General features: G+C 64.1%; 52 protein-coding genes and 1 riboswitch (2 of these 53 only partly in view). Of the genes, 30 read left to right on the top strand and 22 right to left on the bottom strand.

Translation table 11 applies throughout. From position 1 onward, the window contains the following. Together VGN68_RS07235 and sugE are read left to right on the top strand one after the other, a co-directional pair. Positions 1–967, top strand: the 3' portion of a protein-coding gene (locus VGN68_RS07235) for an efflux transporter outer membrane subunit (protein ID WP_327475244.1). 428 nt of this gene lie to the left of the window's left edge; 967 of the gene's 1,395 nt are visible here — the last part of the coding sequence; the start codon falls outside the window, past its left edge; its stop codon occupies positions 965–967. Positions 968–1,108: 141 nt separating this feature from the next. After that, positions 1,109–1,429, top strand: a complete 321-nt coding sequence (gene sugE / locus VGN68_RS07230) for a quaternary ammonium compound efflux SMR transporter SugE (RefSeq protein ID WP_327475242.1) — start codon at positions 1,109–1,111, stop codon at positions 1,427–1,429. On the opposite strand, the gene VGN68_RS07225 is transcribed toward sugE, so the two are convergent. From VGN68_RS07225 to VGN68_RS07185, 9 genes are all read right to left on the bottom strand, one after another. After that, the gene (locus tag VGN68_RS07225) at positions 1,418–2,194 is read right to left on the bottom strand and encodes an ABC transporter ATP-binding protein (protein ID WP_327475240.1); all 777 of its coding nucleotides are present in this window, start codon (positions 2,192–2,194) and stop codon (positions 1,418–1,420) included. The genes sugE and VGN68_RS07225 overlap by 12 nt on opposite strands. Beyond that, on the bottom strand, positions 2,188–3,186 hold the full coding sequence (locus VGN68_RS07220; RefSeq protein ID WP_327475238.1) for an iron ABC transporter permease: 999 nt from the start codon (positions 3,184–3,186) through the stop codon (positions 2,188–2,190). The genes VGN68_RS07225 and VGN68_RS07220 overlap by 7 nt, the downstream gene beginning before the upstream one ends. Further along, positions 3,183–3,959, bottom strand: a complete 777-nt coding sequence (locus tag VGN68_RS07215) for an ABC transporter substrate-binding protein (RefSeq protein WP_414713026.1) — start codon at positions 3,957–3,959, stop codon at positions 3,183–3,185. The genes VGN68_RS07220 and VGN68_RS07215 overlap by 4 nt, the downstream gene beginning before the upstream one ends. A gap of 206 nt (positions 3,960–4,165) precedes the next feature. Then, on the bottom strand, positions 4,166–6,019 hold the full coding sequence (locus VGN68_RS07210; RefSeq protein WP_327475234.1) for a TonB-dependent receptor plug domain-containing protein: 1,854 nt from the start codon (positions 6,017–6,019) through the stop codon (positions 4,166–4,168). Between the two features lie 177 nt (positions 6,020–6,196). Beyond that, positions 6,197–6,413, bottom strand: a riboswitch (cobalamin riboswitch). A 206-nt stretch (positions 6,414–6,619) separates the two neighbouring features. Further along, positions 6,620–7,774, bottom strand: a complete 1,155-nt coding sequence (locus VGN68_RS07205) for an acetyl-CoA C-acyltransferase (protein WP_327475232.1) — start codon at positions 7,772–7,774, stop codon at positions 6,620–6,622. Position 7,775: 1 nt separating this feature from the next. Next, complete coding sequence (locus tag VGN68_RS07200; RefSeq protein ID WP_327475230.1) at positions 7,776–9,005, bottom strand: acetyl-CoA acetyltransferase; 1,230 nt, start codon at positions 9,003–9,005, stop codon at positions 7,776–7,778. Position 9,006: 1 nt separating this feature from the next. After that, positions 9,007–10,698, bottom strand: a complete 1,692-nt coding sequence (locus tag VGN68_RS07195; RefSeq protein WP_327475228.1) for a class I adenylate-forming enzyme family protein — start codon at positions 10,696–10,698, stop codon at positions 9,007–9,009. Between the two features lies 1 nt (position 10,699). Continuing rightward, positions 10,700–12,196 (bottom strand): carotenoid oxygenase family protein, encoded by a 1,497-nt coding sequence (locus tag VGN68_RS07190; protein ID WP_327475226.1) that lies wholly within the window; start codon positions 12,194–12,196, stop codon positions 10,700–10,702. Next, on the bottom strand, positions 12,193–13,161 hold the full coding sequence (locus VGN68_RS07185) for a nitronate monooxygenase (RefSeq protein ID WP_327475224.1): 969 nt from the start codon (positions 13,159–13,161) through the stop codon (positions 12,193–12,195). The genes VGN68_RS07190 and VGN68_RS07185 overlap by 4 nt, the downstream gene beginning before the upstream one ends. A gap of 120 nt (positions 13,162–13,281) precedes the next feature. Here VGN68_RS07185 and VGN68_RS07180 point away from each other — a divergent pair, with 120 nt between their 5' ends. From VGN68_RS07180 to VGN68_RS07155, 6 genes are all read left to right on the top strand, one after another. Beyond that, positions 13,282–15,570: a TonB-dependent receptor gene (locus VGN68_RS07180; RefSeq protein WP_327475222.1), complete on the top strand. Its 2,289-nt coding sequence runs from the start codon at positions 13,282–13,284 to the stop codon at positions 15,568–15,570. A gap of 105 nt (positions 15,571–15,675) precedes the next feature. Continuing rightward, complete coding sequence (locus VGN68_RS07175; protein WP_327475219.1) at positions 15,676–16,629, top strand: winged helix-turn-helix transcriptional regulator; 954 nt, start codon at positions 15,676–15,678, stop codon at positions 16,627–16,629. 118 nt (positions 16,630–16,747) lie between these two features. Continuing rightward, entirely contained in the window at positions 16,748–18,205 is a 1,458-nt protein-coding gene (gene guaB, locus VGN68_RS07170; RefSeq protein WP_327475217.1) for an IMP dehydrogenase, read from the top strand. 121 nt (positions 18,206–18,326) lie between these two features. Beyond that, on the top strand, positions 18,327–19,517 hold the full coding sequence (locus VGN68_RS07165) for an RsmB/NOP family class I SAM-dependent RNA methyltransferase (RefSeq protein ID WP_327475214.1): 1,191 nt from the start codon (positions 18,327–18,329) through the stop codon (positions 19,515–19,517). A 10-nt stretch (positions 19,518–19,527) separates the two neighbouring features. Next, positions 19,528–20,076 (top strand): tetratricopeptide repeat protein, encoded by a 549-nt coding sequence (locus tag VGN68_RS07160; RefSeq protein ID WP_327475212.1) that lies wholly within the window; start codon positions 19,528–19,530, stop codon positions 20,074–20,076. Between the two features lie 389 nt (positions 20,077–20,465). Then, positions 20,466–20,858, top strand: coding sequence for a hypothetical protein (locus VGN68_RS07155; RefSeq protein ID WP_327475210.1), 393 nt, complete (start codon positions 20,466–20,468; stop codon positions 20,856–20,858). A gap of 46 nt (positions 20,859–20,904) precedes the next feature. Here the strand turns inward: VGN68_RS07155 and rsmA are convergent, their stop codons facing one another. The 4 genes from rsmA to VGN68_RS07135 form a co-directional block, all read right to left on the bottom strand. Beyond that, the gene (rsmA, locus tag VGN68_RS07150) at positions 20,905–21,720 is read right to left on the bottom strand and encodes a 16S rRNA (adenine(1518)-N(6)/adenine(1519)-N(6))-dimethyltransferase RsmA (protein WP_414713025.1); all 816 of its coding nucleotides are present in this window, start codon (positions 21,718–21,720) and stop codon (positions 20,905–20,907) included. A 20-nt stretch (positions 21,721–21,740) separates the two neighbouring features. After that, entirely contained in the window at positions 21,741–22,760 is a 1,020-nt protein-coding gene (gene pdxA / locus VGN68_RS07145; RefSeq protein WP_327475206.1) for a 4-hydroxythreonine-4-phosphate dehydrogenase PdxA, read from the bottom strand. Continuing rightward, complete coding sequence (locus VGN68_RS07140) at positions 22,760–24,100, bottom strand: peptidylprolyl isomerase (protein ID WP_327475204.1); 1,341 nt, start codon at positions 24,098–24,100, stop codon at positions 22,760–22,762. Before VGN68_RS07140 ends, pdxA begins: the two co-directional genes overlap by 1 nt. Before the next feature lie 134 nt (positions 24,101–24,234). Beyond that, positions 24,235–26,538 (bottom strand): LPS-assembly protein LptD, encoded by a 2,304-nt coding sequence (locus VGN68_RS07135; protein WP_327475202.1) that lies wholly within the window; start codon positions 26,536–26,538, stop codon positions 24,235–24,237. Between the two features lie 131 nt (positions 26,539–26,669). Here VGN68_RS07135 and VGN68_RS07130 point away from each other — a divergent pair, with 131 nt between their 5' ends. The 4 genes from VGN68_RS07130 (at position 26,670) to ndk (ending at position 29,723) form a co-directional block, all read left to right on the top strand. Next, positions 26,670–28,139: a leucyl aminopeptidase gene (locus VGN68_RS07130; RefSeq protein WP_327475200.1), complete on the top strand. Its 1,470-nt coding sequence runs from the start codon at positions 26,670–26,672 to the stop codon at positions 28,137–28,139. Positions 28,140–28,151: 12 nt separating this feature from the next. Continuing rightward, on the top strand, positions 28,152–28,601 hold the full coding sequence (locus VGN68_RS07125) for a DNA polymerase III subunit chi (RefSeq protein WP_327475198.1): 450 nt from the start codon (positions 28,152–28,154) through the stop codon (positions 28,599–28,601). 72 nt (positions 28,602–28,673) lie between these two features. Then, a complete protein-coding gene (locus tag VGN68_RS07120) occupies positions 28,674–29,201 on the top strand; it encodes a hypothetical protein (RefSeq protein ID WP_327475196.1) in 528 nt (175 codons plus the stop codon). 99 nt (positions 29,202–29,300) lie between these two features. Next, positions 29,301–29,723 (top strand): nucleoside-diphosphate kinase, encoded by a 423-nt coding sequence (gene ndk / locus VGN68_RS07115; RefSeq protein ID WP_137869411.1) that lies wholly within the window; start codon positions 29,301–29,303, stop codon positions 29,721–29,723. A 61-nt stretch (positions 29,724–29,784) separates the two neighbouring features. Here ndk and VGN68_RS07110 read toward each other — a convergent pair whose 3' ends face one another. The 3 genes from VGN68_RS07110 to purM all read right to left on the bottom strand — a co-directional run bounded on the left by VGN68_RS07110 (position 29,785) and on the right by purM (position 33,201). After that, a complete protein-coding gene (locus tag VGN68_RS07110) occupies positions 29,785–30,891 on the bottom strand; it encodes a hypothetical protein (protein WP_327475192.1) in 1,107 nt (368 codons plus the stop codon). 123 nt (positions 30,892–31,014) lie between these two features. Then, positions 31,015–31,962 (bottom strand): phosphoribosylglycinamide formyltransferase, encoded by a 948-nt coding sequence (gene purN / locus VGN68_RS07105; RefSeq protein WP_327475190.1) that lies wholly within the window; start codon positions 31,960–31,962, stop codon positions 31,015–31,017. A gap of 132 nt (positions 31,963–32,094) precedes the next feature. Continuing rightward, the gene (gene purM / locus VGN68_RS07100) at positions 32,095–33,201 is read right to left on the bottom strand and encodes a phosphoribosylformylglycinamidine cyclo-ligase (RefSeq protein WP_327475188.1); all 1,107 of its coding nucleotides are present in this window, start codon (positions 33,199–33,201) and stop codon (positions 32,095–32,097) included. An 85-nt stretch (positions 33,202–33,286) separates the two neighbouring features. Between purM and VGN68_RS07095 the strand changes: the two genes are divergently transcribed. The 4 genes from VGN68_RS07095 to VGN68_RS07080 are packed head-to-tail and all read left to right on the top strand — an operon-like array spanning position 33,287 to position 38,865. Beyond that, positions 33,287–34,561, top strand: coding sequence for a heavy-metal-associated domain-containing protein (locus tag VGN68_RS07095; RefSeq protein ID WP_327475186.1), 1,275 nt, complete (start codon positions 33,287–33,289; stop codon positions 34,559–34,561). Then, a complete protein-coding gene (locus VGN68_RS07090; RefSeq protein WP_327475184.1) occupies positions 34,561–35,211 on the top strand; it encodes an HdaA/DnaA family protein in 651 nt (216 codons plus the stop codon). The genes VGN68_RS07095 and VGN68_RS07090 overlap by 1 nt, the downstream gene beginning before the upstream one ends. Further along, positions 35,208–37,376 carry an RNA degradosome polyphosphate kinase gene (locus VGN68_RS07085; protein WP_327475182.1) on the top strand — a complete coding sequence of 723 codons (2,169 nt, stop codon included), beginning with the start codon at positions 35,208–35,210 and terminating at the stop codon, positions 37,374–37,376. The genes VGN68_RS07090 and VGN68_RS07085 overlap by 4 nt, the downstream gene beginning before the upstream one ends. After that, positions 37,369–38,865 carry a Ppx/GppA family phosphatase gene (locus tag VGN68_RS07080; RefSeq protein WP_327475180.1) on the top strand — a complete coding sequence of 499 codons (1,497 nt, stop codon included), beginning with the start codon at positions 37,369–37,371 and terminating at the stop codon, positions 38,863–38,865. The genes VGN68_RS07085 and VGN68_RS07080 overlap by 8 nt, the downstream gene beginning before the upstream one ends. A 141-nt stretch (positions 38,866–39,006) precedes the next feature. On the opposite strand, the gene rnd is transcribed toward VGN68_RS07080, so the two are convergent. Then, positions 39,007–40,194, bottom strand: coding sequence for a ribonuclease D (gene rnd / locus VGN68_RS07075; protein ID WP_327475178.1), 1,188 nt, complete (start codon positions 40,192–40,194; stop codon positions 39,007–39,009). A 107-nt stretch (positions 40,195–40,301) separates the two neighbouring features. Here rnd and VGN68_RS07070 point away from each other — a divergent pair, with 107 nt between their 5' ends. The 8 genes from VGN68_RS07070 (at position 40,302) to VGN68_RS07035 (ending at position 48,344) form a co-directional block, all read left to right on the top strand. Continuing rightward, the gene (locus tag VGN68_RS07070) at positions 40,302–40,631 is read left to right on the top strand and encodes a hypothetical protein (RefSeq protein ID WP_327475176.1); all 330 of its coding nucleotides are present in this window, start codon (positions 40,302–40,304) and stop codon (positions 40,629–40,631) included. Next, positions 40,631–42,142, top strand: coding sequence for an FAD-binding protein (locus VGN68_RS07065; RefSeq protein ID WP_327475174.1), 1,512 nt, complete (start codon positions 40,631–40,633; stop codon positions 42,140–42,142). The genes VGN68_RS07070 and VGN68_RS07065 overlap by 1 nt, the downstream gene beginning before the upstream one ends. Before the next feature lie 99 nt (positions 42,143–42,241). Then, positions 42,242–44,023 carry an aspartate--tRNA ligase gene (gene aspS / locus VGN68_RS07060; RefSeq protein WP_327475172.1) on the top strand — a complete coding sequence of 594 codons (1,782 nt, stop codon included), beginning with the start codon at positions 42,242–42,244 and terminating at the stop codon, positions 44,021–44,023. Between the two features lie 2 nt (positions 44,024–44,025). Further along, entirely contained in the window at positions 44,026–44,901 is an 876-nt protein-coding gene (locus VGN68_RS07055; protein WP_327475170.1) for an alpha/beta hydrolase, read from the top strand. Between the two features lie 76 nt (positions 44,902–44,977). Continuing rightward, positions 44,978–45,922, top strand: coding sequence for a hypothetical protein (locus VGN68_RS07050; protein WP_327475168.1), 945 nt, complete (start codon positions 44,978–44,980; stop codon positions 45,920–45,922). Between the two features lie 73 nt (positions 45,923–45,995). Next, positions 45,996–46,781: a polyphosphate kinase gene (locus VGN68_RS07045; RefSeq protein WP_327475166.1), complete on the top strand. Its 786-nt coding sequence runs from the start codon at positions 45,996–45,998 to the stop codon at positions 46,779–46,781. A 53-nt stretch (positions 46,782–46,834) separates the two neighbouring features. Further along, the gene (locus tag VGN68_RS07040; RefSeq protein WP_293703296.1) at positions 46,835–47,371 is read left to right on the top strand and encodes a J domain-containing protein; all 537 of its coding nucleotides are present in this window, start codon (positions 46,835–46,837) and stop codon (positions 47,369–47,371) included. 76 nt (positions 47,372–47,447) lie between these two features. Then, complete coding sequence (locus VGN68_RS07035) at positions 47,448–48,344, top strand: hypothetical protein (RefSeq protein WP_327475164.1); 897 nt, start codon at positions 47,448–47,450, stop codon at positions 48,342–48,344. A 15-nt stretch (positions 48,345–48,359) separates the two neighbouring features. On the opposite strand, the gene mtgA is transcribed toward VGN68_RS07035, so the two are convergent. The 3 genes from mtgA to VGN68_RS07020 form a co-directional block, all read right to left on the bottom strand. Further along, positions 48,360–49,073 (bottom strand): monofunctional biosynthetic peptidoglycan transglycosylase, encoded by a 714-nt coding sequence (mtgA, locus tag VGN68_RS07030; protein ID WP_327475162.1) that lies wholly within the window; start codon positions 49,071–49,073, stop codon positions 48,360–48,362. An 88-nt stretch (positions 49,074–49,161) separates the two neighbouring features. Beyond that, positions 49,162–50,064 (bottom strand): RNA polymerase sigma factor RpoH, encoded by a 903-nt coding sequence (gene rpoH / locus VGN68_RS07025; protein ID WP_327475160.1) that lies wholly within the window; start codon positions 50,062–50,064, stop codon positions 49,162–49,164. An 83-nt stretch (positions 50,065–50,147) separates the two neighbouring features. After that, positions 50,148–51,104, bottom strand: a complete 957-nt coding sequence (locus VGN68_RS07020; protein ID WP_327475158.1) for an RluA family pseudouridine synthase — start codon at positions 51,102–51,104, stop codon at positions 50,148–50,150. Positions 51,105–51,354: 250 nt separating this feature from the next. Between VGN68_RS07020 and VGN68_RS07015 the strand changes: the two genes are divergently transcribed. Further along, entirely contained in the window at positions 51,355–51,999 is a 645-nt protein-coding gene (locus VGN68_RS07015) for a histidine phosphotransferase family protein (RefSeq protein ID WP_293703306.1), read from the top strand. A gap of 39 nt (positions 52,000–52,038) precedes the next feature. Here VGN68_RS07015 and VGN68_RS07010 read toward each other — a convergent pair whose 3' ends face one another. Both VGN68_RS07010 and VGN68_RS07005 read right to left on the bottom strand, forming a co-directional pair. Then, entirely contained in the window at positions 52,039–52,338 is a 300-nt protein-coding gene (locus VGN68_RS07010) for a HigA family addiction module antitoxin (RefSeq protein WP_327475155.1), read from the bottom strand. Further along, positions 52,338–52,625, bottom strand: a complete 288-nt coding sequence (locus VGN68_RS07005; RefSeq protein WP_327475153.1) for a type II toxin-antitoxin system RelE/ParE family toxin — start codon at positions 52,623–52,625, stop codon at positions 52,338–52,340. Before VGN68_RS07005 ends, VGN68_RS07010 begins: the two co-directional genes overlap by 1 nt. A 148-nt stretch (positions 52,626–52,773) precedes the next feature. Between VGN68_RS07005 and VGN68_RS07000 the strand changes: the two genes are divergently transcribed. From VGN68_RS07000 to VGN68_RS06980, 5 genes are all read left to right on the top strand, one after another. Continuing rightward, complete coding sequence (locus VGN68_RS07000; protein ID WP_327475151.1) at positions 52,774–55,206, top strand: chemotaxis protein CheA; 2,433 nt, start codon at positions 52,774–52,776, stop codon at positions 55,204–55,206. Continuing rightward, entirely contained in the window at positions 55,203–55,640 is a 438-nt protein-coding gene (locus VGN68_RS06995) for a chemotaxis protein CheW (RefSeq protein WP_327475149.1), read from the top strand. The genes VGN68_RS07000 and VGN68_RS06995 overlap by 4 nt, the downstream gene beginning before the upstream one ends. Before the next feature lie 64 nt (positions 55,641–55,704). Further along, the gene (locus VGN68_RS06990; RefSeq protein WP_327475147.1) at positions 55,705–56,079 is read left to right on the top strand and encodes a response regulator; all 375 of its coding nucleotides are present in this window, start codon (positions 55,705–55,707) and stop codon (positions 56,077–56,079) included. 10 nt (positions 56,080–56,089) lie between these two features. Continuing rightward, positions 56,090–57,229 (top strand): chemotaxis-specific protein-glutamate methyltransferase CheB, encoded by a 1,140-nt coding sequence (gene cheB / locus VGN68_RS06985; protein WP_327475145.1) that lies wholly within the window; start codon positions 56,090–56,092, stop codon positions 57,227–57,229. Then, positions 57,190–57,456: the start of a CheR family methyltransferase gene (locus VGN68_RS06980; RefSeq protein ID WP_327475143.1), read on the top strand. 588 nt of this gene lie beyond the right edge of the window; 267 of the gene's 855 nt are visible here — the first part of the coding sequence; its start codon is at positions 57,190–57,192; its stop codon lies off the right edge, out of view. The genes cheB and VGN68_RS06980 overlap by 40 nt, the downstream gene beginning before the upstream one ends.

Below are 57,456 nucleotides of genomic sequence, written 5' to 3'. Positions count from 1 at the left end.
CTTCGGCCGACTGCGGTCGGAACAGCGTGCCGCGGCCTTGCGGCTCGACGCCGCGACCGCCGACGCTGACGCCGTCCGCATCGCGCTGATCGCCGATCTGGCTGCGCTCGTCGTCGATTGGCGCAGCCTCGACATTCGCGCTGCCTCGCTGGAGAGCGACCTTGCATCGGCAGAGCGCCTGGTTGGCTTGGCAGGGGCGAGAGCCCAGGCCGGCCTTGCGCCCGGCGCCGATCGCGTCCGCGCCGAAAGTGTGGCGAGCGCATCGCGAAGCCGTCTGGCGGCGCTCGCCACCGAACGGAGCACCATCATCGGCCGCTTGGTCACGCTGACGGCCCGCGACGCCGAGTGGATCGAGGCGCAGTTGGCGATTCCCGGCGATCCGCAAGCGTTACCGGTAACTCCATCGGCGCTGCCGTCGGAGCTGCTGATCCGCCGGCCCGATGTTGTCGCGGCCGCCACGCGACTGGCCGCAACGGATGCCGATCTCGCGGCAACGGCGGCGCGGCGGTTTCCGCGGATCACCCTGTCGGGCAGTCTTGGCCTATTGGCGTTCAGCCCCGGCCAGTTGTTCGACAATGATTCGATTATCGGCTCGCTGGCCGCGGCGATCGCCGGACCCCTGTTCGACTTTGGCCGCATTTCGGCCGAGATTGACGGCGCGGCGGCGGATAAACAGCTCGCTTTTCAACAATATCGGTCGGCGGTGTTCGACGCGCTGGGCGATGCGGAATCGGCCTATCGGCTGATCGCCGCCGCTGACGCCCGCGCCACTGCGGCGACCCAAGAAGCCGCTTTGCTGGCACGAAGCGATGCGTTGACGGCAAGCCGCTTTCGCGCCGGGCTGGTCGATCTGGCGAGCGTGCTTGACGTCCGGCGGCAGGCTGACGGTGCCGGCGAACGCGCGGCGGTGGCGATGGGCGAGGCGCGTCGCGCACGGCTGTTGCTATGGCTGGCTTTAGGCGGATAATCGCGTACGTTCAGGGGGTTTTTGTGGCATCGACCATGATTTCCCTGCTATAAGTCAAACTACCAAGAGGCCACGTCCTCGCCTGCGCCGCGCAGGCTCGCAAGTCCGGGACGGCCCGGCAGCCTTGAAAAGGAGGCTGTCATGGCCTGGATTTATCTCGCAATTGCCGGTGTTCTCGAAATCGTCTGGGCCTTTTCGATGAAACAGTCGGACGGGTTTTCGAAACTGGGACCGTCGCTCGTCACGATCGCGGCCATGATCGCCAGTTTTGGCTTGCTGGCGCTGGCCATGAAATCGCTGCCGCTTGGCACCGCTTACACCATCTGGACAGGGATCGGTGCGGTCGGTGCCTTCATCGTCGGCATCGCTGTGCTGGGCGAACAGGCCAGCGCGATGCGGATCGTTGCTGCGCTGCTGATCGTCAGCGGTCTGGTGCTGATGAAGCTGTCGTCACCGGCCTGATCGGCCGAGGGTGGTGATCGTCGGCCACGCGCCGCCGGTCTCGACCCGCGCATCGATGCCATAAACGCGGCGCAGCCGCTCGGGCGTCAGTACCGCGGCGGGCGCGCCGTCGGCGACGATCTGGCCTTCGTCGATCAGCAGCAGCCGGTCGCAATAGCGCGCCGCAAGCGTCAGGTCGTGAAGCACCGCGATGACCAACGCACCGCTGGCGGCCTCCGCTCGCAGCAGCTCCATGACGTCGATCTGATGGCCGGGGTCAAGACTGGCGAGCGGTTCATCGGCGATCAGCGCGGGCGCCTCGACCGCCAAGGCGCGCGCAAACAAGACGCGCGCCCGTTCGCCGCCTGACAATTCGGTGGCGATACGGTCGCGCAGATCGAACACGTCCGCGCGCATCATGGCCCGCTCGATCGCGGCGGTGTCGGTGGCGCTGATCCGCGACATCGGCGCGAGGTGCGGTAGACGGCCCAGTCCGACCAACCGCTCGACGGTCAGCGGCCAGTGCAGCAACTGCCCCTGCGGCAAATAGGCGATCCGGCGTGCCAGATCCGCGCGCGGCATCGCGGCGGCATCGATGCCGTCGACCAGAATTCGTCCCGTCGCCGGGACGAGTGCCAGCATTGCCCGTGCCAGGGTGGATTTGCCCGCGCCATTGGGGCCGACGATTGCGGTCAGCGACCCCGGCTCCAGTGCGGCGCAAACGTTGCGGACGACGGCGCGGCGGCCGAGCGTGACGCCGAAATGTTCCAGAACGATGCTTACCATAACCGCCGCTCGCGCATCAGATGGATCAGGAAAATCGGCACGCCAAGGAAGGCGGTGACTACACCCAGTTTCAGCTCGTTGGTCGATGGAATGATCCGCACGCCAAGGTCGGCCAGGGTGAGCAGCGCCGCGCCGCCGAGAGCCGATGGCAGCAGGATCGCCGACGGGCTGCGATCGGTCAGCGGACGGATCAGATGCGGGACGATCAGGCCGACAAAGCCGATGGCGCCCGACACCGCCACCGCGCCGCCAACCCCGATGGCGGTACCTAGCAGCAGGCGTCGCCGCGTCCGCTTGAGATCGGCCCCTAGGGCCTGCGCCGCATCCTCGCCCAGCGTCAGCGCATCGAGCGCGCGGCCGTTCCAAAGCAGCATCGCGGTCCCGATCGCGATGCAGGGCAGGGCGATCCAGACATGGTCGAACGAGCGGTTCTCAAGACTGCCAAGCAGCCAGGTCATGATCTCCATGGCCGCGAAGGGATTGGGAGAGAGGTTGAGCGCGAGGCTGATCCCGGCGCCCGCGAGCGTCGCGACCGCCAGACCCGCCAGGATGAGGGTGAGCGGGCTTTCCGCGTCGCCCGCCAGCAGGAACAGCAGGCCGAGCGACAGGAGCGCACAGCCAATGGCAAGCCCGGGCAAAACCGCTGGATGAAGCGGGGCGAGGCCGAAATAGATTGCCGCCACTGCGCCCAGTGCTGCCGCGTTCGATGTCCCGAGTACGGACGGTTCGGCGAGCGGGTTGCGCAAATAGCCCTGTAGCGCGGCACCAGCGAGGCCGAGCATCGCGCCCACCGCCAGCGCGAGCAGTGTGCGCGGCAGACGAAGGTCGAACAATATGATGGACGCGATGTGGTCGCCGTCGCCGCTGGCCGCAGCGACAAGCCGGTCGAGCGACAGATCGACCGCGCCGAACAACAGCGAAGCCAGACCCGCGATGACCGCCAATGTCGTGAGCGCGCCGATCAGCAGCGGACGGGGAAGCCAATGGCTCATCGGACAGCCCTGTCATGCCGGGCGATCTGCGCAGCGATGCTGTGCGCGGCCCTGGTGTAAGCGGGGCTGCCACACACGGTCCACGCTTCCTGCACAACGATCCGCGGGATGTCGGACAGGGCGGGATGATGAAGCATTTCGCTGCCCTGATCATCGACGACATTGGTGGCGCGTTCGACAATCAGGAAATCGGGGCGCGCGGCAACCATTTCTTCAAGGCTAAATTGCGACAACGGCGGCTTGCCCAAGGTTTTCGCCAGGTTGGTCAGCCCGACGCGAGTCATCATGTCGTCAACGAGCGTTCCGGTACCCGTCATATAACCGCGCCGCTGATAATAAGCAGCGACGCGGCCGCGGCCGAGCCGCGGCAAGGTCGCAAGATCCCGTTTCATCCCGGCGATGAGTGCCGCTCCGCGCACGGGATGGCCAACAGCGGCGGCGGTCTCGTCGATGGTGCGATAGATTTGGTCGAGCCGATTGGCCGTTTCCAGATCGAGCAGCGGATAGCGCTGGGGGGCAACTGCCGCCAGAACGGGGCTGCTGCTGGCCGGCATCCCGACGACCAGATCAGGATCGATCGCCAATATCTGTTCGGCCGAGTTGCGGAGCACCGGTAGCCCCTGTGCCGCCGCGGCCTGGTCGGACATCCCGGGATCGGTCGCGTTGCGTGTCAGACCGGCGATCTGCTGGCGGTCGGCCAGCGCCAGGACGAGCTGGTCGGTGCACAGGTTCATCGACATGATACGCTGGGGCACCGCCGGTGTCGCCGACATCGCCCGTGTCGATGGCAGAGGGCGGGTGGCGGTCGCGGACAGGGTGCCCGCGACGACGACCGATGCTGCCGCGATCACGGCCAGGCGGCGCACCGACGCGATCAACGCGCCGCTGCCCTTGCTGTCGCGTTCTGACCCGTGTGTTTTTCGGTCATGCGTCGCCTCCCGCCCGAACGGCGCTGCCGATCTCCGGCAGCGCCGCGTCATCAAAACCGCGCCCGAACGCCGCCATAGGCGGCGCGGCCATAGGTGCCATAGTTGAATGCCGTCGCATAATCGGCGTCGAACAGATTATCGACGCGGCCATACACTTCGATCCGCTCGGTGATGGCGAAGGACGCACGCACCCCGGCGATGGCATAGCCGTCGAGCCGCACCGTGTTGAGCGCATTGTCGAAACTGTCGCTCACCATCGTGACGGTCGCGCCGGTCGAAAGCCCGAACGACCAGTCATAGTCGGCCGACAAGCTGACCGCATGGTCGGCACGGCGGGGCAGGCGCTTGCCATCGAAGGCGGGACGTCCCGACCGGTCGCGCGCGTCGATATAGCTGTACGACGCAGTGACGTTCAGCGCATCGACGGGTCGCAGCGCCAGCGATGCCTCTACCCCCTTGGCGCGCGTGCGGTCGATATTGCCATAGGTAAAGGTCGCATTGTCGTAATTGATCTGGTTGGCGGTGTTGCGCAAAAACGCCGTGACCGAGATCAACGCCCGCCCGTCGGCCAGACTTTGGTCGATGCCGATGTCATAGCTCTTCGATTCTTCGGGACGCAGCGCCGCATTGCCGCTGAAGCTGTCGTAAAGCTGGTAGAGCGAAGGCGCCTTGAACCCTTCACCATAGCTCAGACGGACATTGGTCGCGCCATCATTGGGCGAATAATTGGCGTTGCCGCCAAGGGTTGTGGCGCCGCCGAACTGGCTGTGGTCGTCGTGACGGACGCCGCCGGTCAGCGACAGGCCGGCGAACGGCTGGACGATGCCCAGCGCATAGACGCTATCGATATTGGCCTTCTGACTGTCGGTCGAACCGAAGCCGAAGAAGTCGTAATCGGGGCGTTCATGCTCGTAACCGAACACCAGCTTGGCGGTGTCGGCGGGCGCCACGACGCCCTGATATTCGAAACGCAGGTTCGTACCCTTGTAGCCATAATCGGGGGCGGTCCCGCGCACGAAGAAATAATCGCGCTCGTTGCGCATCCACGTCACCGCCGCGCGGCTGGTAAAGCGGCCGTCGAACAGGTCGAGGTTGAGGCCGGCATAGCCGACATATTGGTCGAGCTTGGCGACGTCGCCGCTGTCGGCGGGCGCACCGAAAAAGCTGTCATAATCAAGGTCGGCGTTGATGTAGTAGCCGCGCAGGTCGAGGCTCAGCGCATCGCTGAACGCAATTTTCAGCCGCGCGTTGCCCGCGAAATTCTTGTAGCCGTCGCGCTCGGTCCCGACCGCCGCCGACGAAATGCCATCGGTACGGAAATAGGCGCCGCCGATCCCGCCCGATATGGCGCCAGTGGTACCCGACAGGCCGGCCTTGGCGTTCACCGTATCGCTATAACCATATTCGGCCGACGCGCGGCCGGTGAAGCCTGCCTCGGGGGTCGCGGTCATCAGGTTGACCACGCCGCCGATCGCCTGGCTGCCATGCACGACCGAGTTCGACCCGCGCAGCACCTCAATGCGGCTGATGTTGCCGGTCAGTAGGTGGCCGAAATCATAGCCGTCGCCGATGCCGCTGGGATCGTTGACCTTGACGCCGTCGATCAGGACCAACGTCTGTGTCGTTTCGGCGCCGCGGATCGAGATGCCCGCAACCGAACCGGTGCTGCCGGTGCGATTGAAGCGGATGCCGGGGGTGGTCGCGAGCAGGTCGACGACATCGGTCGTCTGGCGTGTCTCGATCGTTTCGGCGTCGATAACGGTGATCGCCTGACCGACCTCGTCCTTCGACTGTTCGATGCCCGACGCGGTGACGACGATGTCGTCTGAACGGATATTGTCCTGAGCGGCGACGGGCGTCGCAGCGACAAGGGCGAGAAGAGAAATGCTCGAATATTTCAACATGGGAGACTCCCGCACGCCGGCAACGAAGGCGGAGCCTGCCGAAACGCGCACGCGATCGACCGATGTCGGCGTCGCAAGTGGCGTAAATGCCTGCGGCCCCGGCACCGAAGCGGCTCCAGCCGCTTGGTCGTCGCTCGACGGAATTCTCCGTGCCATGGTCTTTCCCTGGACCCAGGCATTGAGCGACCCTCGCCGGCAGGTCTCCTGGCTCGCGGGTCAAGGCTCGATACACGCCTTCCCAGGTTACCCCAGTGGCTGATCCGCAAATCCGGATCGGTGCATCTTGCTCGCCGCTTACAGTTGCAGGGACAGCCTCGGCTTCGGGGGTTCGGCAAGAACCCCGTTACCGCGTTCCCTATTAAGCCCTTTCGGGCACCGGCGCGATCTGCGCGGGGCGAACCCCGCACGCGCCGCCCATAGCGGAATGGCGCGGGGGTGCAATGGGGATTTGTGGGGGCGATCCTCCCTGTCGCGCAGCGATGGGGAGGGGGACCGCTTGCGAAGCAAGTGGTGGAGGGGCGGCGACGGTGGCGCCAAAGCCCTTCCGTCAGCCCTGCGGGCTGCCACCTCCCCATGGCTTCGCCACGGGGAGGATCGATTTCAGGCCACCCGCTCTACGACCATCGCCGCGCCTACTCCCATCGCCCCGGTCAGCACGATCAGCCCATATCGGTCCCCACACGCATCGAGCGCGTCGAGCAGGGTCGAGGTCAGGATCGCGCCGCTGGCGCCCATCGGATGGCCTTTTGCCAGATGGCCGCCGCTCACATTGACGCGCACCGGATCGACATCGCGGTCGCGCAGGAATTTGGCGATGGTAACGGCGAAGGCCTCCATGAACTCGATCCGGTCCATGTCGGCGAGGGTCAGCCCCGCGCGCGTCAATACCTTGTCCATCGCCGCAAACCCGGCGGTGAGTGAGGCTACCGGATCGCCGCCGCTTTCCGCAAAGGCAACAACGCGCGCGCGCGGGGCAGGGCCAAGGCCTTCGGCGCCCACTAGCGCAAGTCCCGCGCCGTCGCAGACCGGCGGGGCGTGTGCGATACTGTGCAGAGGCGGAAAGGTCGCACCTTCGAGCGCGTCTGCGTATTGCTGCTGCAATTCGCCAAATGCAGGCGACGCAGCCGCGAGCGATTCGGCCGTGGTTTGCGGGCGAATGCACTCCTCGCCGGTGAGCGGTCCGGTGGCAATGCGGGACTTTTGGAGCGCGGTGTCGGTGTCGGTCACAGCCGCCTTTTGCTGGGACGCAAGAGCCACTGCGTCGAGATCGGCGCGCGTGATCCCTTCGGCGTTGGCCAGCCGGTCGGCGGCGAGGACCGGCGGTACAAAACGTGCGCGCGGCGGCAGTTCATCATTCTTATAAAAGGCGGCACGGTCGCTCAGAAAGGGTGTGCCGCTCATCGACTCGACGCCGCCCGCAAGGATGCAATTGGCTTCGCCGCTGGCAACCTTGGCGACCGCCTGACCGATCGCCGACAGGCCGGAGGCGCAATAGTTGTTGATGCTGTGCGCCGCCGTCGTGTCGGGCAGTTCCGCATGGAGTTTCGCCAGCATCGCCATATGCCCGCCCTGCGCGCCACTTTGTGTGACGCAGCCGAGCAGCAGCGCATCGGGAACAAAATCGCCGCATCGCGCCGTGAGCGCTGCCGCTTGCTGGCGCACCAATTCCTGCGGGGTCAGTCCGGCAAGCCCCCCGTCGGGCCGGGCCTTGCCGCGCGGCGTGCGCACGGCGTCGTACAGATAAACGTCGGCCAAATCAGGTGCCGACGACGAAGCTGACCGCGGTCGTCGCGCTGCCGCCGACGTTGAAGGTTGCGAAGTTGCGGGCCCCTTCAACTTGATAATCGCCTGCGTTTCCCGTGACTTGGCGCCAGCTGTCGAGCAGCATTCGGACCCCGGTGGCACCTACGGGATGCCCCAGCCCGATCAGCCCGCCCGATGGATTGACCGGCAATTTCCCGCCGAGCGCGATCGTCCCGTCCTCGACCGCGCGCCAGCTTTCGCCGGGTTTGGTGATGCCGAAATGGTCGATCGCCATATATTCGGTGATCGAAAAGCAATCATGCACCTCGACCCCGTCGCACGCATAGATGTCGGGCATCTCGGCGCGGCGCAGCGCATCCATCATCGCCTTGCGCACGCTGGGGAAGACATAGGGTTCGCCGCGGCTGCCCGCGACCTTGGTTGAATAGAGCAGGGGTGCAGTCGAATGGCCCCAGCCCTTGATCCGCGGGATGCTGTCGATCGGGAGGCCGCGGCGCTTGGCATAAGCCTCGGCCACCTCGCGCGACGCGAGGAAGATGGCCGCGGCGCCGTCGGTGACCTGTCCGCAATCGGATTTGCGCAGCGAGCCTTCGATCAGTGGGTTGACCTCGTCATTCTCGCCGAGATGATCGTCGGTAACCGCCCAGCCGCGCGTCTGCGAATTGGGGTTCTTCTTGGCGTTGGCGAAGTTGTTCGCCGAAATCCCGCGCAGATGCGCGCGGTCGAGGCCGAAGCGCTCGTCATATTCCTCGGCAACGCGCGCGAACATGTATGGCCACAGGTAACGCGCCTCCTGCGCTTCGCGGCCCGCCCAGGCGGCGGCGCCGAGATATTCGGCGGCGCGCTGGCCGGGGACGTTGCGCATCAGTTCGATCCCGAGCACCAGCGCGAGGCCATAGCGTTCGGCCTCGATCTCGGCAGCCGCCGCGAGGATCGCGATGCTGCCCGACGCGCAGGCAGCCTCGTGCCGCGAGGCGGGGACGCCCGCGAGGTCGGGATGGACATGGCCGAAAAAGCCACCAAGCTGGCCTTGCCCCGCGAACAATTCGCCGACGAAATTGCCGACATGCGCGGTTTCGACCTCTTTGGGTTCAATGCCCGTCGCGGTAAAAGCCGCTTCGGCAACGTCGCGGAACAGCTCGAACATCCCGCCGCCCTCGCGTTCGAGGTTGCGCGAAAAATCGGTCTGCGCGCCGCCGAGGATGAACACGTCCTTTGCCATGTCAGGCTTCCTTTTCGAGAGTGGCGAGCGCGATGTCGCGCACTTCGCTGCGCATCACCTTGTTGGTGACGTTGCGCGGCAAGGCGTCGAAGCGGAACAGGCGTTCGGGTAGCTTGAACACCGCGAGATCCTTCTCGCGCAAATAGTCGGTCACGTCGGACAGGCTGACATCGTCGGCGCCGCGCGGGACATAGGCGAGCCCGATCCGTTCGCCCATCGTCGGGTCGGGAAGCGAGAACACGCACGCTTCGGCAAGCAGGGGATGTCCGCCGAGCAGCTGGTCAATTTCCTCGGGTGAGATATTCACCCCGCCGCGGATGATCAGATCCTTGCACCGCCCGACGAAGCGATAGAAATCGCCATTCTCCGCAATCTCGAAAAGGTCGCCGGTGCGAAACCAGCCGTCGTCGGTGAAGGCTTCTGCGGTGCGGTCGGGGGCGTAATGATAGCCTTCGAACAGCGACGGGCCGCGGATTTGCAACTCGCCAGATACGCCGTCCACCTCGATCGGGTCACCGCTGCCCGGCGACACGAGGCGGCTTTCGATATTCGCGGCGCGGCCCTCGCCATAGGGCGCCGGATATTGGCCGCGGCGCGGGAACAGGCTGGCGCGCTTGTCGGGGTCGGGCATGTCGCCCTCGCCGGTGATGAAACTCATCCCCTCGTTCGACCCGAAGACATTGACGATGATGATACCGAGCTTTTCCTGAAAACCCCGCACCATCGCGGGCGCGAGCGGCGCCGAACCCGAGGCGATGACGCGCAGGCTCGATAGGTCGACCGAGGCGAGCAAAGCCTCATTCTGGAGCAGCATGTTGAGCACCGCGGGTGGCGCGATCGTCAGGCTCGGTCGCTCGGTTGCGATCTGCTTGAGGTAGATGGCGGGATCGAACGGATGGTGCAGCACCATCGTCCCGGCGCTGGTCAGCCAGCACATCGTGATGCCGCCGATGCTCGCCATGTTGATGAGCGGGAAGGGGTTGAGCAGCACATCGCCCGGCCCGACCTTCATCGCCTCATAACCCGCGGCGGCAACCGCGATCCAGTGATTGTGGCTGCGCGGCACGCCTTTGGGCACGCCGGTCGTGCCCGAGGTCCAGCAGATGGTGAAAATGTCGTCGGCATCGACCGGATTCGCGGCAACATGGGCCGCGAGGGCGTCGGCGTTTCCTGCTGCAATCGAGAGGTCGAGCGCATCAGCGGGAGCATCGGGGCCAAAGGTCATCAGCCGAATGCCGTCCAGCAATGGCGCCGCGACGCCGACATGGTCGCATCCCTTGACCTGCGTGGCGCAGACAAACGCTTTCGGTCGAACGACGCCAAACATGCCTTTCAACTCGTGGCTGCGATATTGTACCGCCGCCGGGCTGACGATCGCGCCGATCTTGGCCGCGGCGAAATAAAGAGCGACAAATTCGCTGATGTTGGGAAGCTGGACGAGCAGCACATCGTCCTTACCAATCCCGGCGGTGACAAGCGCGCCCGCGAGCCGGTGGATCTCCGCCGCCAGCTCGGCGTAGGTCAGCCGCTGCGGCTCACCGAAAGCGAAGTCGGCGCGGTTGGGAGCATCGACCAGCGCGAGCCGCTCGGGGTGCGCCGCCGCATTGGCCGCCAACAGGTCGGCGAAGGTCTGATCGCCCCACCAGCCGCTTTCCCGATAGCGCCGCCGCTTTTCCTCTCCCGCGACAATCATGTCAGGCGGCCAATATGCTGTTGTCGCCCATGCCGATATCGTCGCCGCTGGCCCAAACGCTGTGCGTTCCCGAACAGATGCGTTCGGGCAGGATGATCCGGCACACCGGCCCCGCCGCGATATTCTTCGCGTCGATCAGCACGCATTCGGATTTGTCGGTTTCGAGGTCGGCGATGAAGGAGACGAGATAGCCGTCGTCCTCGTCCTTCGCATTGATCCGCGGCGCAAAGGGCGCCTCGCTGCCGAAACGGCCGGGGCCGAACTCATATTCTTCGCTCGTCCGCGCATTGAGGTCGTGCTTGACCAGTCCGCGGAACAGGAACCAGCCCGGCTCGGGGATAGCGCTATACGCGTAGCGATAGGGCTTGCCCGCATAGCGGTGGTTGAACATGCCGAATTCCAGGTCGCGGTCGTCGAGCCGTTCTTCCTTGGTCTCACCGGTCTTAAGGTTGAAACGCCAGCGGTGGAGGCGCGGCTTGAGCAGCCCTTGGTCAAGATAGGCCATCATCCGCTCCAAGCCTTCAGGGGCATTCGGATAGGATTTGGGCATCGGCTCTTCCTGATAATAGCCGTCGAGGATGATCTCGTCGCCTTCCTCCCACGCGTTCAGCCAGTGGAGTGTGTAGGTCGGCTCGGCTTCGAACCAGCGAATGTCCTCGGGTTGGCCGTGGCGCGGAATGATCGCAAAGCGCGTTTTCTGGTCCGGGTGAAACTGCACGACATGCAGCCGCTTTTCGAGCAATTCCTCGTTCCAATAGAGCGGCATGTCGTTGAGGATCGTGTAGTTTTTGGTGAACGCCATATCGTGCGGCAGCCGCGGCCCGGGCAGCGGCACGGGGATGTAATGCTTCAGCTTGTTGTCCGGCCCGACGACGCCATAATGCATATAGGGCGCGTGCTTCGAATAGTTGAAGAACATCAGCTCGCCGGTCGCGAGGTCGACCTTGCAATGCGCCGAAATGCCGTCGAGCGGCACCCAGCTTTCGGTGCCGAACTGCTCGAGCGTGAACGGGTCGAGCCGATAGGCTTCTCCGCACTGATAGAAGGTCGAGATGATCTTGCCCGCGTGGATCGCGACATCGGTCGAGCTGCTGTCCTTCAGCCATTCCTGCGCGCCCCAGCCGTGGCGCGTCGATTTGTGCGGCGGCTCCATCAGCCCCGCCCACAGCGAGCGCCCTGCTTCCTTCTCGGCCGCAAACCCCTTGGTGCGCACGAAACGGCTACGATAGCTCGCACGGCCGTCTTTGAACGAGATCGCATGGATGAATCCGTCGCCGTCGAACGGGTGATAGCGGCCGATCGGTTCGTGAATCTGGTTCTCGCCGGTGCGGACATAAACGCCGTCGATGTCGGTCGGGATATTGCCGATCACCTCGGCATCGCCATTGGCGAAGATCGCGTTCCACTCGTTGTACGTCGGTCGCCAAGCGCCCTGCATATAGGGATGGTCGTTCGGCTGGATCGTCGTCTCGATTGTCTCGACAAGCTGGGCGGTCATGCGAGGGCTCCTTCGGCGGGGGTAAAGCGCGGCCTTGCGGCAGCGGCATCATATTCGGAAACAAGGCGGTCGACGATAGCGGCGACCGGCTCGACGCCGCGCACAGCGCCGACGCCTTGCCCGGCGGACCAGACATTCTTCCAAGCCTTCGCGTCATCCTGCGCGTCGGAGAAGTTGGGACGCTTATCCTCGGGCATGTTGGCGGGGTCGTATCCGGCGGCGATCAGGCTGGGTTTCAGCCAATTGGCGGTGACCCCGGTAATGCCCTTCGACGGCACAATATCCTCGGCGTTCGCAGCGACGACCATGTCCTTGTATCCCGGCACCGCCATGCTTTCGACGCAGGCGATCAGCGACGTGCCGAGATAAGCGAGGTCGGCACCCAAAATCTCTGCCGCGCGCACCGCATGCCCCGTCGAGATCGCGCCGCCGAGCACGAGCGGCCCGTCCCAGAACTGCCGCACCTCTTCGACGAAGGCGAAGCCCGCGGTCGCGCCGGTATGACCGCCCGCGCCCGCGGCGACGAGCACCAGCCCGTCCACCCCCGCCGCCGCAGCCTTGCGCGCGAAAGCGACCGAATTGACGTCGGCGAACACTAGCCCGCCGTAGCTATGGATTTCCTCGACCACGCGCGCCGGGCTGCCGAGCGCGGTGATCACCAGCGGCACCTTGTGGCGCACGACGCAGGCAAGGTCGTCGGGCAGGCGGCTGTTCGACGGATGAACGACCAGATTGATCGCCCATGCCGCGGCTTCGGAATCGTTCGACAACGCCGCGTCGATGCGGCTCACCCAATCCTCCAGATCGGCCGACGTCCGCGCGTTGGGGGCAGGAAAGCTGCCGATCATTCCGGCGCGCGATGCCGCGATCACCATCTCCGGCCCAGAGACAAGGAACATCGGTGCGGCGATCGCGGGCAGGCGCAGATTGCGCGTCAGCGCTGGCGGCAGGCCGTGTACCGGCAAGGTGTTTCCTCTCTCAAATTATCTGACTTGCATAACGATACTTAAAGCCGTTATGAGTCGCAAGGCAAGAAAAACATCGCGGGCGGTGGTCGCCAAGACGATGATGCGAGGGAGGATCCTATGAAGAGGAATTTTGTTGCGCTATTCGCTGCGACGGCGCTCGCGAGCCCCGGTATCGCTTTCGCGCAGGACGCGGCCCCCGCTGACGATCAGGGTGGGCTCGAAGAGATCATCGTGACCGCGCAAAAACGCGCCGAAGGTCTGTCGGACGTGCCGATTTCGATCTCGGCGATCAGCGGCAAGCAGGTGGAAAATTACGGCCAGACCAACCTCGAACAGATTTCCTCGTCGGTCCCCAACCTGAAAATTACCCAGACCGCGATCGCCAACCGCATCGCGATTCGCGGCATCGCGTCGGGCGACAATAAGGGGTTCGAACAGTCGGTCGCGATGTTCGTCGACGGCGTCTATTACGGCCGCGACCAGCTGTCGCGCCTGCCGCTGGTCGATATGGAGCGGGTCGAGGTGCTGCGCGGGCCGCAGCCGACCCTGTTCGGCAAAAATGCGATCGCGGGCGCGGTCAACATCACGACGCGCAGCCCCACCGACGAATTCGAAGGGTCGATGAGCGGCCTCTATGAATTCAACCACAAGGAACTGCAGCTGACCGGCGTGCTGTCCGGTCCCTTGAGCGAAGGCGTCGAGGCGCGCGTCGTTGGCTATTATCGCAAGATGGACGGCTATTTCTACAACGCGAAGCTCGACCGCGACGAGCCGAACGTCGACGAGAAATATTTCCGTGGCAAGCTCGAGTTCGATCGCGGCGGACCCTTCGCGGCCGAGCTCAAGCTCGAATATGCCGACTTCGAAATGAAGGGCCAGCCGCGCGACGTGTTCGGAGCAGTCGGCAATTACAACACGGTGTTCCAAGGACCGTTCTTCGTCAGCACCAACCCCGATTATGTCCGCGAAGACAATGGCTATCAAAGCCGCAACAAGGTTTTCGGGGCGACGCTCAACGCCGATCTGGAAATCGGCGAGCATACGCTGACCTCGGTCAGCTCGCTGCTCGATTACAAGACGCGCGAGATCGTCGACGTCGATTTTTCAGGGATCAGCTTCCTCGACGGCACCAATTTGCAGGAAGATTATCGGCAGCTTTCGCAGGAACTGCGGCTGGCATCGCCCGGCGGCGAGGCGTTCAACTATATCGCGGGCGTTTATTATCAGAACGCCAAGCTCGACGTCGATGATCAGGTGCTGTTCAACTCGACCTTCCTCGCGCTGGGGCCGCCGTTCAATGCGATCGGCGACACCCGCAACGATCGTGTCTATTCGCAGAAATCGGACCTGATTTCGGTGTTCGCGCAGGGTGAGTTGGCGCTGAGCGACCGCTTCCGCATCACCGCGGGCGCACGCTTCAACCATGAGAAGAAGAGCGGCAGCCGAGATCTCGCGATTGTGCGCGGTCCGCTCAACACCTTCAATCCGCTGGTCGTCGCCGCAACCTTCCGCGCGCTGAACATCGAGGCGCACAGCATTTCGGGCAAGCTCAGCGAAGACAGCTTCAACCCGATGGTCAACGTCCAGTTCGATGCGACCGACGACCTGATGCTCTATGCCTCTTTCGCGCGCGGCACCAAGGCGGGCGGTTTTGACATTCGCTCCAACTCGCTCCCCGGATCGACCACGGTCGCGCGGCCCGGCGCCTTCGAGTTCGAGGATGAGAGCGCCGACAATTTCGAGGCAGGGCTCAAGTACAAGGGCCGCAATGTCGCCTTCAACCTGTCGCTCTATCGCACGACTTACAAGGATCTGCAGGTCAACATCTTCGACGGCACGCTGAACTTCAACGTCGCCAACGCCGCGGGCGCCCGCACGCAGGGGGTCGAGGCCGACTTCCGCGCCGCCATTGCCGACGGGCTGACGATCAGCGGAGCGGTAGCCTATCTCGACTTCAAATTCACCAACTTCACCTCGGGCCAATGCTATTATCTGCAAGCGCCGGGGCCGGGCGGATTTTGCGACTATACCGGGCTGCGCAACGCGCTGTCGCCGAAATGGTCGGGTAACCTCAACCTCGATTATACGACCCCGATCAGCAGCGACATGAAAGTGGCGTTCAACATCAACGCCGACTTCTCCTCCTCCTATATCGCGTCGGCGAACCTCGACCCGCGCACCTTTCAGGATGGCTATGTCAAGCTGGGCGCCCGTTTGGCGCTGGGCCAGATCGACAACCGCTGGGAAGTGGCGCTGATCGGGCGCAACCTGACCAATCAGCGCATTTTGCAAACCGCCAGTTCGATGCCGCTGGCGACGACAATTACGCGCAATGCCGGCAATGCGTATAACGGGATCGTCGATCGGCCGCGGACGATTGCGGTGCAATTGACCGGGCGCTTTTAGCGACCTCTCCCCAGGGAAGAGGGGGCGCGGGCACCGCTCCCTCTCCCGACCCTGCCTTGTCGATGTCGGGTCGCTGGGGTAGGGGCTGGCGGAGCAAGGATTGGCTTGAGCTTGAAACACGACCGCACCATCAGGGCCTGTTCGATCTGGCGCGCGCTCGACGTCGTCGGCGACGTCCCGGTGCTGCTGTTGATGGAACAGGCCTTGCTCGGCATTCACAGCTTCGACGAATTTGTTGCGCGCACCGGCCTCGCGCGCTCGGTGGTCAATGGGCGCCTCAAGAAACTGGTCGAGGAAGATTGCCTGGCCAAGGTGCCTCGCAAGGCCGGCCGCGGCTTTCATTATGTGCTCACCCAAAAGGGGCGCGACCAGTTTCCCAACGGGCTGATGATGCTGCGCTGGCAGCATAAGTGGGAGGCGGACAGCCGCGATTTTCAGGTTCGGTTGCACCATGCGACCTGCGGCCATGCCACCGAACCGGTGCCGACGTGCGGCCACTGCCACGCCGAGATCGATCCGCGCGACGTCGATTGGCGCGAGGGGCCGGGGCTGGCGCAGGTCGTGCCGCATTACGAGCGCCGCCGCTTCAACGGCGATGTTGGCGCGCGTCGCCCGGGCGGACGGCCGCTGGTCGACACGATGATTGAGCTGTTCGGCGACCGCTGGGCGACGCTGGTCGTGCGCGCCATGTTCACGCGCATCAACCGCTTTGACGATATCCAGCGCGATACGTTGATGGCAACCAACATCCTGACCGGGCGACTGGAACGCCTGATCCGGCAGGGGATCATTCGCGCCGTCCCCTATTCCGACCGCGGCGACCGTTTCGAGTATCGCCTGACCGCCAAGGGCCGCGACCTCTATCCGGTGCTGCTCGCGCTGCTGCAATGGGGCGACCGCTGGTTTTCGGACGACCGCGGGCCGCCGGTGCTGCTCACCCATCGCCCATGCGGTCATGACCTTAACATGGTCGTCGCGTGCAGCCATTGCGGTGACGAGCTGCAGCTCGACAACAGCCGCTTTACCGTCGAGCCGACGGAAACAGCCGCCGCGAAATAATCATGCGCCGCCCACTGGCGCGCGTCGGGCCGACTGGTTACATGGGCCGCCACCAAACGAATCGCGCGTGCCGCCCCAAACTGCGGGTCAGGCGCCGCCCGCACCAGAAAGTGGCCCGATGGAAATCACGACCGGTCTGACCTTTGACGATGTGCTGTTGGTGCCTGGCCCGTCGGATATTTTGCCGTCGGATGCGGTCCTTTCAACCCAGCTGACCAGCGAGATCGGCCTCAATATCCCGATCCTGTCCTCGGCGATGGACACCGTGACCGAGGCCGATATGGCAATTCTGATGGCGCAGATCGGCGGCATCGGCGTACTGCACCGCAATCTGTCGATCGAGGAACAGGTCGCGGCGGTGCGGCAGGTCAAGCGGTTCGAAAGCGGCATGATCGTCAATCCGATCACCATCACTCCCGATGCGCCGCTGTCCTACGCCACCGCGCTGATGGACCAGCACAAGATTTCGGGCATTCCCGTAGTCGAACCGGGCGGCAAGCTGGTCGGCATCCTGACCAATCGCGACGTGCGCTTTGCCGACAATCCGGGGCAGCCGGTGCGCGAGCTGATGACCGCCGACAATCTGGCCACCGTACGCCCCGGAGTCGGGCAGGACGAAGCCCGCAAATTGCTGCACCAGCGCCGGATCGAAAAGCTGCTCGTCGTCGATGACGATTATCGCTGCATTGGCCTGATCACCGTCAAGGATATGGAAAAGGCGGTCAATTTCCCCGACGCGACCAAGGACAGTGGCGGCCGCCTGCGCGTTGCTGCGGCGACCAACACCGGCGATTCCGGGGTCGAACGCGCCGAGGCGCTGCTCGACGCCGAATGCGACCTGATCGTCGTGGATACCGCGCACGGCCATAGCAAGGGCGTTGGTGAGACCGTCGCCCGGATCAAGAAATTGTCGAACCGCGTGCAGGTCCTTGCGGGCAATGTCGCGACCGGTGATGCGACCAAGGCATTGATCGACGCCGGCGCCGACGGTGTGAAGGTTGGCATTGGCCCCGGATCGATCTGTACGACGCGCATCGTTGCCGGTGTCGGTGTACCGCAGCTCACCGCGATCCTCGACAGCGTCGAAGCCGCCTCGAAACTGGGCGTGCCAGTGATCGCCGACGGCGGCCTGCGCACATCGGGCGATATTGCCAAAGCGCTGGCGGCGGGCGCGTCGAGCGTCATGGTCGGCTCGATGCTCGCCGGCACGGCTGAGGCGCCGGGCGAAACCTTCCTCTATCAGGGTCGCACCTATAAGAGCTATCGCGGCATGGGCAGCGTCGGCGCGATGGCGCGCGGGTCGGCCGATCGCTATTTCCAGCAGGACATCAAGGACCAGATGAAACTGGTTCCCGAAGGCATCGAGGGGCAGGTGCCGTTTAAGGGTCCGGCCAAGGATGTCATCCACCAGATGGTCGGCGGCGTGAAGGCCGCGATGGGTTATACCGGCAGCCGCACCCTGACCGATTTTCGCGACCGCGCCAAATTTGTGCGGATCACCAATGCGGGCCTGCGCGAAAGCCATGTCCACGACGTGGCGATCACGCGTGAGGCACCGAATTATCCGGCGGGATAATCCGCCCCGTTGTCATTGCGGTCCCGGGCTTGACCCGGGGGAAGCAATGCAGAGCGATGTACGCTACTCTGGATTGCCGCGTCGCTTCGCTCCTCGCAATGACGATCAAAGGTAAAAGATCATGACCCCCGCCGCTCGCGTTCAGACCGCCATCGAAATCCTCGACGTCATCGCCGCCTCGGCGCGCGACGGTGGCGCCCCCGCCGATGCGATCTTTGCCGAAGCGATGCGCGCCCGTCGTTATGCCGGATCGAAGGACCGCCGTGCGATCCGCGGTCTCGTTTATGATGCGATCCGCGCTGTGCGATCGGTGCCCGCGTCGGGCCGCGCCGCCATGCTCGCGCTCGCCGATACCGACCCGGAACTCGCGGCGCTGTTCGACGGCGCCTCCTATGGCCCCACCGCGATCGGCGTTGACGAAGCGCGGGCCGAAACCGGGCTCGCGACACCCGCGCTGATCAAGCTGTTCGACCCGCTGGTCACCAAGCCGGAGCACGCCGCGATGCTCGCTCGCGCCCCGCTCGACCTGCGCGCCAACCGGCTGCGCTCGAGCCGCGACGAGCTGGCGATGATTTTCCGCGACGGCGAAGCGATCAACGGCCTCACCGACGGCTGGCGCCTCCCGGGCGAAACCGCCGCGGTTCAGAACTCGGCCTATGCCGAGGGCCAGTTCGAGGTTCAGGACGCGGCGAGCCAATATGCCGCCGCCGCGCTCGGCGCCGAAGCCGGGCAGATGGTTGTCGATCTGTGCGCGGGCGCGGGCGGCAAGACGCTCGCCATCGCTTCGGCAACCAACGACGAAGCCGCGATCCTCGCCTGCGACACCAACCGCGCCCGACTGCAACAACTGGCGCCGCGCGCGCATCGCGCCGGGGCAACCGCTATCGAAACGCTGCTGCTCAACCCCGGGCAGGAACGCACGATGCTTGCCGACCGGATGGGCAAGGCCGACCGTGTCATCGTCGACGCGCCCTGTTCGGGCAGCGGCACCTGGCGGCGCAGCCCTGAACTGCGCTGGCGCTCCACCCCGGCGCGGCTCGACCGCCATGTCGCCGATCAGGCCAAGCTGATGGACATCGGCGCGGCACTGGTGGCGCCGGGCGGCAAACTCCTCTATGCTGTCTGCTCGATCATCGCACGCGAGGGGCGCGCACAGGTGGATGGTTTTCTGACTCGTCATCGCGGCTGGACCGCCGACACCGGCTATCTGCACGACGGTGTCGGGCGTGCCGCGGGCCACGGTTTCCTGCTCACCCCAAAGCACGACGGATGCGACGGATTTTTTCTCGCACGACTGACGGCGCCATGTTAGCATCCTCGCAATGAAGCGATGGGAGAATGCGATGCGCGTCAGTTTTCTGGCTCTGTCTGCCGGTCTGATTTTGGCCAGCCTGCCCACGGCATCCGATGCCCAGCGCGCCGACAACGACATTTTCCCGCGTTCGATCGCGCTCCAGCAGCAAGGCCAGATGGCCCAGGAAGCCGGCGATCTGGACCAAGCGGTGGATTTCTATGAATCGGCTCTGGCGGCCGACCCGCGCAACCGCTCGGCGATTATCGCACTGGCGCAGGTCGCCCGCGCGCAGGGGCTGCCGGGCAAGGCGATCGGCCTGTACCGCGAGGCCCTGGTGCTCGAACCGAACGACATCGTCGCACTGACCGGGCAGGGCGAAGCGCTGGCCGACAAGGGCGCACTGGAACTGGCGCGCGAAAAGCTGGCCGAAGCGCAGCGCGTCTGCGCCGACAAATGCCCACAAGTTGCGGCGCTCGAAAAGACGATCTCGTCAAGCGCATCGAAGCGCGTTGTGGCGGCTGAGGCGTTGGTACCGAAGCCGGTGGTCGCGACGGTTGGTTCCGCGAGCAAGAATTAGGCTGCGGCCAAAGGCTGCTTTGGGGCCGTTAGCGGACGCCCGACATTGCGCTATGCGTGAGGATCCAAAGTTCAGGAAAGGTCAGCCCTGTGCGCGCTGCAATTTGCACCCTCGCTGGGCTGGATGCCGCTGCATGCGAGCCGAAAAACGCTGACCGCCGACAAGTGGCCGCTTGTCGCCAAATGAAGTAAGCGAATCGACGCTGGCACAGCCGGATAATGTAGGAAAGACCTATTTGTCGGCGATGTCGGTATTGGGTTGGAGAGCGGACGCCACCCCTTTTTGCCGACCCCTCGTTTATTCTTTGCCTGCCTGTCTTCGCGGGGGCGTCCAGTTTCGAACGCGAGTTATCTGTTGCATACTAGTGGGTGTAAAAGATTGGAGTTCAATTGGAGCGACGCGACCTTGGCGATATCGTGGGAGAAAGGCTGAGCGATCTTTTGTCACTACTGCGGTTGGACATCGATGATCCCAACCGCGCGCGCGATGTGGTGTTCGATGAAGTCCTGAATGATTACGAAGGTGACGACATAATAGAAGTGATCTGCCGGGAAGCCGAGTTTTGCCTATTTTCTGACATTCTTGAAAAGGACAATTTTCATCTGGAAGATGTCAAAGTGATGAGCGCGTTTTATGATCAGCTGGTGAAAACTGCGGAGAAATACGCGAGCGTCGGTGATTGGTCTTTGAGTCCTGGTGATTGGCCTTTGACCGAAAGGAGAAGAGCGAAAGGTTTTTTCCTTCAGCTTACCGAACATCGTCCAAAGCCGGAGACCAAGTAAGAACGCGGTTTTGGCGGCAATGTCCGTGACCGGTCGTTTGCTGCCGCTAGTTTCCCAACGCCCGCGCCAGCGCCACCCATTCGGGAACGCTGACCGTCTCGGCCCTACGCGTTGGGTCGATGCCTAGCGCCTCCGCCGCGGCGACCGCGCCCTCCAAGCCCTTCAAGCTCTGGCGCAGCATCTTGCGCCGCTGGCCGAACCCCTTCTCGGTCAGTTTCGACAGCAGTTTCGGATTGACGCCGTCGGGCTGCTCGGCCGGCACGACATGGACAATTGCCGACATCACCTTGGGCGGCGGGGTGAAGGCCGAGCGGTGGACTTTCATCGCGATTTTCGCGGTTGCGCGCCACTGTGCCAGCACCGCGAGCCGCCCATAGGCGTTGCTGCCGACCGGCGCGACGATGCGTTCGGCAACCTCCTGCTGGAACATGAGCGTCAGCGACAGCCAGCGCGGCGGCCATGCTGCGGGCTCCAGCCAGCGCGTGAAAAGGGCGGTGCCCACATTATAGGGCAGGTTGGCGACGATATGATAGGGCGCGCCGCCGGTCAGCGCATCGACGTCGACCGCCATCGCGTCGTCGGCAATCACCGTCAGCTGGCCCGGAAACGCGCCGCTCAATTCTGCCAGCAACGGCAGGCAGCGATCGTCGCGCTCGACCGCGATCACCTTTGCCCCGGCGCGGAGCAGCGCGCGGGTCAGCCCGCCGGGACCGGGGCCGACCTCGAACACCGTCGCGCCGTCGAGATCGCCCGGGATCGCGGCGATGCGATCGAGCAGTTGTTCGTCGAACAGGAAATTCTGGCCCAGCGCCTTGCTCGCCTGCAATCCATGCGTGCGCACGGTTTCGCGTAGCGGCGGCAGGTGGGGCGCGGGGCGGGCGCTCACTTGGCTGGCGCGCAGTTGCGCTCGCGCGCGATCGCCAGCTGGGCGGCCATGGCGATCGCAGCGATGGTCGGGCCGGGGTCTGCAACGCCGCGACCCGCGATGTTGAACGCCGTGCCATGGTCGGGTGAGGTGCGGATGATCGGCAGGCCGAGGGTCAGATTGACCCCGTCATGGAAATGCAGCGCCTTGAACGGCGTCAGCGCCTGATCGTGATAGGCGCAGAGCAAGGCGTCATAGCGGGCGCGAACGGCCGGCGCGAACAGGCTGTCGGCGGCGAGCGGACCATCGACGATGATACCGTCCTCGGCGAGCTGGGCGACCGCGGGGGCCATGATCCGCTCCTCTTCGCTGCCAAGCTGGCCGCTTTCACCGGCATGGGGATTGAGGCCCGCGAGCGCGATGCGCGGGTTTTCGATACCGAAATCGCGTTTCAACCCGCGCGCCACGATGCGTGCCTTGGCGACTATCAGCTCGACCGTCAGCCGATCGGACACTTCCATCAGCGGAATATGGACGGTCAGCGGAACGACGCGGAGCGACGGCCCCGCCAGCATCATCACGGCATTGGTCGCTGTCACGCCGCAGCGTTCGGCGATGAATTCAGTCTGGCCGGGATGGGTATAACCGATGCCGTGGAGCGCAAATTTCGACACCGATCCGGTGACCAGCGCCGAACTCGCCTGATTGCGCGTCAGCCCGATCCCGGTTTCGAGGGCATGGAGCGCGCAGGTGGCGCCCGCGGCGGTGGGTGTGCCGGGGATCAGCGGCCCGCTGTCCTCCAGATGCCAGACGGGCAAGGCGTCGTCGAAGGCCCGCTGGACCTCGTCCATGTCGCCGACCCGAGCGATCGGCCCGTCCCAAACCGCGGCGATCGTCGCGGCGTCGCCGATTGCGACAAAGGGGGGCAAGTTGTTTTCACGCCGCGCCGCCCACGCGTGTGCGGTGACTTCGGGTCCGACACCGGCCGGGTCACCCAGGGTGACGGCGATCGGTTGTCGAAGATTGGCAAAAGACATTAGCTATATTCGATCACGGCATCCCGGCGCAGGTCACGCAGATAACGTTGAGCCCGCTTGTTGACCTTTTCTTCGAGCAGGCGCGCCTCGATCTGTTCAAGGTTCGGCGCCGTTGCCGTCTGCGGCATGTCGCGGCCGCACAGGACCAGAACGCTGATACCCTCGTTCACCGCGCCAAAGGGCTGGGTGGTTTGACCGATCTGCAAATTGATCAGCGTATTCTGCAAGGGAGCAGGCAGGGCCCGCATTTCGACATTGTCCCGCGATACCACATTGGCGCCAAGCCGCGCCGCGACCGCATCGGCCGCGCCGCAACCAGCAATGTTGCGCGTCGCTTCGGAGAACTGACCGGCCATTTCCGATGCCCGGGCCTGCGTCGTTCCGGCCGGGAAATCGAGCGATATTTGCTTGAGGCTGAGGATCGCATCGCGCGGATCGGCGGTCAGCACCTGGCGCCGGTCGATCATCAGCATGATCGATACGCCGCCCGGAACCTGAATGGGGCCGACCAACTGGCCGGGCTGCATCTGGACCGCCGCTTCGGCCATCGATGTCGGCAGCTGGCCGGGTTTTACCCAGCCCAGATCGCCCCCAACCACCGCGGTCGATGCTTCTGAAAACTGACGCGCATAAGCGGCAAAGCTGCCGCCCGCCTGGAGCGCCTGAATGATTTTCTGGGCGTTTTCGGTGACCGCTGCGACATTTTCGGGCGGCGCCGACAGATAGATTTCACCCAGATGAAATTCGTCCTGCCCCTTGGAATCATTCATCCGCTGAACCACCGATTCCACTTCGTCGGTGGACACGTTCGTCGTCGATTGAATGTTGCGCGACAGCAGCCGATCCCAGGCGAATTCGCCGCGGATCTGCTGCTTCACCGCCGCCGCGGACGATCCTTTCGAAACCAGATAGGCCGAAAATTGTTCGGGCGTCTGCTTGAAGCGGAGCGCGAGGCGGGCGAACTGATCGTTCACGACATTTTCGTCGATCGTGATGTCGGCGGCCTTGGCCTCTTGAATCTGCAACTTTTCGTCGATCAGATTGCTGAAGACCTGCTGGCGTAACCGCTGCAATTCTTCCGGTGGCAGCTCGACATTGTTGTTTGCGATCCGGATCAGCGACATGCGCTGCTCGATATCCGTCGCGGTGATGATCTCGCCGTTTACCGTCGCAGAGGGGCGATAGACGTTGCGCTTTGCATCGCCGAAAATCTGAACATTGCCCGGAATGTTAAGGCTGGTCGTCGGCACTTCGTCGTCGCCGACGGTCTGTGCCAGCACCGGCGTCATCCCGGCAGCGGCCACGGCGATCAGGCCGATCATGGTCGAAAATTTGGTCATCTTTACCCTATTCGAGAAAGTCCGCACGCTCCGTATCAGCGGATACGCCCGATGGTCCAGCGCAATCCGCCATCCGGGCTTGTTTGAAGCGTGCTTCTACGCCGCTGACGCTGAACCTAGTCTGAGCGATTCGTTCAGAACCCCAGATTACGGAAGGCGACACGGAAGGAGAAACTGTTACCACGCCGCGCATCACCGGTGTCGGCATAGTCGCGGCGCCACGTCAGCGCAATCGACAGGCAATCATCGTCATAGGCCAAGCCGAGACGATGGCGAATCGGTTCGAATCCGTCGGCGGTGCTGAGCGGATCGTCGCTCCGTTCGGTCAGGTCGACAATGGCCGAGCCAAAGACCGACCAGTATTGCGCCACCTTGATCCGCCCGCCGACGCGCGCTTCTTCGCGGTCCTGCAGCTCCTCTCCGAGCAACAGGATGTCACGGTTAAGCCGCGAATAGCCCAGCACGGCATAGGTTGAACGGCTACCAATCGTCGCGTCGAATTCGTTGCGACGGATCGCGAAGTTGTCCTTGTCGAGCCGGTAGCGGTGGGTCAGGCGCAGGAAATCGCGATAGGCAATCGTCGTTCGCCCGACGATGTCCGACGTGCGGCTGGTCAATCCAGTGCCGTCGGGGAACAGCGCGGGCTTGTCCGACAGGCGATAGCTTTGGCCGACGCTGCTGCTGATATTGAAACCGGGGCGGCTGTAGTTCCATTCGACGCCATAGGTGATGCGCGCGCCATCCTCGAACCGATCGTACCCGTTGAAGCGGTTGATCGCGAACAGATTGCTGTCTTCCAGATCAAACGCGCGCGAATCCTCGTTCGGGATGTCGAGGTTCTTGAGCGGCGGCGTGGCGACCAGCTGGACGCGGGGGGTCAAAGTCTGAGTGCCACCGGCAAATTCGCCAACGAACGGCCAGCGCATATCGGCGGCGACCGCAGCAATGCCGCGTGCCTGCCAACCCGACTTGCCGCGATACCCCGGGATTGCGGTGAGCAGATTCTCGTCGCTGTGATAGACGTCGCCGCGCACCAGCGCGGTCAGCGTAACCTCTTGCCCCAGCCGGGTCAGCCCGTGCAAATCCCAACGTGCGCCGGCAAAGGCGCGCTGCGTATCCTGACCCGCGGTGCGACCGATCGCCAGCGTGTTGAGCTGCAACTCGACCTGGCCGCCAAGTACCGGATCGGCGAAGCGCTGGCGATAATCGATGATCGGCAGCGCGATCGGCTGCTGCCCCTGTTCGTCGTTGCGGCGCAGCGTCTGCGTCGCCCAGCCGGCGATCGACAGGTAGCTGTTGCCGCCGATCCGCTCCAGCTCGAAGGTCGAGCGCAGCCGGTCGTCGCGGCTGATGTCATAGCGGCGCATGAACGTCCGGTCGGTCGCGATGCGGCCCGAATAGCTAAAGCTCCAGCGCGGATCGAACTGGAACTTGCCGGCGCTTTCCAGATAGCCGCGGAAGCGTTTGCGGCTGTCGGGGTCTTCGCCGGTCAATGGTACCAGCGAACCATAGGTCGCATAGCCATTGATGCGGAACGAACCGATGTCGGTGAGCGCGCGGAACTCGCCCTCCAGCATCGGCGCTGCGCCGGTGTAGAGATGCGGGGTGATCGTGATATCGCGGTCAGGCGCGAGGCGCAGATAATAGGGCACCGCGATTTCAAAGCCGTTGCTGCGGTCGAGCCGGATTTCGGGCACCAAAATGCCGCTGCCCGCTTCGCTGTTCGCCGGGTGACTAAGCCCGGGCAGCGGGATCAGCGGCAGGCCGAAAATCTCGACCCGCGCGCCTTTGTAGCGGATCTTGTTCTTCGCCCGGTCATAGGTGACGCGAACGGCGCGGATCTGCCAGCTCGGGTTTTTGGGACAGCCGTCGGCATCCTCGACCGGGCAGGCGGTGTAGGCGGCGTTCTCCAGCTCGATATTGCCATTCTCGAATCGCGTTCCCTTGATCGCGGCGAGCCGCGAGCCATTGTCGAGGACGACGAGCAGGTTTTCGACCACCCCGTCGCGCAAACTGTCGGTCAGTTCGATGCGGTCGCCATAGGCGGTGTCGCCTTCGGGATTTTTGATCGCGACATTGCCTTCCGCGAAAACCTGGCCGGTCTTGCGGTTCCACGTCACCTTGTCGGCGCGCATCGAAATTGCTTCGCGGTTCATCGCGACATTGCCCTCGGCCACGACAACTTCGGTTTCGCTGTCGTAATTGAGGTTGTCGGCGGCAAAGCCCACCTGATCCTCGGCGGCGACCGCGGGCGCGTCGGTCGTGACCGGTGCAATATCAGGCGTTTGCAGGTCGGGCTCGCCCGAGACGTCCTGGGCTGGCGGTGATTCGGCGGCCTGCTGCGCCGCGACGGGGCTGGCGAGCAGGGCGATGCTGCTCGCGGTGACCAGCCACAGCGGCTGCGCACGGCGCGTCTGTCGGAACAAAGCCCAGCTCATTTAATCACTTTGTCCCACTTATCGATCGCGTCCGCCCGGGTTGGACCGGCTGCTTTGTTTTTGCAACTCGCAAGCGAAACCCCTATCGGTCCCGCACGCTGCAATCAATCATCGCATGAGAGAGTTACCGAATGGACATTCACTTTGTCGCGCAAATCGATGCGTCTGCCGACGTCGTCGCGTTTCCGGTCCGCAAAGGCGAACTGAACGCCTTTGTCCAGGCGCTGGGCGAACCGCATGGCGAGCTGCTCAGCGGCGCTGCCGCGCAGGCGCGCTTTGAGGGCGCGGCGGGCGGGATTGCCGAAACCGCGGCGGTCGATGGCGGCCGTGTCCTCCGTTTGCTGCTGGTCGGGATCGGCGAAGGCACAGTGCATGACCTTGAACGCGCGGGCGGCGCGCTGACCGGACGGCTGCAAACCAGCGGCGCGTCTGCGGTCCATGTCGATTTCGCGAGCGCGGGCGCGGTCGAGGAAGAGGATGTGCTGGCGTTCGCAATGGGGGCAAAGCTGCGCAACTGGCGCATCGACACCTATCGCACCCGGCTCGCCGATAACGCCAAGCCCACCCTCAAGACGCTGACCATTGCGTCGCCGCACCGCGACCTGTCGATGCGCTGGGCCGTAAATGAAGCCATCGCCGACGGCGTCGCACTGACCCAGACTCTCGTCGCCGAGCCGCCGAACATCCTCTATCCCGAAAGCTTCGTCGAACGCTGCCAGCATCTGGCTGACCTTGGCGTCGAGCTCGAAGTGCTCGACGAACGGCAGATGAAGGCGCTCGGCATGGGCGCGCTGCTCGGCGTCGCGCAGGGCTCGACGCGACCGCCGCGGCTGCTCGCGATGCGCTGGAACGGCGGCAAAGACGGCGACAAGCCGGTGGTGTTCATCGGCAAGGGTGTGACATTCGACACCGGCGGCATCAGCCTGAAGCCCGGCCCCGGCATGGACATGATGAAATGGGACATGGGCGGCGCGGGTGCCGTCGCGGGCGCGATGAAGGCGATCGCCGGGCGCAAGGCGAAGGCGAACGTCGTCGGCGTCGTCGGCCTCGTCGAAAATATGCCCGACGGCAATGCGATGCGCCCCGGCGACATCGTCACCACCATGTCGGGCCAGACGGTCGAGGTGCTCAACACCGATGCCGAGGGGCGGCTGGTGCTGTGCGACGCGATCACCTGGGCGCAGAAGATGTATTCGCCCAAGGTCATCGTCGACCTTGCGACCCTGACCGGCGCGATGGTGATCTCGCTCGGCCATGAATATGCGGGCATTTTCGCCAATGACGAAAGCCTAGCGACCCAGCTGATCGCGGCGGGCGAGACCAGCAACAACAAGCTGTGGCGCTTCCCGCTCTCGGCCGCCTACGACAAGCTGATCGACAGCCCGATCGCCGACATGAAGAATATCGGCCCGCGTGAAGGCGGCTCGATCACCGCGGCGCAGTTCCTGAAACGCTATGTCGACGAGGGCGTCGCCTGGGCGCATCTCGACATCGCGGGTGTGGCATGGGCCGACAAGGACGGCGCAGTCTATGCCAAGGGCGCGACCGGCTATGGCGTCCGCCTGCTCGATCGCTACATCGCCGAAAATCACGAAGGTTAAGGGCAGGGGAGCATGGCGCGCGTCGACTTTTACCGGCTGACCCGCGACCCCGTCGAACGGGTGCTCCCCGCCATCGCGACGCGTATCCTGAGCGCGGGCGACCGCCTGCTGATCGTCGCCGCCCCGGCCATGCAGCGGCAGGCGATCGACGAAGCGCTGTGGACGCTCACCCCTGCGAGCTTTTTGCCGCACGGCGCCGCGGGTTCGCCCGATGAGGAGATCGAGCCGATCCTGATCTCGGGAACGCTCGACGCTGCGCCACCCAATCGCGCCCGACTGGTCGCGCTCGCCGATGGCGAATGGCGCGACGAAGCTTTGGGGTTCGAGCGCACCTTCCTGCTCTTCGACAACAGTCGTATTGACGACGCCCGCGCAACCTGGCGCAAGCTGAGCGCCGCCGAAGACGTCGAAACCCATTTCTGGAAACAGAACGATCGCGGCCGCTGGTCGGAGGGGCCGTGAGTGTGACTGACGTCACCGCACAAGGCTTACCGCGGTGGCATGGACGATGATGACCAGCAACAGGAGCCCATCATGACCAGAATTTCCTTCATCGCCTTGGCGGCCAGCGCGCTGCTGCTGTCCGCCTGCGGTTCCAAATCGGAATCCGAAGTCGCCAGCGGCACCTACACCGACCCCGAAACCGGCAAGACCGCCGACTATAAAGTCACCGCCAGCGACGATGGCGAGATGAGCAATGTTACAATCAAAACGGACGATGGCGAGATGCAGTTCGGCGGCGGCGCCGCAAATGCCAAACTCCCCGCGGGCTTCACTGCCTATCCCGGCTCGAAGCTGACCGGCGGTTTCGCCGCCAGCGGCACCGACGGCACCGGCGGCATGGCCAGCTTCGAAGTGAACGCGAAGGCCGCCGACGTGATCGCCCATTTCCGCAAACAGGCGGAGGCCGCGGGCATGAAGGTGACGAGCGAAATCAAGTCCGGCGATACCGCGATCATTGGCGCCGAAAAACCCGGCGATACCAAAACGGGCGTTCAGATCACCGCGACGCAACAAGACGCGCAGGTTATTGGGACGATCACATACGGCAGCGGCAGCTGACCGGCCGCAGCGCTAGCCCACGCTCCCGCCTTGCAGTGCAGCAAAAGCGCGGCTAGAGGCGCGCGCATCGCAAACCATAACAAAGCAGGAGCTTCCCCCATGGCGGTCACTCGCACCTTTTCGATTATCAAGCCCGACGCCACGCGCCGCAACCTGACCGGCGCCGTCACCAAGATGCTGGAAGACGCCGGTCTGCGCGTCGTCGCCTCGAAGCGCATCCACATGAGCCGCGAACAGGCCGAAGGCTTTTACGCGGTCCACAAGGAACGCCCCTTCTTCGGCGAACTCGTCGATTTCATGATCAGCGGCCCGGTCGTCGTCCAGGTGCTGGAAGGCGAAGACGCCATGCAGCGCAATCGCGACATCATGGGTGCCACCAACCCCAAGGACGCAGCGCCGGGCACGATCCGCAAGGAACTGGCCGAAAGCATCGAGGCGAACACCGTGCACGGCAGCGACAGCGACGAAAATGCGGCGATCGAGATCGCCTATTTCTTCAAGCCCGAAGAAATCGTCGGCTAAGCATCCGGCACCTCACGTCAAGCGAAAGGCCCGCGGACTGCTTCGCGGGCCTTTTTCGTACCTAGCGTCCGATCTGGTTCAGCGTCGCCCGCCGACAATTGTCGCCGCTGATCGCGAAATCGACCAGCCGGAGGCCTGGCTTCGACCCGCCCGGCGCCATGAACAGCGTCAGCGCGCAATATTCAAAATCACCAACCTCATATTCGACGTTGCCGGTTTTCAGCTGCTGAACGATAAGCTGGCGCGTATCATAGCTCGATTCATAATCGAACGCCTTGGTTGTGCCGACCTGGCGCACGGCAGCCGGGCGGCCCCAGAATTTGATGACTTCGGCCTCCGTCCAGCCCGCCATGCTGCCGAAGATCGCCTGCTGCAACCGCGTCTTGCCCCTGAAATTCGGACGAATGCGCGCCATGAAATCGCGTTCGCCGGTCTGGTCCGCCAAGGCCAACTCGCCCATCGCAATATAGCCGTCGAGCTGGCCTCTCAGAATAACGAGCATCTCGTCGACCCTCTGCTTCACCGCGCGTATTTCTTCCTCCGATTGCTGCCGGAGCGGCGGTGGGGTGGCATCCGTCCAGAAGGTCGACCAGGTCAGCTCTTCGAGCGGTGACGACAAGGCGAAATTGCCGATGGGCAACAGCCCGAGATCGACCATCGGATCATAGGATTTGTCGCGGGCGGCCTTTTCCGTCGCGGCAACGATTGCCTGGCGGTCGCAGGCAATGGTGTTCACGCGGCTCAGCCATCCGTCCGGTGGCACGTCGAACCAGCCGGTTCCCTGGCGAGAATACTCCTTTCGATGGTCGCGGAAAATCGAATCGACTGTCACGATCTGCATCCGGTGCCGCGCGCAATCGGCGGCGACGCGATAATTGCTGTACCGCGGTTTCAAGGCCGATTCGAATACTTGCATCACCTCGACAAAGGCCACTTCGGTATTCTCGAACGGCGCCGGCGGCAGATCGTCCTGCTGTGGCGGCTTCCCTGGAACGGGAACACCGGTCAGCGATACATCAGTGCGCAACGCGACATCGCTATAGTCGGCAAAATAGATCGACCGATCGCCCTTCGTTTCGACGCTGTCGATCATCGCCCATTCACCAGCCTGTGCTGGGGCGCTCTGCAGCGCCGCGAGCATCATGATGGGGGCAAACGCGATGCGCATGGACGGGGAGGCTTTCACCGTTGAGAGAAGGCTGACCCTAGATCGTCATGAGGCGTGCTCAATCACCGATAAGCACTGGTACGCCGACTATGGCTACCGACGGACCGGCCCGGGATATTGGTGCTAGAAGTCGTCAGCCGCGCCCATCAGCCCCGCCAACTTCTTTGGCGCCACCGCCAGCCAGCTCTTGCGCAGCCATTCGCCGATCGCATCCCAGTCGGTATCGCCCAAGTCGAGCCGGATACCGACCCAGCCATCGCCGAAATAGGCGGGGCGGTAATAGCGGTCTTCGTCCATCTCGATCAGCGCCGCCTGTTCGTCGGCGCCGCTGATCTTGACCAGCAGCGCGATCTTTCCGTCGCCGTGGTGATCCTGGGTGAAATAGGCGAATTTCTTTCCCTTCACGATGCCGAAGCAGGGCATGCCGTGCGAGGTGACCTCGTCGGCTTCGGGCAGCGCCATCGCGAGATCGCGGACACGGCCCAGCAGATAGTCGGGGCTGCGTTCGCGCGTGACGAACGCCGCGAGTGTTGCGGGATACAGCTGATGCTCGGCAATCCGCACCCGCGCGCTCAGCGTTTCGACGGTATCGCCGGGCAGGATGGCAACGGGCGTTTGCGCCAGCACCGGGCCGTCATCGACCCCGGGGGTGACGATATGGACGCTGCACCCGCCAAACCGGTCGCCCGCGTCGATTGCCCGCTGATGGGTGTCGAGTCCCTTGTACAGCGGCAGCAGGCTGGGGTGGATGTTGAGCATCTTGCCCTGCCATTTTGCGACGAAATCGTCGCTCAGGATCCGCATATAGCCCGCGAGCGCGACGAAATCGGCTTTGGCCGCACGGAGTTCGGCATCGACCAGCGCGTCGAACGCGTCGCGGTCCATCCCCTTGTGCGTGCGCGCCCACGTCGCGACGCCCTCGGCTTCGGCGATGGCGAGACCCGGCGCGTCGGGATTGTTGCTGGCGACGAGCACCAGTTCATAGGGACAATCGGCGGCTTTCGCGGCGTAGAGCAGCGCCGCCATATTGGTCCCAGCGCCGGAGATCAGGACCGCGACCTTGGCTTTCACTTGTTCCTCCCCGGAACGGGGAGGGGGACCGCCCGAAGGGTGGTGGAGGGGTCGGGACGGTGCATCATGACGAGAGGTTTCGACCCCTCCGTCAGCCCTGCGGGCTGCCACCTCCCCGTTCCGGGGAGGATTTCACGCCCCATGCGTCGCGCTCCACGCGCCCATCGCGCTCCACGTCTCTGCGCTGCCGGTCACGGTGCAGCCCTTGGCGCCCGCCGCGATATGGCCGATCCGATACACCGTCTCACCCGCCGCTTCGAGCGCCTCCGTCACATCGGCAACATCGCCCTCGGCCACAACAACCGCCATCCCGATCCCGCAATTGAACGTGCGCGCCATTTCCTCGGGCTCGATATTGCCCTGCGCCTGCAAAAACGCCATCAGCCGCGGCTGCTCCCACGCATCGGCATCGACAAAAGCGTGCAGCGTTTTCGGCAAGATGCGCGGGATATTTTCGAGCAGCCCGCCGCCGGTGATATGCGCCAGCGCGTGGATCTTGCCGGTCTTCACCAGCGGGAGCAGGCTTTTTACATAGATGCGCGTCGGCGCCATCAGCGCGTCGATCAGCAGGATAGTCTGGTCGAACAGCGCCGGGCGATCGAGTTTCCACCCCTTGTCCGCCGCCAGCCGCCGCACGAGCGAGAAGCCGTTCGAATGCACGCCCGACGAAGCGAGGCCGAGAATGACGTCGCCCGCCGCGACCTTGTCGGCGGTCAGTACCTGATCGCGCTCCACAGCGCCGACACAGAAACCCGCAAGGTCATAATCGCCTTCCGAATACATCCCCGGCATTTCGGCGGTTTCGCCGCCGATCAGCGCGCAACCGGCCTGTTTGCAACCCTCGGCAATGCTCGCGACCACTTGCGTGGCGACGTCGTTATCGAGCTTCGCTGTCGCGTAATAATCGAGGAAAAACAGCGGCTCGGCGCCCTGCACGATCAGGTCGTTGACGCACATCGCGACTAGGTCGATCCCGACCCCGTCATGACGACCCGATTCGATCGCCAATTTAAGCTTTGTACCAACGCCATCGTTCGCGGCGACGAGCAGAGGATCCTTGAATCCCGCCGCCTTCAGGTCGAAAAAACCGCCGAAACCGCCGAGGTCGGCGTCGGCGCCGGGGCGGCGCGTCGCACGGGCGAGCGGGGCGATGGCACGGACCAGCGCATTGCCGGTCTCGATCGATACGCCGGCCTGCGCATAAGTGTAGGAGCCGGGTTGGTTGTGCTTGGAATCCATGGCCAGCGCGACTAACGACTCTGGCCACGAAATGCCACGATTTCCTTGTCCGGCATCGAGCTTTTGGGCAGAGCATAGAGAAGATATGATTTCGGCTGCCTTTCCCCGCATCGCCCCGAGCTTTTCCCTGCGCTCCTTGGCGTCTCGCGACCGGCGCTGGCTCGTGCTGTTCGGCTTATTCTTTGCGATCCTCCTCGTCGGCGTCGTTGATGGCCAGATAACCCGCGGCAATCGCGGCATCACCCCGATTAACAGCAGCGGCGATTTTCTCGCCAGCGGCATTATGGTCGATGTCACCGGCGACAATGCCGACGACGCACGAACCAAAGGCTGGCGCGAGGCGCAGCGCAAAGGCTGGACCCAGCTCTATCGCAAGCTCAACGGCAGCGACGGCCCCGCGCTCGGCGATTCGGTGCTCGACGGCATCGTCACAGCGATCGTCGTCGAACAGGAACAGATCGGCCCGCGCCGCTATGTCGCGCGCCTCGGTGTTCAGTTCGACCGCGTTCGTGCCGGACAGATTTTGGGGGTCAGCGGCCGGACGCTGCGCTCACCGCCGCTGCTCGTCATCCCCGTCTATTCGATCGACGGTATTCCGCAGGTGTTCGAACAGCGCAGCGCGTGGCAGCGCGCCTGGGCCGAATATAACACCGGGCAAAGCGCGATCGACTATGTCCGTACCGCGGGTACTGGCGCGGACACCTTGCTGCTCAATGCGGGCCAGACCGGGCGCCGCAGCCGCGTGTGGTGGCGGGTCATTCTCGACCAATATGGCGCCGCCGACGTGCTGACGCCGATCGCGCGGGTCGAGTACAGCTATCCCGGCGGGCCGATCAGGGGTCATTTCACCGCGCGCTTCGGCCCCGACAACAAGCTGATCTCCAGCTTCACGATGACCGGCCCCAGCCCCGCGGCGCTGCCCGACATGATGGAAAAGGCGGTTGCGCGGATGGACCGTATCTATATCGACGCCTTGGCGGCGGGCGTGCTGAAAACCGATACATATCTTGTTCTGGAAAAGCCCGTCGAACGCGAAGACCTGCCCGAAGAGATCGCAGCCACCGACGAGGATGTGCTGCCCAGCGAAACCGACAGCAGCGTTCCGATCACGGCCTCCGCGGGCGTGCAGAGCTTCACCGTCCAGTACAGCTCGCCCGACGTCGAATCGGTCACTGCGACCGAACGCGCCGTTGGCGGCATCGCGGGCGTCCAGTCGGCATCGACCACCAGTCTCGCGCTCGGCGGCACATCGGTGATGCGCGTGACCTTCCGCGGCGACATCGCGGCGCTCAGCGCGGCGCTCGTGGCGCGGGGTTACAAGGTGCAGGAGGGCGGCAGCACGCTGCGGATCAGCCGCTGATGGCACGGACCACCAGCCAGATCGCACTGCCGCTCGACTGGAGCGCCGGAGGCAGCAACGACGCTCCATTGGTTATCGGGACCAGCAATGCTGATGCAATCCGCTATCTGCGCCATGTCGCGACCTGGCCGGTGCGGACCGCGATACTCACCGGGCCGCGCGGATCGGGGCGCAGCCTGATCGGACGGCTGTTTGCTGCCGAAACCGGCGGGCGGGTGATCGACGGGCATGACAGCGTCTCCGAAGAAGAGATTTTTCACGCCTGGAACGCCGCGCAATCGTCGAACATCCCGCTGCTGATCATCGCCGACGCGCCGCCGTCCGAATGGGGCATTGCATTGCCCGATCTGGCGTCGCGACTGCGCGCGGTGCCGGTCCTCACGATCGCCGAGCCCGACGACTGCCTGGCCCGCGACCTGATCGAGACGCTGTTCGCGCAGCGCGGTGTTGCGCTGGCGCCCGAAGTTGCCGCCTATATCGTGCCGCGGATGGAGCGCAGCTATGCGATGCTCCACCGCATCGTCGCGGCGCTCGACGCCGCCTCGCTCGAACAGGGGCGGCGCGTCGGCATCCGTCTTACGCGTGAAACATTACTGTCACAGGGGCTGATCGATCCCGATCTGCTTGAACGACAGGACCATGACGTATGACGCTCTCCGGACAGCCCCTTCGCGCCGATAACGAGGCGACGTCCAGGCTCCCGTCCCTCGGCCCCGAACGCTTTTTCAACCGGGAACTCAGCTGGCTGGCATTCAACCGACGGGTCATGGAGGAGGCGCGCAACACCGCGCATCCCTTGCTCGAACGCCTCCGCTTCCTGTCTATTTCGGGCAGCAACCTCGACGAATTTTTCATGGTCCGCGTCGCGGGCTTGAAGGGCCAGCAGTTGCAGGGGATCGACGATCCCTCCGCCGACGGCCGCTCGCCCAGCCAGCAGCTGGCCGAGATTGAGGCCGAGGTGAACCGGCTGGTCGATCAGCAACAGAGCGAGTGGCAGCGTCTCCACAAATTGCTCGCCGAACAGGGCATCGTCGTCCACGGCACCGGCTCAGATCGAGAGCCGCTGCGCGCGGCGCTGCGCCAGTATTTCATCGACCAGATTTTTCCGATCCTGACCCCGCAGGTTCTCGATCCGGCGCATCCCTTTCCCTTCATTCCCAATCGCGGACTGGGAATTATTTTCGACTTGCAGCGCAAGGCAACGGGCGAGACGGTGCGCGAACTGGTCCTGATCCCAGCGGCACTGCCGCGTTTTGTCGCGGTGCCGGGGCAGGCGCAGGCCTTTGTGCCGATCGAATATCTGATCGAGATTTTCGGCGATCTGCTGTTTCCTGGCTTCACCATCCGCTCGCTCGGCGTGTTTCGCATCATTCGCGACAGCGATATCGAACTTGAAGAAGAGGCGGAAGATCTGGTGCGCCTGTTTCGCACCGCGATCCGCCGCCGCCGCCGCGGCCGCGTCATCCTGCTCGAACTCGAAGCCGACATGCCCGGCGAGATTGCCGAAGTGCTCAATGCCGATATTCAGGGGCATGAGGCGATTGTTGCCAAGATCGGCGGCTTCGTCGGGCTCGCGGCGCTGTCGGCGCTGGTCGATGTCGATCGTCCCGACCTGAAATTCCCTGCTTATTCGGCGCGTTTCCCCGAACGCATTCGCGAACATGGCGGCGACTGTTTTGCGGCGATCCGCAGCAAGGACATATTGGTCCACCATCCTTACGAAAGTTTCGAGGTCGTCCTCGCCTTCCTGCGTCAGGCAGCGGCTGATCCCGATGTCGTCGCGATCAAGCAGACGCTCTACCGCGCCGGCGACCAGTCGCCCGTCATCCGCGCGCTGATCGAGGCGGCCGAGGCGGGCAAGTCGGTAACCGCGGTGGTCGAGCTGAAGGCGCGCTTCGACGAGGAGCAGAATCTGCTCTGGGCGAACCAGCTCGAACGCGCCGGGGTGCAGGTCGTTTATGGCTTTATCGAGTGGAAGACGCACGCCAAGATTTCGATGGTCGTACGCCGTGAAGGGCAGGGCTATCGCACCTATTGCCACTTCGGCACCGGCAATTACCACCCGGTCACCGCGCGCATCTATACCGATCTCAGCTTCTTCACTGCCGATCCGCGTGCCGGGCGCGATGCGGCGCAGCTGTTCAACTATATCACCGGCTATGTTGAGCCCGAACGGCTCGACATGATCACCATGTCGCCGCTCAACATGCGCGCGCATCTGTGCGACCTGATCGACGCCGAAATCGTTGCGGCCAAGGCGGGGCAGCCGTCGGGTGTGTGGGCGAAAATGAACAGCCTGGTCGATCCCGACATCATCGACAAATTATATGAGGCGAGCGTTGCGGGCGTGCCGGTCGAGCTGATCGTGCGGGGCATCTGCTGCCTGCGTCCCGACGTCTCCGGCCTGTCGGAAACGATCCGCGTCAAATCGGTGGTTGGGCGATTCCTGGAGCATAGCCGCGTATGGGCCTTCGCCAACGGCGCGTCGCTCCCGCATCAGCGCGCCAAGCTGTACATAAGCAGCGCCGACTGGATGCCGCGCAATTTCGATCGCCGCGTCGAATATATGATCCCGATCGAAAATCCGACTGTGCACGACCAGATTCTGGATCAAGTGCTGGTTGCGAACCTGATCGACAATGAACAAAGCTGGGTGCTGCAATCCGACGGCACTTATATCCGGACAAGTTCGGGCGATAAACCTTTTAACTTGCACCATTATTTCATGAACAACCCGTCGTTGTCGGGTCGCGGGACGGCGCTCCACAAGCGCCAGGATGTCCCGACCCTCGCCTTCGACATGCGCGATGATTGACGCCTTGGGCTTGCTGCGAACTTCAAAACAGGCGGTCCATCGCTCTGCCGTCATCGACATCGGATCGAACTCGGTCCGCCTCGTCGTTTATGAAGGACCGGCGCGCGCGCCCGCGGTGATCTTCAATGAAAAGGTCGCAGCCGGATTGGGCCGCGGGCTTGCAATTGATGGCCGGATCGCCAGCGAGGACGCGATGCGCGGGCTGATGGCGCTGCGCCGCTACGCGCTGCTAGCCAAACATATGGAGGTCAAAAACCTGCAATGCGTCGCTACCGCGGCGGTGCGCGACGCGGAAAACGGCCCCGAGTTTATCGCCGCCGCAGCGGAAGCTGGTTTGAAAATCCGCCTTTTGTCAGGCGAAGAAGAGGCGGAAGCTGCCGGGTACGGTGTGCTGTCGGCGATCCCCGATGCCCATGGCATTGCGGTCGACCTCGGCGGCGGCAGCCTGGAACTGGCGGAGGTGGCAAACGGTCAGGTCGGACGCCGCGCGTCCTTCCCTCTCGGCGTGCTACGCCTGCCGGCGCTGCGCCAGGAAGGACAGCAGGCATTCGAGCGCGCGGTGCGCAAGATGCTGCGTACAGCGGGCTGGCCCGACGGGATGACAGGGCTGCCGCTCTATCTGGTCGGCGGATCGTGGCGTGCGCTGTCCCGCCTTGATCTGGAACTGACGCAGGATCCGCTCGCGGTGCTTGATCAGCACAGCCTGCCGCGCGCGGCGCTGCGGCGGCTCGTCCGCGCCACCAACCGGCTGACTTTCGAAGAATTGCGCGCGATCCCCGGCATGGCGTCGAACCGCGCCGCTGCCTTGCCCGATGCGGCGGCATTGCTCGCGGCGCTCGTTAACATCCTCAATGTTCCCGAAATGACCGTGTCGTCGTCGGGGCTGCGCGAAGGCCTGCTTTATCAGGCGCTCGATGCGGAAACACGCGCGCAGGATCCGCTGATCGTTGCTGCCGAATTCGAGGGTCGCCGCCTCGCGCGCTTCGCGCCGCACGGCCGCGCGATCACCGAATGGATCGCGCCATTGTTTACGGGTGAGGCGCCTGCGGACAGCCGCGTCCGGCTCGCCGCCAGCCTGCTCAGCGACGTCGCCTGGTCGGCCAATCCTGATTTTCGCGCTGAACGCGGCACCGAGATCGGATTGCACGGCAACTGGCGCGGTATCGATATTCCAGGCCGCATCCTGCTCGCGCGCGCGCTGCACGCGGGCTTTGGCGGCGCCGACAGCGATTTCCCGGACATGGGGCCGCTGGTCAGCGCGGAGCGGCTGGCGCGGGCGCGCCAATGGGGGCTGGCAATCCGGCTGGCGCAGCGGCTAACCGGCGGGGTCGAGGCGCCGCTGAAGGCCAGCCATATCGCGCTGATTGACGGCAAGCTGCGGCTCAGTCTGGATCATGGGTGGCATCATCTGGCGGGCGAATCGGTTGAGCGCCGCCTGCGCTCGCTGGCGCAGGCGCTGGAGACGAAGCCTGAGTTGGTGATGCTTTAGATCGTGGCGCGTAATATCTGAACCGTTCGCCCTGAGCCTGTCGAAGGGCCGTTCTTTTCTTCGACGTAGCCAAGAAAGAGCGATGCTTCGACAAGCTCAGCACAAACGGATTGGGGTAGCGAAACGATCTTCTAAAAACGCCTAATCCGCGCTGGCCGTCGCCGCGTCGATCTCGCTCATCACCAGCTTGCCGTGTTTGACGGCAAAGCCCATCCGGCCTTCGACCAGATTGAGCGCGGCAAAGCCGAACACATCGTAGCGCCAGCCCTGCAACATCGCGATGCCCTCACGCCCACCGGCCGCCAGCGCCTCCAGTTCATCGCTGCGTGCGATCAGGCGCGATGCGACGTTGAGTTCGCGGGCGCGAATTTTCAGTAGGAGCTTCAACAGGTCGGCGACCAGCGCGCCTTCTTTGCCCAGCCCGGGGCCGCGCGGGGCGCGGTCGGGCATGTCGTCTTTGTCCAGCGGTTTGGCATTGGCAATCGCGTCCATCAACCGCCCGCCGATGTCGTTGCTGCGCCAGGTCGCCGACAGACCGCGGACGCGGCCCAGGCCATCCTGATCCTTGGGCGGATGCGCGGCGAGGTCGGCAAGTGTCTCGTCCTTCACAATGCGCCCGCGCGGCAGGTTTTTTGACCGCGCCTCGCGCTCGCGCCACGCTGCCAGCGCCTTCAAGCGGCCCAGCACGTCGGGTTTGCGCGACGGGATCTTGATCCGGTGCCAGGCGTTTTCGGGATCGAGGTTGTAATTCGACGGATCGGCCAGCTTTTCCATTTCCTCGTCCAGCCAATGACCGCGCCCGGTCTTCACCAGCTTGTCGAGCATCATCGGGAAAATCTTGGCCAAATGGGTCACGTCGCCGACCGCATAGTCGATCTGGCGCTTGTCGAGCGGGCGGCGGCTCCAGTCGGTGAAGCGGGCACCCTTGTCGAGTTGCAGCCCGATCCACGCCTCGACCAGGTTCGAATAGCCCACCTGTTCAGCCTGACCGATCGCCATCTGGCCGATCTGGGTGTCGAATATCGGATGCGGGGTCTTGCCGGTCAGGTTGAAGATGATTTCGACATCCTGCCCGCCCGCGTGAAAGACTTTCAGCATATCCTCATTATCAACGAGCAGGTCGAGTAGCGGCTTCAGGTCCATGCCCGGCGCCAGCGGATCGATCGCCGCGGCATGTTCGCGGTCGGCCACCTGGATCAGGCACAGTTCTGGCCAGAAGGTGTTTTCGCGCATGAATTCGGTATCGACGGCGATGAAATCGCTGTTCCGAATTAGGTCGCAGAAAGCGGCGAGCGCGGCGTTGGTTTCTATCAACGGATGGACTTGCATAGCGCGCCTATACAGCTAGTTGAAAGGAACGGGCAGGAAAAATTGCCCGCGCTCTTCGGGTCGCGGAACCGGAATACCGGTCAGGGGAAAACGAAGGGGTTTGGGGCATGATGTGGATCGGTTGGGCGCTCGCAGCGCTCGGTTTTGCGCTGCTCGTCGGGCAATATGCGGCGGGGCAAGCGGACATTTTCGTCTCGATCGCCAATCCGCGGCCGCTCGACGAAGAATCGATGGTCGTGGCGCTGAAAGGTTGGGGCTTTGCAGCGCAAGCGGCGCAGCCGTTTGTCACGCCCGAATCCGACCACGGCCTGTGCGATGTCCGCGTCTTCGCGACTCGCCGCCAGATGCTGATCGCGATCGCCACCTTCGGCTTTCTGCGCCCGGTCACCGTAGCGTGGCGCGCCCACGCGGGTATCCTGCCGCTGGGAGACGCCTGATGCCGCTGGTACGAATCGGCGAAGAAGGACGGTGGACCAATTACCACGGCACCGGCACGTGCGAAGCGGCGACGCGCTTTGCGCTGCGCAGCGGCGATGCGCCGCGCGGGCGCGACGAGATCGCGATTGCCGCGAAGTCGGTGCGGGACTGGCTGGTCGAAGCCGCTGCGGCAAAGCGACGCGTCCGTCCGCTCGGCGCGGGCTGGTCGCCGTCGAACGTCAATATCGCTTCGCAATGCTGGCTGCTCCACACCCGGCGTTACAACCGATGTTTCCGTATCGATGCCGCCGATGTGCGTCCCGGCATTGACGCCAGCGGGCTGATGCTGGTCGAGGCAGGGGCGCTGGTCGATGAAGTGTCGGACAAGTTGGAGGCGCAAGGGCGCTCGCTGTGGACCAGCGGCGCGGGAAATGGCCAGACCTTTGCTGGGGCCGCGGCGACGGGCACCCACGGCTCGATGATAGCCAGCGGCGGTATTCAGGATCATATTCGCGCGGTGCAGATCGTGACGCCCGCCGGTGTCCACTGGATCGAGCCCGCTTCCGGGCTGATGAGCGATGCCTTTGTTGCCGCCACGGGCTCCGTCTTGCTCCGCGACGACGAGGTGTTTGCCGCGGCGCAGTTGCCGGTCGGCGCGCTTGGTGTCGTTACGGCGCTGGTTGTCGACAGCGTACCGAAATTCCTGGTCCGTCCGATCCAGAATCTGCGCAAGGTCGATCGCGCCGCACTCGACTGGCTGGCAGCGGGGGACTTTCGCCGCTTTTCGGCGGCCTATGCGCTCGATCAGGAGCCCGATTTTGTCCAGATGATCGTCAATCCCTATAAACCATTCAAGCGTCCCGCGATGCTGCGCTTCCTCTATCGCAAGCCATGGCGCGATGAATATCCGCGCGCCACGCCGGGGCAGCTGGGCGCGGGCTATGACGCGCTCAGCCTGCTCGGACGGTTGCTCGACGATTATCCGTGGGCGCGCGGCGCGCTGCTGCAATTTGCGATGAAACAGGGCTATGCCAGCGGCCCCGATGTCGATGCGCCGCCGGTGTACGGCAGCTGGGGGGAGGGGCTCGACACGCACCGCCCGCTGGCCGATCTGTTCAATGCGTCGGTGACGATCGACCGCGCTGATCTGGCGCGCGCGTTCGAGCTGATCTGCGCCGTTTATGCGCGCCACGGCGGGTCGACCGTCGTCACCGTGCGCTTCATGGCGCGCGCCGAAGGGCTGCTGGCGCCCGCGCGTTTCCCGCACAATGCGGTGATCGATTTCGATGGTCCTCGCAGTGCGCGCACCGCCGACGCTTATGCGCGCGTCGTCGAGCGGCTCGATGCCGAGGGGATCGCCTTCACGCGCCACTGGGCCAAAAGCTGCCGCCTCGACGCGGCGCGTGTCGCTGCCGATTATGGTGAGGATTTCCGCCGCTGGCGCGCGGCGCGCGACCGGCTGCTGCCCGATCCGGCGCACCGGGCGCTGTTCGGCAGCGCGGTGCTCGACGGGTTGGGACTGACGTGTTGATTTGGCCTTCATCCTTGACAAATGGACCGCCGCGCTGCCTTAGGCGCGGCCATATCGGCGCATGTTTTCCTGCGCTCCCAGACATTGAAAGACAATCAAATGCACGCCTATCGCACCCATAATTGCGGCCAGCTTCGCGCCGAACAGGTCGGCCAGTCGGTCCGCGTCTCGGGCTGGGTGCATCGCAAGCGCGATCATGGCGGGCTGCTGTTTGTCGATTTGCGCGACCATTATGGCCTGACGCAAATCGTCGCCGACAGCAGCGATCCGGCGTTCGCGATCCTTGACGGCCTGCGCGCCGAAAGCGTGGTGACGATCACCGGGGATGTCGTCGCCCGCTCGACCGAAACGGTCAACGCCAACCTGCCGACGGGCGAAATCGAAGTGCGCGCGCGCGACGTCACCGTTCAGTCGGCGGCAATCGAACTCCCGATGCCGGTCGCCGGCGAGCAGGATTATCCCGAGGATATTCGCCTGAAATACCGCTTCCTCGACCTGCGCCGCGAGCGCCTCCACGCCAACATCATGCTGCGCTCGAACGTGATCGCGTCCTTGCGCCGCCGTATGGTCGCTCAGGGTTTCACCGAATATCAGACCCCGATCCTGACCGCTTCGTCGCCCGAGGGCGCGCGCGATTATCTGGTGCCGAGCCGTGTCCACCCCGGCAAATTCTATGCGCTGCCGCAGGCGCCGCAGATGTTCAAGCAGTTGCTGATGGTCGCGGGCTTCGATCGCTATTTCCAGATCGCGCCCTGTTTCCGTGATGAAGATGCGCGCGCCGACCGCTCGCCTGGTGAATTCTACCAGCTCGACTTCGAAATGAGCTTCGTCACCCAGGACGACGTCTTCAACGCGATCGAGCCCGTCCTCGCTGGCGTGTTCGAGGAATTTGCCAACGGCAAGTCGGTGACCCCGGCGGGCTCGTTCCCGCGCATTCCGTATCGCGAGTCGATGCTGAAGTACGGCAATGACAAGCCGGATCTGCGGAACCCGCTGATCATCACCGACGTCTCTTCGCACTTCATCGGTTCGGGCTTCGGCCGCTTCGCCGACATCGTCGCGGCGGGCGACGTCGTGCGGGCGATCCCGGCCCCGAACACAGCCGAGAAGAGCCGCAAGTTCTTTGATGACATGAACAGCTGGGCGCAGGGCGAGGGCTTCGCCGGACTCGGCTATGCGACGCGCAAGGGCGGCGAATGGGGCGGCCCGATCGCCAAGAACCATGGTCCGGAAAAGATGGACGCGCTCGCCGCCGAGCTCGGCATCGGTCCCGACGACGGGCTGTTCTTTGCCGCGGGCAAGGAAGCAACCGCGGCGAAACTCGCGGGCTTTGCGCGCACCCGCGTCGCCGAGCAGCTCGACCTGATCGACCCGAACAAGTTCGAAATGTGCTGGATCGTCGATTTCCCGATGTTCGAGGCCGACGAAGACACCGGCAAGATCGATTTCAGCCATAACCCCTTCTCGATGCCGCAGGGGGAGCTCGAGGCGCTCGAAACCAAAGATCCCCTCGACATCCTCGCGTGGCAATATGACATCGTCTGCAATGGGGTCGAACTGTCGTCGGGGGCGATCCGCAACCATCGCCCCGACATCATGTACAAGGCGTTCGAAATCGCGGGTTACAGTCAAGCCGATGTCGATGCGAACTTCAGCGGGATGATCAACGCCTTCAAATATGGCGCGCCGCCGCATGGCGGTTCGGCTCCCGGTGTCGACCGCATCGTGATGCTGCTCGCGGACGAACCGAACATCCGCGAAGTGGTGGTCTTTCCGATGAACCAGAAGGCCGAGGATCTGATGATGAACGCCCCGGCGCCGGTCAGCGACAAGCAGCTCAAGGAACTCGGCATCCGCATCGTGGACGGCCCGAAAGGCTGAGCGTGAACGAAGCGCCGCGCGAGCACCGGCTGGAAACGCCGCACGGCGAAATCTGCTGGTTCGAATGGGGTGAGCCGTCGGAGCGCCCGTCGCTGCTGTTGCTGCACGCGACGGGGTTTCACGCGCGGTTATGGGATCAGGTCGTCGCGGCGCTGCCTTCCGGCACGCACGTTATCGCCCCCGATCAACTTGGCCATGGCCGCAGCGCCAAGCCCGCCTCGCTGTCCGACTGGGCGATCACCGCTGACGCGCTGCTGCCGCTGGTCGACCGCTTCGCAGACAAGCCGCTCGTCGGGTGCGGGCACAGCATGGGCGGTTACGTCCTGACCCGGCTCGCCGCCGAGCGGCCCAATGGCTTTGCGCACATCTTCCTGATCGATCCGGTCATCATGCCGCCTGAGTTTTACATCGGTGCGGACGATGCACCCGTCCCCGATCCGGGCGAACATCCCGTGGCGCGGCGGCGTAGCCGTTGGGACGGCTGGGCAGCGATGAATGCGCATTTTGCTTCGCGCCCGCCCTATGCGCATTGGCAACCCCAGGTGCTTGCGGACTATTGTCGTTTCGGTCTGCTCGGCGCCGCGGATGGCGCAGGCTGGGAGCTTGCCTGTCCGCCCGCCCTCGAAGCATCGGTGTATCAAAATGCGCTGCGCACCAATCCGCACGCGTGGTTCGCTCGCATCACCGCGCTGGTCAGCGTGATCCGCGCGAAATCGGGCGAACGCGCGGGCAATCTCGATTTCTCGGTCAGCCCGACCTGGCCCGGCCTTGGCGCTGCGCTGGGCGCCGTGCGCGACGAGCAATGGGCTGACCAGAGCCATTTCATCCCGATGGAAGCGCCGCGGCGGCTTGCCGACCTGATCGCCACGGAATTTTGACCCTGGTGCTTTCCGCGGCTTTGACAGCTGTCGGCGGCTGCGATAGCCGGGCGAGAGGTGGACGATGGGGGCCATGATGATCGACGGACGATGGGTTATTGGCGCCGCTCTTTTGGCGCTCGCGGCCCCCGCGACCGCGGAAACCCTGCCGATCCAAGCCGCCGATCCCGCAGCTGTCGATGTCACCGACCTGCTCCGAATTTCGGTCGAGCGGTTCGAGGGGGAGGATGGCACGGCGTTTGCGCAAGCGCTCGAAGCCGAACTGGCCGATGCGAGCTTTCGCGGCGGTCCTTTTTACCGGGTCGTTGCGCATGAGTCGGGGGCACCGACTGATGCGCTGGTCACCGGCACGGTGCGCAGCAGCGTCGACGAAGTGCCGGTGATCGAAAAGCGAAAACGCTGCACCGAATATGACGCCACCGACAAAAAGAAATGCATGAAGGAAATCGACGTCGACATGCGCTGCCGCCGCCGCAGCGCGTCCGTGGCAACGACCGTGCGGCTGGTTGTGATGGAGGACGGTTCGATTCGCTATACCCGGCCGCTGAATGCCCGCGATCAGCTTACCTATTGCCCTGACCGCAGCGCACCGCAATCGGTGGAGGATTATTTCCTCTCCACGATCCGTAGCCAAGCGCGCGCGGTTCGCCGTGACCTTGCCCCGCGCGATTATGCGATTGACGTCCGGGTCGATGAAAGCACCAAAGGGCTGACGAAACCCGCGCAGGCCGCATTCAAGACCGCGGTTCGGCTGACCAAGACCGATCCGAATGGCGCTTGCCGCGCGTGGGAGGCGCTCGCCCGCGATGTCGAACCGACCGCGGCGCTGGCATTCAATCTTGGCCTTTGCGATGAAATGGAGGGAGATCTCGACGCGGCCGCGGGATGGTATGGTGCAGCGCAGCGCCTCGGTTCGCGCGGCAGCGCGGTTCGCGAGGCGCTCGCCCGTGTCGACAGCAATCGAAGCGCACTGGGCGCCTGGATCGCCCGCAAGGCTATCATGGGGGACGATGAACGATGATCGCGGCTGGTGTCCCAGAAACTGACAACCTCGGCGCTTGGTAGGACGGCGCAGATTGCGCTAGAGAATGCGCATGACCATTTCCCTCTCCGATTACGAAGCCGGCGCCAAATATGACGGCGACTATGACGATGCCATGGAAGCGCTGCAGGAGCGGCTCGAACGTGTGCAGGCGGCGCACATCACCCATGGCCAGCGCAGCGTCATCATGTTCGAGGGCTGGGACGCGGCGGGCAAGGGCGGGATCATCAAACGGATGACGGCGCTGCTCGACCCGCGCTATTTCGATGTCTGGCCGATCAGCGCCCCGACCGACGAGGAAAAGGCGCGTCATTTCCTTTGGCGCTTCTGGAAGCGGCTGCCCGGCAACCGCGAAATCGCGATCTTTGACCGCAGCTGGTACGGCCGCGTCCTGGTCGAACGCGTCGAGGGTTTTGCGACCGAGGCCGAGTGGCGCAAGGGCTTTGACGAGATCAACGAGTTCGAGGCGCAACTGACCGGCAACCGCACCAATCTGGTCAAAATCTTTGTCCATCTGACGCAGGACGAACAGGACAAGCGCTTCGCCGACCGCCTCGACGATCCGTGGAAGCGTTGGAAGACCGGCACCGAAGATTATCGCAACCGCGCCAAGCGCAAGGATTATCTGGCCGCGATGGACGAAATGTTCGCGCAGACGAACACCCGCTGGGCGCCGTGGAAGGTGATCGACGGCAACAACAAGAAAGCGGCGCGCATCGCGGCGCTGACCCATATTGCGGAGGCGCTGGAGGCGATCGTGCCGATGACACCCCCCGATCTGGACCCTGCCGTGGTCAAGCTGGCGGGCAAGGCGTTCGGCTACAAGCCCAAAGCCTAGGTTTTCGCGGGCGGCGGGTAGCCATTGCGGCCCCCGCTCGCTACATGGGGGTAATGAGCCGCGTAAAAAGATCCGATGATTGGGGTTTTCCCCGCTGGCGCCCCTATGGCTCAGGCAACGAGGCGCAAAAGGTTCGCCTGTGCGATCGACATGGCTGCGCCAACCCCGGCAACTGCCCCGCACCAAAGTCGCCGAACAGCCCCGAACGCTGGTATTTCTGCGAAACCCACGCTGCCGAATACAACCGCGGCTGGGACTATTTCGAAGGGCTGAGCGCCGAAGACGCGGCCGCGCGCGCCGCCGACGAAACGCGTGACGCGGGCGCTTATGCGAAGGCGCAGCATTACGCTTGGGGCGGGTCGGGAGACGGCAGCCGCAGCGCCGATGAAATGCGCGCGCTGGAAATCCTCGATCTGGAGCCCGACGCCGATTTCGAGGCGACGAAAAAGGCTTGGCGCGCGCTCGCGAAAGAAACGCATCCCGACGTCAAGCCCGGCGATGCCGCAGCCGCCAAGCGCTTTGCCGCGGGACAGGCAGCATTTGAGGTGCTCAAACAAGCCGAAGATCGGAAGAGCTGGAAACCGGCATAGCCGATCTCTTTCCTGTCGAAGCAACCAGAGTCGTGGCGGGACGTTCCCTGTTCAAGTTTGACAGGGAGATTGTCGCGTGACCACGGTTAAGACCTTTACCGCCTTCGCTGCCGGCGCTTTGATCCTGGCCCCCGGCGCAGCGATGGCGCAGGCCGGTTCCGCCGAGCAATCGACGACCCAGCAAGACCGGGTCGGCGCCATCCTGGGCACCTTGTTCGGCGACCGGCTGGGGACGTCGACCTCGATCGAGGGGCAATGGGCGGTCGGCCGCAAGCCATTGGCGACGCAGCGTACCCAGTTTCATACGCGTATCGATGCCGACGTCCGATCGGCCCGATTGACCGAGCGTAACGGCGCCCGCGTTAAGGCCGAATATGACGAGCTGGTGGCGCTTGAGGCGCGCTATGGCGCCGACGGTCGCTTCACCACGCAAGAGCGTACCGAGCTGAGCGACCGTTATGGCGCGTTGACGCAGGCGCTGACCGATGGCGGCTATGCCGACGATGATGATGATGTTTCGAACGCGCTCTCGGTGGCCGAAGGGCGGGCCGACTTCGAACGGCGGGTTGATGCAGGCGTCGCTGCGCGCCGCCTGAGCCGCACGCAGGCGACCCAGCTTAAGCGCGACTATGCCGCTTTGATCCAGACCGAAGCCGCATATGCCCGCGATCGGATCAGCGACCGCGAGCGCCAGGATCTTGATGCGCGCCTCGACGCGCTCGACGCGCGCGTCGGCGACACCGCATACGATGGCCCTGCGGTGCTCGACAACCGCACCCGTTTGGCCAACATCGATCGCGCGCTACGGACCAGCGGCCTCACGGCTGCCGCGCAGGCGCAGGTTCGGGTCGAGGCTGGCGATTTGATGCGGCTTGATGCCGCTTACGCCCGCGCCACCCCGACCAGCGACGATCGCAGCTATCTAGAGCGCCGGATCGTCGATCTCGAAACGCGGGCACGCGTGCGGCGCTAGTCCGGCCAACATTCGCTATTGGTAGATACAGCTGTCCAGCCCATCGCGCCGTATTTGGCCGATGCGGCGCTGGATGCTGTTCCCGTAGCGGCGCGTAAAGCCTGACGGGCTGACCGCCTCGCGTTTCTTGGGCAGTGGCAGGATCGCGGCGATGCGCGCCGCCTCCGCCGGGGTCAGTTTGTCCGCGCCATGCTTGAAATAGCGCTGCGCTCCCGCCTCGACGCCATAGGTGCCGATGCCGGTCTCGGCGACGTTGAGATACACTTCCATGATCCGCCGCTTGCCCCAGATCGTCTCGATCAAGAAGGTGAACCAAACTTCGGGTACCTTGCGGACGTAGCGCGTCCAGCCGCTGCCTTGCCATAGGAACACATTTTTGGCGGTCTGCTGGCTGACGGTCGATCCGCCGCGCATTCGTTTGCCCTTGGCGTTGCGCTCGATCGCCTGTTCGATCGCTTCGGTATCGAAGCCGTTGTGGGTGCAGAATTTGCCGTCCTCCGCCGCGATCACCGCACGCACCATGTTGCGATCAATGGCGGACAGGCTGGTCCAATCCTTGGTGATCCCGTTGCTGTCGGCCAGCATTGTGAACGTCACCGGCGGCGGGACGACGGCATAGATCAGCACCCACAGCACCGATATCAGGGCAAACCATAGCAACCATTTGAACGGCCGCAGATACCAGGGTATCTTGCGGCGCTTCACGCGTTTTTTGGCAGCGGTCGTCATGCCGTTTTATTAGCCGCTTGCCGTTCATGGGCAAGCGGCTGATTGACGTTACGCCATTTCAAGGCCGCCGGCTGTCTGGAAAAAATCGTCAGGCGTTGATGAGACGCCGATCACCAGCCAGTTTCAGCATCGCCTTTTGCAGCTTTTCGAACGCGCGCACTTCGATCTGGCGCACGCGCTCGCGGCTGACGTCGTACACCTGGCTCAGATCTTCCAGCGTCTTGGGGTCGTCGGTCAGGCGACGCTCGGTCAGGATATGGCGTTCGCGTTCGTTGAGCGTTTCCAGCGCTTCGCTGAGCAGCGAATGGCGCACATCGCGTTCCTGCGCCTCAGCCACGCGCTCATCCTGCAACGGGCCTTCGTCACCGAGCAGATCCTGCCACTGGCTGTCGCCATCCTCGCCCATCGGGACGTTCAGCGAGGTATCGCCGCCCATCGCCATGCGGCGGTTCATGCTGATCACTTCTTCCTCGGTGACACCCAAGTCGGTCGCGATCTTGGTCAGATGTTCGGGCGACAGGTCGCCATCCTCGAACGCCTCCAGATTGTTCTTCATTCGGCGCAGGTTGAAGAACAGCTTTTTCTGTGCCGCGGTGGTGCCCATTTTGACCAGGCTCCACGAGCGCAGGATGAATTCCTGGATCGACGCGCGAATCCACCACATCGCATAGGTCGCGAGGCGGAAGCCGCGTTCGGGGTCGAATTTCTTCACCCCCTGCATCAGGCCGATATTGCCTTCGCTGATCAGTTCGCTGACCGGCAGGCCATAGCCGCGGTAGCCCATGGCGATCTTCGCCACGAGCCGCAGGTGCGAGGTGACGAGCTGCGCCGCCGCTTCGTTGTCGCCATGCTCCTGAAACCGCTTCGCGAGCATATATTCCTGCTCGGGGGTCAGCAGGGGGAATTTGCGGATTTCCGACAAATAGCGGTTCAGGCTGGCTTCGCCGCCCAGCGCTGGAACCGTCGCCGGAACATTGCTTTTGTTAGCCATTGGAGAGCGTCTTCCCTTTGGTATCTGGAGTCAGAATATGCCGCCGTTGCTCTGGGCGGTCGAGATAGATTTTCATTCGAAACCTAAACGCGCAATTCGTCGATCAGTTCCCGCATATCCAAGGGGATTTCGCTGTCGAGCGCGATGTTGTTACCGGTCACCGGGTGAATAAAGCCCAAATGGGCCGCATGCAATGCCTGCCGCGCGAAATTGCGGGCTTTCAGCACCTCGGACAGCGGCTTTCGGGTGCGTCCATAGACCGGGTCGCCGACAAGCGGATGGCCGATATGCGCCATATGGACGCGCACCTGGTGCGTGCGTCCGGTCTCCAGCTGGCATTCGATCAAGCTGGCGTGGCGCAGCGGTTCGATCGTCCGATAATGCGTCACCGCCCGCTTGCCACGGTCGGCGGCGACCACCGCCATCTTCTTGCGATTGGTGTTCGACCGGCCGAGCGCCGCGTCGACGGTACCGCTGGCGGGCATCGGGCGCCCGGTGGCGAGGGCGAGATAGCGGCGATCGATGCTGTGCGCGGCGAACTGCCTGGCCAGCCCTTCGTGGGCGCGGTCATGCTTGGCGGCGACGATCAGTCCGCTGGTGTCCTTGTCGATGCGGTGGACGATGCCCGGGCGAGCAACGCCGCCGATCCCCGACAATTGTCCCGCGCAATGGTGGAGCAACGCATTGACCATCGTGCCGTCGAAATTGCCCGCGGCGGGATGGACGACCATGCCCGCAGGCTTGTCGACGACGATCAGATGTTCGTCCTCATAAGCGATGATCAGGCCCATGTCCTGCGCCACATTGTGCGTGGGCGTCGCAACCGGGACGCGAATTTCGAGCGCCGCCGGGAGTGCCGCTTTGGCTGATGGGTCGCGCAGGACCGCGCCGCTCGCGTCGCTGACGCGGCCATCCTTGATCAGGCTCTTCACCCGCTCGCGCGACAGATCGGGCAAGGCCTCAGCCAGCGCCCGGTCTAGCCGCACCCCAGCCGCGCTATCGTCGAGCGCCACGCTCAAAATATTGTCATCCCCCTGCATTGATGAGGATGTGGGTTTCGGGCGCGGAAGTTCAAGGGGACTGGGGAGGGCTTCGCGATCTGCTCAACCCTCCATTTTGTCACCGCGGCGAAGGCCGGGATCTCGCCGTTGATCGAGAACGCGACGTTGAGATCTCGGCTTTCGCCGGGATGACGAAAGTGTGGGGATCGTTCTTGCTCTGGACAGGGTCGGTGCCTTAGGGAGCATCCGCGAACCGGAAACGTCCGGCTTGCGGGGAGTTAACCAATCCATGTCCGACGACCGCGTCGATTTCGCCTCCATGCTGGCCTCGCGCCTGTGCCACGATCTGCTCAGCCCGGTGGGCGCCTTTGCCAACGGGCTCGAACTGCTTGCCGACGAAAAAGACCCGGCGATGCGCGAACGCTGTTTCGAACTGCTCGAACAAAGCGCGCGGACGTCGGCGAACAAGTTGAAATTCTTTCGTTTAGCGTTTGGCTCGGCCGGCGGCTTCGGCGAGCTGGTCCCGGCGGATGAGGCGAAATCAGCGATCCAAGGGATCATCGGTGATCGCGCAATCGACCTCAATTGGATGATCGGCAGCGATCCGTTGCCCAAACCGGCGGTGAAGATCATCCTCAACCTGTCGCTGCTGCTCGTCGATGCGCTGGTGCGCGGCGGGCGGCTTGACATTGGTTGCGAAAAGCAGGGCGACGCGACCGAAATCGCGCTGCATGTCGAGGCCGAACGCATCTTTCTCGACGCCGATGTTGAAACCATCCTCCGCGACGGCGAAGGCGCCACCGCGATGACCTCGCGCACCGCGCCCGCGGTGCTGGTGCAGGCGGTTGCGGCGCAGAACGGCGGTACGGTGATGCTCGCGCGCGAAACGCCAACGTCGCTGCTGGTCGGCGCCGTCCTCCGCGGACGGGGGTAACGCCTCGCTGCAAGGCGGGTACGCTAGCCCGTCCGAAAATTACGCTGCGATCAGGCTGCGCACGGCCAGTTCGACTCCATGCTCGCGGGCCTTGGCTAGTTCGTAGCGCGCCTGCATTCGCATCAGCGTTTCAGCCTTCAAGCCGAAAGCGCTCTCGAACCGGATCGCCATCTCGGCGGTCAGCGCATAGCGACCGTTCAGCAAGCCGCTGATCGCCTGGCGGCTGACGCCGAAAGCCTCGGCCAGATCGTTGATCTTGACGCCGTGCGCCTCGACAATCTCGGTTTTGAGCCATTCCCCGGCATGGATCGCGAACGACGGGTGAAGCTTGATAGCCATCAGTGATAATCCTCTAAATCCAGATCGATTACGGCATCCTGATCGTCGATCGAGAATGTCATGCGCCAGTTGCGCGTTACGTTCATCGCCCATGTCCCGGCACGGTTCCCGGTCAGGGGATGAAGGCCATAGTTGGGCGGCGTCGCAAGTTCGTCCACTGTGTCCGCGGCGATGATAAAGTTCAGCATCTTGAACAGCCGGTCGGTCAAATCACCCGGCAAACCCTTGGGCTTTCCGGTTTCCACGAACCGCCTGAGCGCCTTGTGCCGGATACTCTCGATCTCCACGCGTAAAGTAATGCCTTACGTTTTCCACTGGGTCAAGCGAATAATGTAAAGCTATGCCTTACTCGTCCACCGGTTGTTTTCAACACCCTATCGTACTACGGCGACCGGAGAGGAGAATATGCAAACCCTCCCTTAACCATTCTCGGCCATGGTGCAGCTTCAGTTTCTGGGGCGCACCGGTACCGTGATCGACGATCTGCTGAACGACTTTTTGGCCGAAACGGCGGAAATCCTTGCCGATGCCGGTGGGGCGCTTGTCGCGTGGGAGGCTGATCCCGCGGATCGCGCCCAGCTCGACGCCATTTTTCGCCTTGTCCACACGATCAAGGGCAGCTCGGGTTTCCTCGCTCTGCCGCGCGTTACCGCACTGTCGCATGCGGCCGAGGATGCGCTCGACCAGGTCCGCCGCGGCAACCGCGCGGCCAATGCCGCGCTCGTCACGGGCGTGCTTGGCATCATCGACCGGCTGAACATCCTGTGCGCGGTGCTGGGCAAGGACGGTATCGAACCGACCGGCGACGACAGCGATGTGATTGCGGCGCTCGCCGAACGGGCGGCGCCGGCCGAGACCGAATATGCGGTTGCCGGGGTGCCGCTGCGCCGCGACGATGATCTCCAGGCCGAACTGCAAAACTGGCGCTCGATCCGCGTTCCGCTGCCGCTGCTCGACAGCGTGATGACCGGCGTCACCGACATCGTGCTCGCGCGCAATGAATTCGCCCGGATGCTGCGCGAATCGGGCGCCAGCGCGGCGGTGATCGCGTCGTTCGACCGCCTGTCCGATTCGATCGCCGGGATGCGCCAGTCGGTCAGCCAGATGCGGATGCAGCGGATCGACAAGCTGTTTGCACCGCTGCCGCGGATCGTGCGCGACCTGGCGCAGGACATGGGCAAAAAAATTGCGTTCCAGACCAGCGGCGGCGAGGTCGAGCTCGACCGCGAGATGATGGAAAATATCCGCGACCCGCTGATCCACATCGTGCGCAACGCGATCGACCATGGCATCGAAGCGCTTGAGGACCGTGTAGCGGCAGGCAAGGACATCACCGCGACCATTTCGGTCTCGGCGCGCCAGTCGGGCAACCAGATCGAAATCGAAATTCGCGACGATGGCCGCGGCATGTCGCCCGACGCGCTGGTGGCCAAGGCCATCGCATCGCGGGCGATCACCGCCGCCGAAGCACGCACGCTGTCGCCCAAGGACAAGCTGGAACTTGTTTTTCGCCCCGGTTTTTCGACCGCGGCAAAAATCACCGAAGTTTCGGGACGCGGCGTCGGCATGGACATCGTCAAGGCGAATGTGGAGAAGATCGGCGGCGTCGTCGAGCTGCGCAACGACGAAGGGCGGGGGCTTTCCATCCTGCTTCGCGTGCCGATGACGCTGACGATCATTTCGGGGCTGATGGTGCGCGCGGCGGGGCAGTATTTTGCCATTCCGCGCGGTGCGGTCCGGGAAATCCTGCTCGAAAATGGCGACACGGTGCGGATCGACCGCGTTGGCGGCGGCGAATTGGCGATGGTGCGCGGCGAACAATATCCGCTGCTGCGGCTCGAAACGGTGCTCGGACGCGAAGCGAGCGACGACGATGATGTCGATGACCGGGCGCTGGTGATCGTGCGGCCGGGGCAGGGGCAAAGCTATGCGCTCAGCGTCGCGGCGATCCACGATCATGAGGAACTGGTAATCAAACCCGCCGCGCCGATGATCATGGCGACCGGGCTTTATGCCGGGACGACCTTACCCGACAATGGCCGCCCGGTGTTGCTGCTCGACGTCCAGGGGCTGGTGGCCGCCGCAGCGATCGACGCGACCGAAACCGGCCGCAATCATGACCAGATGGCCGCCGCCGAGGCGCAGGCCAACGCGGCGCGCAATGCGGCGCAGCTGCTGTTGTTCCGCGACACCAACGGCCGGGTTCGCGGGGTCCGGTTGTCAGTGATCGAGCGGGTCGAGGAAGTGCCCGCATCGGCGCTGTTCGAAAGCGCTGGCCGGGTTCAGGCGCAGATCGGCGATGATATTTTTTCGGTTCACGCCGCAAAACTGCCCGATGCGGAGGGGTCGCTGAAATTGTTGCGGCTGTTCGACGGTCAGTCAGTGCTCTGCTATCCGATCGCCGAAGTCATCGATATCGTCCGCTTGCCCGATGCGGTACAGCCGTCGGCGGCGCCGGGGCTCATCGCGGGCGTCGTGCTGGTCAGCGGCGAGCCCGTCGAACTGATCGATCCTTTCTGGCTGATGGCGCAATATGCCGCATCGGATGCAGACGCCGCGCCGAACCAGCCCCTCTGCCGCCTCGCTGACGATCATGATGGCTGGGGCAGCAATTTTCTCGCGCCGATCTTGCGCAGCGCCGGTTACCGGGTGGTGTCGGACAAGGATGTGGTGGACGAGGCGCCCGATGTCTTGCTCTGCCTGACCGAAGATGGCGCGTCCTGCGCGCATATCGGCGACGAAATCCCCATTATCCGTCTGCGCAGCGCGATTGCCGCGGCGGGGCCGGACGACGAAACCGTCTATCGTTACGACCGCCAGGCGCTGCTCGACGCGCTGGCGCGCCGCGTCGGGGGAGGCCGCGCATGATGGAAAAGCTCTATCTGATCGCGCGCATCGCCGACACGCGCGTCGCGCTGCGCAGCCGCGCCATCAACTCGGTGGTGACCGTCGGCATTCCGGTCGAAGTCCCCGGCGCGCCGCCCCATGTCGCGGGGCTGTTCGCGCTGCGCAGCCGTGTGTTCACGCTGATCGATCCGCATGTTGTCATCGGTCTGCCGCCGGTGCCGGTTGCCGCGGGGCAGCGGGTGATCGTCGTTGATGTCGCCGACCATGGCTATGCGCTGCTCGCCGACGCGATCGAGGATGTCTGTTTTATCGAAGCGCCCGAAACGCGGGTTGCCGGAAAATTGCTGCCCGGTTGGGCGCGGGTTGCCGATGGCATGATCGAGCATCAGGGCGCTTCGCTGCTCGTCGTCGATCCGTCGCATTTCATCACTTTACCCGTGATGAAAGCGGCGTGAGTTAACGGGCTAGACACTCCTTGAAACTAGCATGATGTGAAATCTGGGTGTTGCGGAGGAATGAATGTCGAAATCTTGTCTGGTTGTCGATGACAGCAAAGTCATTCGCAAGGTCGCGCGCCATATTCTTGAAAGCATGGCCTTTGCGGTGGATGAAGCCGCCGACGGGCAGGAGGCCTTGACCTATTGCCGCACCAATCGCCCCGACGTCATCCTGCTCGACTGGAACATGCCGGTGATGAGCGGGATGGAGTTTCTCGGCGCGTTCAACGACCTCGACTATGGGCATGAAGAGCGGCCGCGCGTGGTGTTTTGCACCACCGAGAACAGCATCGACCATATCCGCGCCGCAATCGAAGCCGGCGCCGACGAATATGTCATGAAGCCGTTCGACCGTGAAACGCTGGAAGGAAAATTGCAGCTCGTCGGCGTCGCATAAGGCGATGGCTATGGCGCGTCCGCTACCCCTGGCTTCCGATCCCGAACCGTCGGCGCGAACGGTGCGGGTCATGCTGGTCGACGACAGCCTGGTCGTCCGCAGCATTCTCGAACGCATCGTCGATCAACGCGCGGGGCTCGAAATTTGTGCCTCGGTGGCCTCCGCTCATGACGCGCTTGCCTTCCTTGCTCGCGAACCAGTCGACGTCGTCGTGCTCGACATTGAAATGCCCGGGATGAGCGGCATTGATGCCCTGCCGCACATCCTGACGCGCGCCGCAAAAGCCCGCGTGCTCATCCTCTCGTCCAACTGTGTCGAGGGCGGTCCGGCGGCGATCGAAGCGCTCGCGCTCGGCGCCAGCGATACGCTGGCCAAGCCCGGCCGCGGCAGCTTTTCGGGCCGCTTTGCCGAGGTGCTGACCGAGCGCATCATGACGCTGGGCAACCAGCAGGATTTCCCGGCGCCGGTCCCCGTCGCCGAGCGCCGCGCCCCGCCGCCTGTCGCGCTGGCAATCGACAGCGACCAGCCGATCGAATGCATTGCTGTCGCCGCGTCGACCGGCGGGATTCCGGCTTTCACCAATTTCCTTGCCAATCTTGATCCACGCATCGCCGCTCCGATCCTGCTCACCCAGCATCTGCCCGACGCCTTCATGGAATTTTACGCCAAGCAGATCGCGACGATCACCGACCGTAAAGTATCGGTTGCACAGGCGGGGATGACGGTCGAGCGCGGCCATATCTACCTCGCGCCGGGGGACGCGCATCTGCTCGTGGTGAAGAACGGGCGCCGTCATGAAATCGCGCTCGACCGTCGCGCCGTCGATAATGGCTGCTGCCCCTCGGCCGATCCGATGCTCGATTCCGTCGCCGACGTTTATGGCAAAAGCGGCGTCGCGGTGATCCTTAGCGGCATGGGCCGCGATGGCGTCATCGGCGCGGCGCGGCTGAAAGAGGCGGGCGGGACGATTTTTGCGCAGGCGCCTGAAAGCTGCGTCATCTGGGGCATGCCCGGCGCGGTCGCCAAAGCGGGAATTGCCGCCGCCACGCTCAACCCCGACGCCATCGCGCTGATGCTCGGCAGCTTTCTGCCCGGTCGTCACAAGCCGCGATGGGCGCCAGCGCCAGCGAATCGGCCTACCGCGTCCTGATGGGCGTGCTCGAATCGCGGACCGGACAGACGCTATCGCCCAGCCGCATCTGGCGCATCGAAATGTCGCTGAAGCCGGTGATGCAGCGCCACAATATCGCCGATCTCGACGCGCTGGTCGCCGGGTTGGTCACGTCAAACAGTCGCCAACTGCTTGACGATACCGTCGACGCGATGCTCAACAACGAGACCTATTTCTATCGCGAATACAGCCTGTTCGATGACATC

It is taken from the genome of Sphingopyxis sp., from assembly GCF_035998965.1.
In the GTDB taxonomy this organism is placed as follows: Bacteria; Pseudomonadota; Alphaproteobacteria; order Sphingomonadales; family Sphingomonadaceae; genus Sphingopyxis.
This window is presented reverse-complemented; position numbering and strand designations above follow the sequence as displayed.

Bases quoted from the DNA above. Each gene is read 5' to 3' on its own strand.
- VGN68_RS07125 (WP_327475198.1), top strand. From the start codon at position 28,152: ATGGCGCGCGTCGACTTTTACCGGCTGACCCGCGACCCCGTCGAACGG.
- VGN68_RS07200 (WP_327475230.1), bottom strand. From the start codon at position 9,005: ATGGCAAAGGACGTGTTCATCCTCGGCGGCGCGCAGACCGATTTTTCG.
- VGN68_RS07045 (WP_327475166.1), top strand. From the start codon at position 45,996: ATGACCATTTCCCTCTCCGATTACGAAGCCGGCGCCAAATATGACGGC.
- VGN68_RS07140 (WP_327475204.1), bottom strand. From the start codon at position 24,100: ATGACCAAATTTTCGACCATGATCGGCCTGATCGCCGTGGCCGCTGCC.
- VGN68_RS07190 (WP_327475226.1), bottom strand. From the start codon at position 12,196: ATGACCGCCCAGCTTGTCGAGACAATCGAGACGACGATCCAGCCGAAC.
- VGN68_RS07180 (WP_327475222.1), top strand. From the start codon at position 13,282: ATGAAGAGGAATTTTGTTGCGCTATTCGCTGCGACGGCGCTCGCGAGC.
- cheB (WP_327475145.1), top strand. From the start codon at position 56,090: ATGGCGCGTCCGCTACCCCTGGCTTCCGATCCCGAACCGTCGGCGCGA.
- VGN68_RS07070 (WP_327475176.1), top strand. From the start codon at position 40,302: ATGATGTGGATCGGTTGGGCGCTCGCAGCGCTCGGTTTTGCGCTGCTC.
- VGN68_RS07165 (WP_327475214.1), top strand. From the start codon at position 18,327: ATGACCCCCGCCGCTCGCGTTCAGACCGCCATCGAAATCCTCGACGTC.
- VGN68_RS07015 (WP_293703306.1), top strand. From the start codon at position 51,355: ATGTCCGACGACCGCGTCGATTTCGCCTCCATGCTGGCCTCGCGCCTG.
- purM (WP_327475188.1), bottom strand. From the start codon at position 33,201: ATGGATTCCAAGCACAACCAACCCGGCTCCTACACTTATGCGCAGGCC.
- VGN68_RS07225 (WP_327475240.1), bottom strand. From the start codon at position 2,194: ATGGTAAGCATCGTTCTGGAACATTTCGGCGTCACGCTCGGCCGCCGC.
- pdxA (WP_327475206.1), bottom strand. From the start codon at position 22,760: ATGTCTTTTGCCAATCTTCGACAACCGATCGCCGTCACCCTGGGTGAC.
- VGN68_RS07040 (WP_293703296.1), top strand. From the start codon at position 46,835: ATGAGCCGCGTAAAAAGATCCGATGATTGGGGTTTTCCCCGCTGGCGC.
- VGN68_RS07215 (WP_414713026.1), bottom strand. From the start codon at position 3,959: ATGTCGGCGACACCGGCGGTGCCCCAGCGTATCATGTCGATGAACCTG.
- rnd (WP_327475178.1), bottom strand. From the start codon at position 40,194: ATGCAAGTCCATCCGTTGATAGAAACCAACGCCGCGCTCGCCGCTTTC.
- VGN68_RS07110 (WP_327475192.1), bottom strand. From the start codon at position 30,891: ATGCGCATCGCGTTTGCCCCCATCATGATGCTCGCGGCGCTGCAGAGC.
- VGN68_RS07210 (WP_327475234.1), bottom strand. From the start codon at position 6,019: ATGTTGAAATATTCGAGCATTTCTCTTCTCGCCCTTGTCGCTGCGACG.
- VGN68_RS06990 (WP_327475147.1), top strand. From the start codon at position 55,705: ATGTCGAAATCTTGTCTGGTTGTCGATGACAGCAAAGTCATTCGCAAG.
- VGN68_RS07220 (WP_327475238.1), bottom strand. From the start codon at position 3,186: ATGAGCCATTGGCTTCCCCGTCCGCTGCTGATCGGCGCGCTCACGACA.
- VGN68_RS07090 (WP_327475184.1), top strand. From the start codon at position 34,561: ATGGCACGGACCACCAGCCAGATCGCACTGCCGCTCGACTGGAGCGCC.
- VGN68_RS07000 (WP_327475151.1), top strand. From the start codon at position 52,774: ATGGTGCAGCTTCAGTTTCTGGGGCGCACCGGTACCGTGATCGACGAT.
- VGN68_RS07065 (WP_327475174.1), top strand. From the start codon at position 40,631: ATGCCGCTGGTACGAATCGGCGAAGAAGGACGGTGGACCAATTACCAC.
- sugE (WP_327475242.1), top strand. From the start codon at position 1,109: ATGGCCTGGATTTATCTCGCAATTGCCGGTGTTCTCGAAATCGTCTGG.
- VGN68_RS07195 (WP_327475228.1), bottom strand. From the start codon at position 10,698: ATGATTGTCGCGGGAGAGGAAAAGCGGCGGCGCTATCGGGAAAGCGGC.
- VGN68_RS07010 (WP_327475155.1), bottom strand. From the start codon at position 52,338: ATGGCTATCAAGCTTCACCCGTCGTTCGCGATCCATGCCGGGGAATGG.
- rpoH (WP_327475160.1), bottom strand. From the start codon at position 50,064: ATGGCTAACAAAAGCAATGTTCCGGCGACGGTTCCAGCGCTGGGCGGC.
- guaB (WP_327475217.1), top strand. From the start codon at position 16,748: ATGGAAATCACGACCGGTCTGACCTTTGACGATGTGCTGTTGGTGCCT.
- VGN68_RS07085 (WP_327475182.1), top strand. From the start codon at position 35,208: ATGACGCTCTCCGGACAGCCCCTTCGCGCCGATAACGAGGCGACGTCC.
- VGN68_RS07160 (WP_327475212.1), top strand. From the start codon at position 19,528: ATGAAGCGATGGGAGAATGCGATGCGCGTCAGTTTTCTGGCTCTGTCT.
- VGN68_RS07120 (WP_327475196.1), top strand. From the start codon at position 28,674: ATGACCAGAATTTCCTTCATCGCCTTGGCGGCCAGCGCGCTGCTGCTG.
- VGN68_RS07020 (WP_327475158.1), bottom strand. From the start codon at position 51,104: ATGCAGGGGGATGACAATATTTTGAGCGTGGCGCTCGACGATAGCGCG.
- VGN68_RS06995 (WP_327475149.1), top strand. From the start codon at position 55,203: ATGATGGAAAAGCTCTATCTGATCGCGCGCATCGCCGACACGCGCGTC.
- mtgA (WP_327475162.1), bottom strand. From the start codon at position 49,073: ATGACGACCGCTGCCAAAAAACGCGTGAAGCGCCGCAAGATACCCTGG.
- VGN68_RS07130 (WP_327475200.1), top strand. From the start codon at position 26,670: ATGGACATTCACTTTGTCGCGCAAATCGATGCGTCTGCCGACGTCGTC.
- aspS (WP_327475172.1), top strand. From the start codon at position 42,242: ATGCACGCCTATCGCACCCATAATTGCGGCCAGCTTCGCGCCGAACAG.
- VGN68_RS07095 (WP_327475186.1), top strand. From the start codon at position 33,287: ATGATTTCGGCTGCCTTTCCCCGCATCGCCCCGAGCTTTTCCCTGCGC.
- ndk (WP_137869411.1), top strand. From the start codon at position 29,301: ATGGCGGTCACTCGCACCTTTTCGATTATCAAGCCCGACGCCACGCGC.
- VGN68_RS07135 (WP_327475202.1), bottom strand. From the start codon at position 26,538: ATGAGCTGGGCTTTGTTCCGACAGACGCGCCGTGCGCAGCCGCTGTGG.
- VGN68_RS07050 (WP_327475168.1), top strand. From the start codon at position 44,978: ATGATCGACGGACGATGGGTTATTGGCGCCGCTCTTTTGGCGCTCGCG.
- VGN68_RS07080 (WP_327475180.1), top strand. From the start codon at position 37,369: ATGATTGACGCCTTGGGCTTGCTGCGAACTTCAAAACAGGCGGTCCAT.